Genomic DNA, 56,550 nt, shown 5'->3' with positions numbered 1-56,550 from the left:
CGGCAATAACGCCAGTGGGCCAGTCTCGGTAAATCGTTCATAGGCCCAGTGCTGATGAGGCTTATCGGTTTGTAGATTGGCGATAATCGCGGTTTGTTCAAACGCCACTTGGGTAATGGGCAGATTAAAACTGCTGCGCACTTTAGACTGCAAGCCATCGGCGGCGACCACCAGCTTGGCGCAAATCCGCTCGCCGGAATCCAGCACCAGCGTGTTGCTGTCGATATCGGGAATTAACACTGACAGTTTGGCAGGACAATAGCGCTTAACCTGAGTTTTGTTAAGCTCGCTAAACAGCACTTGGCCGACCCTTTCAAGCTCGACGACTTGCCCAAGCGCATCTAAATGGAACTGACTAGCGTTGAGTTCCGTCATGCCAAAATGGCCGCGATCGGACACGTGGATATCTTTAATTGCCGTGCCTAAATGCGCCAATTTTGGCCATAAACCTAAACGGGATAACTCGAAGATGGAACCATGGGCAATGGCGATAGAACGGGCGTCAAAACCGGGGTGATTGTTATCGGGAAGATGCGCCTCGATTAAGGCAATTGACAACGGTTTTTCAGTACCAGACAAACGCGCCAAAGCTAACGCTAGGGTCGCACCCGCCATGGCGCCACCGACAATGGCAATATCGACGTTTTGAACTGAATTATCCATGTGCTCTGCTACCGTCATGGGGTTCTCATTCAAGCTATGGCATGGCTAAAAGCGTTTCGCCATCAGGATGTTAGATTTGAAAAACACTAAAAGGCGGAGTCGCTCCGCCTTTCTCTTTTAGGAATTAATGGATCACCGCAGGATCGTCACTCTCTTCATCGCTCGGCTCAGGGCCAAACTCGGAGTAACACAAAATCGCAGCGATACGCACAAATTCCAACAATTCAATATAGGCGGTTTCCGACTCTTCATCGTCGGTCACATCGAATTCCACTTGAGCGATATCGGCCAGATCTTTAATCACTTCACGCACTTCAGCGGAGGCTTTATTGAGCTTAGGCTGGATAATCGCAATGCCTGTTAAAAAGCTTTGCGTCCAAAGCGATAGCGCCTCAACTCGGTGACTGAGGGATTCTTCCTCTTCGGGAAGCAATGGCATAAAACCAAAATCAAAGTCACTCAAACGAGCAACCGAGTCTTGGAACAACTCACACACCAATTGATGTAAAGGTGCGGGCAAAGGCTGACCATCGTTCATCAGGTCAAATAACGGTTTAATCCACAAATCACCGGTTTGATCTACACCACCGCAGATTAAACCCACAAGAGCACCGTGAACTTCCACGGGATGCTGACCAATTTCAGCCGCATCGAGGGCTATTTTTAAGCTTTCGATACGTAACGAAGGAGGGGTCGCCATATCAGATTCCAATCAGAATTTTCCAGCAGCAATGCTAGCAGAGTTAAAGACTTGAACCAACTCTGATCCGGCATTCTTAGGGTTGAAGATAAAAATTCCGGCAACTGCTCACACAAGCAGCAAACAAAACGGCGAATGTGCAATCCATCAGCGGCTTACCTTGCACTTTTAATATCAGCCCTATATAGTCCGCCCTATCGATGCCAACGAAAGGATCATCTTCGAATGAGTAACAGTGCAGTTGAAATCACCCTGCTGGGGCGCACCTACTCTATCGCCTGTCCGAAAGGTCAGGAAGATGCCCTACGCATTGTGGCTCAAGGGGTTGAGCAGCAACTCACCACCTTAAAAAATCGCACTAATAGCTTAAGCCGCGAAGAAATTGCCATTATGGCGGCGCTGAATATTGGCCACGAGTTGTACCAAGAAAAGCAAAAGAATAAGCATTATATGAAACAAATGGATGACCGCATCAGCCTGTTGCAGTCAACCTTGGAAAACGCCTTAGTTGAGCGTTCAACCAAATAGTTTTAGACTGTGCACTCGGTGCCAAGCACCATCTATCTGAGAAGAGTTGCACAGTGAATGGCTAACTGGCCTATACTTTTTTAAGCCAAACGATTAGCGATTCAATACCGTTTTTGCTCCCTGGGATGCAGGCTAACTGGTAATGTCCCTGTGCCGATAATTTTGATCTCAGGGTGAATGCTTTACTGACATTGAGCATGCTCGGCTCGTACCGAGAAGCCTTAGGAGGTAATCATTTACCCGCCTTGAACCTACGGTTCAAGGGCTACACCGGTAGCGGCATTCTGGGGAGCATCTTATTTATGTCTATCACTTCACCTGTATCGAACTCTTCGGCCCCAACAGTCAAGGGGCCACACGGCACTCAGCCTGAAATTGACGCCAAGTCGCTAAGTCTAAATCTAAGCCCAACTCTCAGCCGAGCCGAATTACGCAAACAAATCCGTTTAGCCCGCCGCTCGCTTTCGACAGAGGTGCAAACCGAGGCAAGCCTTGCCGCATGTCAGCGAATGCTCGAAAAGCTCAGCGCGCTGAAGGCCCAGCATGTCGCGCTTTACCTCACCCACGATGGCGAACTGGCAACAGCTCCGCTTATCGAAGCGCTTTGGCAACAGCGGATTCAAACCTATCTGCCACGGCTGCACCCCTTTAATGCTGGGCAATTATTGTTTTTGCATTACCACGCCGACTCGGTAATGCTACCGAATCAATTCGGTATTTTAGAGCCACGGCTAGATGTGCGTAACGTTATGCCGATTGAGCGACTCGATGTGGTGATCACCCCGCTCGTTGCCTTTGATATCCAAGGTAATCGTATGGGCATGGGCGGCGGCTATTACGACAGAACGCTAGCTAATTGGCACAGCAAAGGCAAACCACTGCCCATGGGGTATGCCCATGATTGCCAACAAGTACCGAGCCTGCCATGCGAACATTGGGATGTGCCCTTGCCCGCTATCATCACCCCAAGTCGAGTATGGGAGTTTTGAATAAAGAAGGTGCTAGGTGCTAGATAACTAGATTCTAGGACCTAGGACCTAGGACCTAGAACCTAAAATCTAGATTCTTTTTTACCTTAAATGCCGCCCACCATCGACATTGTGGCTACGCCCAGTGACATAGCGGCTCGCCAATAGATAATCCACCAAGGCGATAATCTCTTGATTTCCAGCTTCTTTGGGCAAAATGGCCTTGGCTAAGGTCTTTTGCCGATAGGCTTCATCATCACTTGGATTAAAAAGGATCATCGCCGGAGCAATCGCATTCACTTTGACCTCGGGCGCTAATTTAGCCGCAAAAGATAAGGTTAAATTATCTAGCGCTGCTTTACTGGCCGCATAAGCCATGTGCTTGGCACTGCCCTTTTCGGCCACATAGTCAGTGAAATGGATAATATCGCTGGCGCCAATCTCGCCCTCGGCTCCCGCTTGTAGCTGCGGGGCTAACGCCAAGTTCATTTGATAGGGTACGCTCACATGCACCTGCATCATGCGCTGCATCACCTCATGGGGGGCAAGGCTTGGGCTGTTGTCTGGCAGCCAGTCAGAGGCATTATGGATAATGGCGCGGATTTTGGGGTATTGGCTCAATTGCTCAATCAGGGTTTGGAGCTGCGCATTATCGTAAAAGTCGCATTGGATTAAGGTCGCGCCCAAAGACTGCAACTCATCGATGCTGGGATAATGGCTGCGATAGGTGCCAATCACCTTGTGCCCTTGGGCGAGCAAGTGTTTCGCGAGGGCGTAACCAATACGTTTACCCACGCCAGTGATAATAATGGGAGCTGTCATATCCATCCTGTTATTTGCCAAGCACTGATTAAAAGCAAACGCATTTGGCAGATTGTTAATCGCACAATCACGTAATCACACAATCACGTCACTCATCGCAATAGCTTAATGCCTCTAGCCAAGAGTGTATAACAATTAAAACCGAAAACATGTCGATCTAAATGCCTGACAACTGCGTATACTCAGGGACACACAGTAAGAGGTAGACCTAATGGAACTGCGGATTTTTTTCGATGGCAATTGCCCATTATGTAGCGCCGAAATGCGTCAACTCAAAGCGCGCGATCCCGATGACAGAATTGAACTGGTGGATCTTAATGCTGACAATTTCAGCTCAAGATTCAGCTATATCGATAAAGACTACGCCAATACCATTCTCCATGGCGAAACCGCCTCCGGCCAAGTGCTGCTCGGGCTCGATGTCACTTGCAAAGCATGGGCGCTCACAGGCACTCGCCCTTGGGTACAAGTGCTACGCTTACCGCTTATCAAACCTATTGCGGATTGGTGCTACCTGAGATTCGCCAAGCACAGATACCGTATTTCCTATCTACTGACGGGTAAAGCTCGCTGTGACAGCCAATGCCAACTGCCTAAATAGCGAGACTCAAGATTAAGAACCCCTGTTTAGAGAACAAAGTTTAAAGCATAAAAAAACGGAGCCATTCGGCTCCGTTTTCTCATAATTCAGAAGAATTACTTAACGAAATCAACGCCTAGTTTGATATCGCCTTTCAGCGTATCTAACATAGAATCACGGGCGTTAGCTTCGAATGCGCTCACTTCACCGTAAGGCAGTACTTTTTCGATACCGTTTTTGCCTAACAATACTGGTTGAGCGAAGAATTCAGCGTGCTCGCTGCCGCCGTCAACGTAAGCACATTCAACGATGTTAGCTTCGCCTTGCAGACCACGAACCAGAGACATACCGAAACGGCATGCCGCTTGACCCATAGACAGCGTCGCGCTGCCGCCACCGGCTTTAGCTTCAACCACTTCAGTACCCGCGTTTTGGATACGTTTAGTTAAAGAAGCGACTTCTTCATCAGAGAAAGTCACGCCTTCAACTTGAGACAGTAATGGCAGAATAGTCACGCCACTGTGGCCGCCGATCACGTTGATTTTAACGTCAGCAACGTTTAAGCCTTTTAATTCAGCGATGAAAGTCTCAGAACGGATAACGTCCAGAGTGGTCACGCCGAATAAACGGTTCTTATCGTAAACACCTGCTTTTTTCAGCACTTCAGCAGCAATAGCAACTGTAGTGTTTACTGGGTTAGTGATAATACCCACGAGCGCTTTAGGGCAAGTAACAGCCACTTTCTCGATCAGGTTGCGAACGATACCTGCGTTGATATTGAACAGATCTGAACGATCCATACCAGGCTTACGTGCAACACCAGCAGAGATAAGCACAACGTCAGCACCCACGAGGGCAGGCGTTGGATCTTCACCAGCAAAACCTTTGATTTCAACCGCAGTTGGGATATGGCTCAAGTCAACCGCAACACCCGGAGTTACCGGTGCGATATCGTATAGAGACAGTTGAGAACCCGCAGGTAATTGAGTTTTTAACAGTAGGGCAAGAGCCTGGCCGATACCACCAGCAGCACCAAGTACAGCAACTTTCATAGTTATCTCCGTTATTTCTCGGATATTGTGACATGGATCTATTTTGCGTTGGCGTCACATTACTGGAATGTCACGCTAATTTCAATTATCCCTTAGTCGTTGATTCAAAGATTTACTAAAACAGCGCGTTGCAATGTTGAATATTTACTCTAGTTCAACAAATACATTTATAAATGAATTAGCACGAAGTGAGTTAATTGCATTTTTATTCAGTCATTGTGGTTATTTGTTGACAGTTTAACCAAAACTATTCAGAATAAGCCTGTTTTTTTGAATAAAGAATAAGACTATGCAAACGACCAAGAATCAGGATGACCTTGTTAGAATTTTTAAGGCGATTTTAAAAGAGGAGCGCTTTGGCTCCCAGAGTGAAATCGTCACCGCCTTGCAAGCAGAAGGCTTTACTAATATAAACCAATCTAAAGTGTCTCGTATGCTCAGCAAGTTCGGTGCCGTGCGCACTCGCAACGCTAAGCAGGAGATGGTTTATTGCTTACCTGCCGAATTAGGCGTGCCCACTGCGGGCAGCCCGTTAAAGAATTTAGTACTCGATGTTGACCATAACCAAGCGATGATTGTTGTCCGCACTAGCCCAGGCGCCGCACAATTAATTGCTCGTTTGTTAGACTCCATCGGTAAACCTGAAGGGATTTTGGGAACCATTGCGGGTGACGATACGATCTTTATTTGTCCATCTAGCATTCAAGATATCGCCGATACCTTGGAAACCATCAAATCTTTATTCAATTACGCAGAATAAAAAAACAGGTCAGCTTGCTGACCTGTTCTATTTCCACTGTACGCTTTTCAGTCCAGCATTAGCCTAATTTCAGGGCTTGTGTCCCACTTACGTTACAGTATTTAGCCGAAACTCCTCAGCCTTAGTAAGCCACACTGATCCTTTGATTGGGATGCGCCGCTTTTTCTGCTTCATCGAGCATGGCTTTGGCGTAATCACTCACCGAAATCCGGCTGCGGCCATTTGCATCGGTAAAGAAGCTATCGCCACCTAAACGGTAAGAGCCTTCACTTGCACCAGGGTAGATCTCTGCCGCTGGGCTGACAAAAGTCCAGTTAACAGTGGTGTTGGCGGCGCGAAATGCCTTCAATGCCTCACCTTGAGCCAGAGCTTCATCCTTATAGGCAGACGGGAAATCTGGGCTTGAAACCAAAGTTACTCCCGGTGCCACTTCTAGACTACCTGCCCCACCGACCCACAATAAACGTGGCACTTTAGCCTGTGGCAATACGGCTAATAGATTATTAACTGTTTTCGCCACTAAGCCGTGATTCTGCTCAGCGCGGCCGCCCACTGAAGCAATTAACACATCCACGCCTGCAAAGGTTTCAGCGGTTAATGGCTGAGTCAGGTCAACACTACGCACTTCTGCCGCCGTTTCACCAAGCTTGCTTGGGTCACGCACTAAGGCAACGACGTCATGACCACGGCTTAAGGCTTCATTTAAAATGGTTCCGCCAATCCAACCTGATGCACCTAATACTGCAATTTTCATTTGATAAGTCTCACTGCTGATTTAAATTGAGACCAGTTTACTTGCGATACTTAGCGTGATAAATATCGATAAATGAGCAGGATTGTTTCAGATTGAGATACTAATGGGTGTAATTATATATGGATAAAATCGCCGCCATGCGTAGCTTTATCGAAGTGGCTAACTGTGGCAGCTTTACTAAGGCCGCAGAACACCTCGATCTCAGTCGTTTACAGGTTTCTCGCCATATTCAAGAAATTGAGCAGTGGCTCAGTTTACGCCTGCTACACCGCACCACCCGCAGCGTTAGCCTGACCTTACAGGGTGAAGAAGCCCTGCAATATTGTCAGCGGGTGCTGAGTGAAGTCGCCGCAATGGAAAGCCGCGCCCATAGTCATAACACTGAATTAGTCGGCAGTATTCGTATTGCCACACCCGTCGGACTTGGGCAGCACAGTCTGTTTGATGTGGTCGATCGCTTTATAAAATTGCACTCTAAGGTCAATATTCAGCTGTTAATGTCGGACAGTTTTGCTCAATTAGTGGATGAGCGGGTGGACGTGGCACTGCGCTATACCGAGCAGCCCGATGAGAATTTGATTGCCCGTAAATTGATGAGCATAGATGCTGTGCTGTGCGCCGCGCCCAGTTACTTGGCTCAAGCCGAGCCGTTAACCGTCCCTAACGATCTGCTCAACCATAATTGCCTTATCCATAGCTCGCAGCAACATTGGCAGCTACTCAAGGAGCAACAGAGTGAGCGGATAAAACCTATGGGGAATCTGATGGCCAATGAAATGGGAGTGCTGGTCAGCGCCGCGTTGCGCGGGCATGGCATTGCCTACTTGCCCTGTGACTTAGCTAATCAATATCTGGCCAGCGGTCAACTGCAAGAAGTGCTCCCCGAATACACGGCACCAGGCCAAACCCTCTGGGCCGTGTACTTATCTCGCAGCTACCAACAAGCGCTAGTGCGCGCCTTTATCGATTTTACCGCTCAGCAATGGCGGCTCGATATCAATAAGTGGACAGCGGCGAGTTAAGCCCACAAACAAAAACGCACTGAGGCTTAAGGCTCAGTGCGTTTAGTCGCGATTTGCTAAGGGTTAATTATCGAATTGCATCAAAAAATCTAAGCTTGGGGCGAAAAACGACGAGCCAGTTAACGCACTGGTAAAGTGCATCAAGTGATCGTGATTACCCGCACCATCACCAAACACCATGCTATGGAGCATCTTCTCGAAGTGATCCGGTGTGCGGCAGGTTGAAATAAACATCAAACCTTGTTCTTTGAGCGAGCCGTAAGGCATGCTCTGGCGCAAAATCTCGATGGACTTGCCGTTTTCATCCTTGAGGTTTACCCGCTTGATATGGCTGGTTAATGGCTTATCTTCCGACTCGTATTCGATGTTGTCTTGCTTGGTACGACCGATAATATCTTCTTGCTTTTTAAGCGGTAATCTATGCCACTTACTCAAGTTGTGGGCGTACTTTTGTACGTGAATATAGCTGCCGCCCTTAAATTCAGGGTCTTCATCCCCAACCAAGGCGACCTCTTGGCGATGACGCCCTTTCGGGTTTTCGGTGCCATCGACAAAGCCCGTTAAGTCGCGACTATCCATAAATCTAAAGCCGCGCTCTTCTTCCACTAACTCGACTAAGTCTTCAAACATTTGGCTGATTTCGTTGGCGACTAAATGCAAAATGTCGTAACGATCGCAACGAAGATGCACAAACAGATCGTATTCGATCGCAGGCGCCTCGCGGTTACCCGCCTGCATCGCTGGGAAAGGCTTAAGCATTTCGGGGCGAGCATCGGGATAGAGACTGTCCCAATAGTTGGCGCCTATGGCCACAAAACCATTAAATGCACTATCGGAATACTGATCCGTCAACTCATAAATATACTGCGCAACGTTGGCAATACAGGGACGCAATTGCGATTCAACGTTATCGTTGTCGCTCGCATTAAACATCAAATAGACGCTATGTAAGTTTCCCTCTGCACACACACCTAACTGTTCACGCGGCATATTTTGAATATCCATCTGGTTATCACCCTGTTGTCGATTCATTTTCGGCAATATTATCCGCAACTTTACCTGAAAATGACATTAAGTAACGCACAGTTTGTCCGTCTTTGTGATGTAAAGGCCTTTTGAGGCTGAAATATAAAAATTGACGAGGCCATTACGCCTCGTCAATTTTGTCTATTCTGCATTCGCTTCAGTAGAGCAAAACGAGTGATGCGTTAATATCCTGCGGCATAACCATCCTTTCGGCTTTCTGATGCACCGCGGTAAACGCCCGTTTCAGCATTAAAGCCAATGGCTTGATAGCCACCGAAATCACCGAGAACATCGCGAAGCACATGGCCTTTCTTCATCAGCTCACGTCGAGTTTCAACGGGGAAGCCTGATTCAAGGCTCACATAGCCACCGTCATTCATTATCTCCCCCGTAGGCTCAGTCGAACCTGAGTGTAAAATTCTGGGGGCATCACCCGCTTCTTGCAAGTTCATTTTAAAATCAATCAGATTGATAATAATCTGCGCATGCATTTGCGGCTGTGTTGCGCCGCCCATCACCCCAAAACTGAGCCAAGGTTTACCGTCTTTGGTCACAAAGGCGGGAATAATGGTATGGAAGGGCCGCTTACCCGGCGCATAGGTGTTAAATCGACCTTCGGTGAGATCGAACATCTGCCCGCGATCTTGCAGCACAAAGCCGAGATCCGGCGGCGTCATACCTGAGCCCATGCCGCGGTAGTTACTCTGGATCAGCGACACCATGTTGCCGTCTTTATCCGCGGTAGTGAGATACACAGTATCCCCATGTTGCAGCGCAGGATTGCCGGCATCGACACTCTTAGCCGCCTTGTTTAAATCAATTAACTTGGCGCGATCGTAATTATACTGCTGCGAGATTAACTCTTTTACTGGCACTTTGTTAAAGGCCATATCGGCATAGAATTTCGCGCGATCGGCAAAGGCGAGTTTTTTCGCCTCTACAAATAAGTGCACATATTCGGGACTATTAAAGCCCATGGCGGCGACATCGAAGGGTTCCATGGTTTTTAAGATCTGTAGCGCAGCAATCCCCTGCCCGTTGGGCGGCAATTCCCACACATCGTAACCACGGTAGTTGACCGATACGGGTTCAATCCAGTCACTGGTATGGCTGGCTAAGTCTTCATAACTTAAATAGCCACCTTGAGCCTTGATGTATTTATCAATACTTTTGGCAATGTCACCCCTGTAGAAGGCATCGCGGCCGCCTTTAGCAATTTTCTCATAGGTGTTTGCCAGCGCAGGATTTTTGAAGATTTCGCCCACCGCAGGCATTTTGCCATTGGGCATATAGGTTTCTTTAAAACCGGGGAATTGAGCGAGCTTTTTACCGCTGCTCTCAAGGTAATAGGCAATCAACTCGGAGACAGGGAAACCTTCGCGGGCATAACGAATCGCTGGCGCTAAGTTATCGGCCATTGGTAACTTGCCGAACTTGTTGTGCAGTTCGAACCATCCATCCACCGCACCAGGAACGGATACGGGTAGCGGCCCCAAAGGAGGCAAGTAATCTAATCCGAGGGATTTTAGCTTCTCTAGCGTTAAGGATTTGGGGCTGCGACCGGAGGCATTAAGGCCATACAGTTTTTTATCTTTCGCGCTCCAAACAATGGCAAATAAATCACCACCGATACCTGAACCAGTCGGCTCGACTAAGCCCAGCATGGCATTCGCTGCAATGGCCGCATCGACGGCGCTACCGCCCTGCTTTAATACATCAATCGCGACCTGTGTCGCCAGCGGTTGACTGGTGGCCGCCATTCCGTGGGTAGCATACACTTCTGAGCGCGTCGCAAAGGCTTTACCCGTGATCCTATCCATGGCTAACACTCCCGATGACGACATGGCTGTCGCCACTGTGACTAAGGTACAAATTGATTTTATTGTTTTTATCATAATTCCTCCCACTCTGGAGGAATTAAGGTAACAAGGAAGGCTGAAAATATCAGCAAACGAGACATTTTTTGCTCAAGTTAAACGTAAGCAAAAATGTCATGCTTTCTGCTGATACACTGACATCTCGAGAGTGGCCTAGGCATTAAGACTCAAATAGCACTAGGGAATGTGGCTCAGTATTTAAGCCCACTCGCTGACCAACATTGAACTGCATAATTTGGCTACGTACTTCGACATAATGGGCGTGGGATGCCGCCTCGACTTTTACCCAATAATGACAAAATGCGCCGAGGAAGCGCCGCTCGGTAATTGTCCCTACGCCCGCATCATCGGCACTGAGCGCCAATTGCTGTGGCCGCAAAAACACTTGGCCATTAAATGCATTAGACTTTGACAAGGGCGTGAGGCTGCGCAGCTCACCAATGGGAGTGACAACACGGTGGCCATCAACGACCTCGGCGGGTAAATAGTTGCCACTTCCCAGAAAATCAGCCACATAGCGGCTATTTGGTGCGGCATATAAGTCTTCCGCTCGGCCATGTTGTACTATCACACCTTGGTTAAAAATGGCCAAGGTATCGGCAAACACAAAGGCCTCATCTTTGCTATGGGTAACAAAAACCGCACTAACATTACGCTGCTTTAGAATGCTACGGATCTCCGCCATCATGCTGTGGCGCACCTGTGCATCGATATTCGAAAAAGGCTCGTCGAGTAACAGTAATTGCGGCTCATAGGCTAATGCGCGGGCAATCGACACCCGCTGCTGCTGACCACCCGACAACTCATGGGGATAACGCTTGGCTAAGCCTTCAAGTTTTACTAGGGCGAGCATGTCATCTAACCGCGCCTTGCGCTGCGCTGGCGTTAATTTTGCCACACCAAAGAGAATATTCTCGGCGACGGTCAAATGGGGGAACAAAGCATAGTCTTGGAAAATCATCCCTATGCCCCGTTGCTCACTCGGCACAAATTGCCCTGCGCCGCTGACCGTCTTGCCATTGATTTGGATCTCACCTTGGCTAATCGCCTGCAATCCTGCCACCGCCCTGAGCAAAGTCGTTTTGCCGCAGCCACTTGGGCCGAGCAGCGCAAGGATTTCCCCTTGTGCCAGGGTTAAATCTAAGCCTTTGAGTACCTGTTGGCCCTGATAATCGCTATGAACTTGATGAAGATTGAGCGTACTGGTCATCGACTATCTTGCTCCAAGGAACGGTTTAAATAAATCAGTGGGACTAAACCCACGAGCACAATCACAATGGCGGGCAAGGCGCCATGTTCAAGCTTTTCGTCAGAGACAAACTGGAAGACATAGGTGGCGAGATTCTCAAACCCTATGGGACGCAGCAACAATGCCGCCGGTAATTCTTTCATGCTTTCGATAAACACCAGCAGCGCCCCGGCAAATAAGCCCTTGGTGAGTAGCGGTAAATGTACTCTTTGGAGTAAACGTCGAGGGCTTTGCCCAAGTGTTAGACTCACCATGTCTAATGAGGGCGGGATGCGTTTATAGCTAGTCTCAACACTGCCAATCGCAATGGCCACAAAGCGCACACAAAAAGCAAAAACCAGCGCAACCGTACTGCCAGTGAGCAAGAGCCCAGGGCCTGCCATCCCCAACCAATCGGCGACGTCGTTAATCGCAAAGTCGAGCAGGGTTAATGGCACCAATACACCAATGGCAAGTACCGTACCGGGTAAAGCATAGCCAGTTGAAGCCAAGCGCGATGGCAATGCATCACTCGTCCTTGGGCTAACGCGGCGGATAAACATCAATATCAATGCAATCGCGCAGCACACTAAGCTAGTAATGAGCGCGAGGCTCAAACTATTCACGCTCAATTGCCAGAAAATCGGATCCCAGCTCTGCTCAAAATAACCGATAGCGTAGGAGAGTAAAATTCCGCTTGGCAGCACAAAGGCCAGCAGTAACAAGGTGATGCAATAACCGAGGGCAAACAGGGTTTGCATCGGTGAGAGCCGATATAAATCGCTCGCTTGAATGCGGGACTGTTTTTGGAATAACTGCTGCTTACGGCGGGCAAAACGCTCAACGCCAATCAAGCTAAACACCACCAGCAGGATAATGGCCGAGAGCTTTGCCGCGGCGGTTAAATTGCCATAGCCCAACCAAGTGTCATATACGGCTGTCGTTAAGGTTGGCACGGCAAAATAGTTAACCGTTGCAAAATCCGCTGCGGTTTCCATCGCCACTAATGCCACACCCACGGCCAAGGCGGGCCTTGCCATTGGCAAAGATAAACGCCAAAAACTCTGCCACGGCGAGCAGCCCATGATCCTTGATGCATGCGCCAAATTTAAGGATTGCTCCATAAACGCGGTACGCGCTAACAGATAAATATAGGGAAATAACACCAGCGATAACACACACGCTGCACCACCTAAGGTGCGAATATCAGGGAAAAAGTAATCCTGCGGTGAGCTCCAACCAAAGAGCGCGCGCAAACTCCTTTGTACTGGGCCGGTGTAATCAAATAAATCCGTATACACGTAGGCAACAATGTAGGCTGGCATGGCTAAGGGCAATAACAAAGCCCATTGCAAATACCGTCTACCGACAAATTCACAGCGCGCCATTAACCAAGCGCAGGGCAACGCCAGCAACAGTGAGCCAATACTCACCCACAGGATCAACCATAAGCTATTAGTGATGTATGTCGGTAATACAGTAGAAAGTAGATGACCAAAAACGGCCTCATCGGGCTGAGCCGCTTGAAGAAGTAACGCAACGAGGGGTAACACCAGTAGCACAGCTATGGCATAACCAGTAAGCGACCAGCTTCTGGCTAATCCTAAAATCATGTGGCTCCTTTAAAGCAAGTGCGCCAATCAAGGCGCACTTATCGATTTAACTGCGTAACTAGAGGTCAAACTGAACTTCATCTAACAATTTCACCGCCGCTTGGTGGTATTCCGCCAGCTTGAAAATCGGCAACTTATCAGATTTAAACTCGCCCCAAGAGGCCACTAAGGTTGAAGGTGCAACATCGGCTTTTACTGGATATTCCATATTCACTTCGGCATAGGCTTTTTGCGCCACATCGCCAGAGAGGAATTCCATCAACTTGATAGCATTGTCTTTATTCGGCGCGTGGCGAGTAAGCACCATACCTGAAACGTTGACATGGGCACCGCGGTCAGCCTGATTAGGGAAATTAATCACCACGGCTTCAGCCCAGCTCTTTTGCTCCGGATCTTGCAGCATATTGCCATAGTAGTAGCTGTTACCAATCGCGATATCACATAAGCCTTCTTTTACCGCTTGAACCTGTCCGCGATCGTTACCTTGAGGCTTGCGGGCTAAGTTAGTTTTCACGCCCTGTAGCCACGTTTTCGTGTCCGCCTCACCGTGATGAGCAATCATCGAAGCCACCAAGGCGATGTTGTAAGGATGCTTACCGCTGCGAGTACAAATCTTACCTTTGTATTTAGGATCGGCGAGATCCTCATAGCGAATCGCTTGTGGGCCTAAGCGATCTTTTGCCGTATAGAGGTTTCGAACACGCATCGTCAAGGCATACCATTGCCCATCCGGATCGCGGTATTGCGCAGGAATATTGCTATTGAGCTGCTCACTTTTCACGGGAGAAGTCAGATCTTTTTCGACTAATTCGACCAAACGAGAAAAATCTGAAGTTAACACTAGATCGGCGGGCGATAAGCGACCTTCACGGGCGATACGTTCGGCAATCCCGTCTTTGGCAAACACCACATTCACGCCAATGCCTGTTTCTTCAGTAAAGCGCTTCAAGATGGGCTCAACCAAAAATGCTTGACGATAGGAATAAACCGTTAATTTTTCATCCGCATGTGCAGACTGTGCAACCGATATTAACCCAATTAAAGCGGCACAAGTTACCCATTTCATTCGCGATTTCTCCTCAAAATGATGACGTCAAACGTGAGTCGTTCTTAGACTAAAAATGATAATAGTTATCAGTTTCGCAAGAGTAATTGATCGACTTGAGGAGAGCAATAGTTAGTATAACTTTTTGTTTTTAATGAAATTAAGATGTAAAGAGGCGAATTATCTCAAACCAAACTAAACTGAATCTTAATTTTTAAAAATAGTTGGGAGGTATTATGTTTAGCATGCTACTACTCTTCATTACCATTCTTGGACTAGCGATATTTATGACCTACCAAAATAGTCAAAAGCAGCACAAGTCGTTTGCCAAAACCACGAGTTCGGCAAAACGAGCAAAGCACGGAACGACGATATTGAATGCCTTCCACTGCGTGAGTATTGAAAATGAAGCAAATTGCTGCAAACAGGTCGATGCAATTAAAGGAAAACGCTTCCTGTCAAAAGAAGCACCTGAAATTCCAGTGAAAGGCTGCACCCAAAGCCAATGTCAGTGCCACTATAAACACTATGACGATAGGCGCCAAGCTGGTAACGATCGCCGAGTTGACTACGGCATGACTAAAGAGCTCTTCGGCGCATTTGGTGAACATAATCGCCGAGATAAGCCTAAAGGCCGGCGCTTAACCGACCATTGACAATATTTATTGTGGGCGAGTATCTACAAACGCAGGTAAATCACGCATTTCGCTAAACCAGATCGCAGTCGCTGGAGCAACTTTACGCCAATCGAGTTCAGGGTGTCTGAAATCCATATAATCCAACAAACAGATTAACGCTAACTGTGGCGCTTGTATGGTTGCTTGAGTAATCACGCTCTGATGTTCCATCTGCATCAACCCACGCAGCAGAGCCTGCTCAAAACGTGATGTCCAAAAAGCTGATCTCACCCCCTCATCTTCACGCATTTGCTCTTGGCGCAACTTCACCGCGCTATCAATTAATCCCTTGATCATCGAGTACTGGCACTGCAATACCCAGTTATAAGGTTGACCGCCAAACATTTCCTGTGAACCTAATTCTGCGTCCAGATAACGCATAATCACTTCGCTATCGAAAATAGGCACGCCATCATTCGTGATCAGACAGGGAATTTGACCTAACGGATTAACATCAAGCAACTGTGCCGTATTTTCCATTGGATTAACGAGGACTTCTTCAATATCTTTAATCCCTAAATAACTGATTAAGCTACGAACACAGCGAGCATAGGGTGACGCAAGGGAGCAGAGCAACTTCATCAAAAAATCCTTCTAAACGACAACTATAAAGCAACGAATACGTTGGTAACGGATACTAAACACTCGCATTATTACCAATATTTTTCTACGGTAATTTGCCCAGGAGCACGGCGTAAATTTTTCGAGAGCCCCTTATCAAGCAATGCCGCTTGGGCGCCGCTAATCATCCCAGGATTACCGCAAATCATCACCTGGGAATCCGCCGCACTTAAGGTTAATCCGACTTTTCGCTCGATTTCACCCGAGACTAAGCCATCGGGGATACGGCATTGCAATGCGTCATCAAGCTTTTCACGGGTCACAGTTAAACACAGGATAAACTGATCTGGATATTGCATCGAATAAGCCTTTAGTTTATCGAGGTAGGCTAAATCTTTAGCTTCGCGCACACCATAGACAAGTACGATCTTCTCAAAACGCTGCCAAGGTTCGGCGGTATCCAGCATGGATAAGAATGGCCCGATGGCCGTACCTGTGGCTAAAAACCATAAATGCCGACCTTGTAATTCTCCCTTTGGGATCTCATCTAAGGTCATAAAACCCGTTGCCGTTGGAGTGATTTCTATTTCATCACCGATGGTAAGATTCTGTAATTGTGGGGATAACTGGCCATCCTCTACAGCAACAGCCAAAATTTCGGCATAGGGTTTATCGGGAGAATTAACAAGGGAATAAGCTCTAGCGATACGCTTATCATCTTGCAGTTGACTGAGTTTAATAAATTGACCGGGAATAAAGGGAGCTAACTCGGCCGCTATCCGCAGTGAAAATAACTTGTCGTTCCAATCAATACGTTCAATAACGCGTCCCCTAGTCCACATAACTCGCCCTCAAGCAAAACGTTAAATAGGCTCCTAGCATAGACGGTTATTCACACAACAAAAACCCCTTATTGTAAGGGGCTTAAGAGTTAAGATATGCAAGATTAAATTAAGTGTTAGTCGCTTGAGTCTCATTTGATTTTTTATTAAAACTGTCCCTAAAGGCCTGTAATCCTTCTTGAACGAGCCCATAGGTTTTATCCACACCATCGGCAATATCGCCCTGCAGCACTTTAAGACCAGATAAAATATCCCTCGCCTCTTTAAAGCCATTATCGATAGCGCCACCAATGATGGTCATAAAGCTGTCGAGCTGTTCGTCAAAACTCATATTCGAATTTTGCTGCTGATGAACACTAAAAAATTGCGTCGCGAAACTCACAATACGATCGGCAGTGGCCTCGGGGGACGTATCGACACCGTTATCATAGGCGGTTTGAATCGCGTTCTCGCCCATAGAAGGAGCTAACTCTTTGTTTATCGCTTCGATTGCTGCGCGATAAAGCAAGGTCATAGATTGATCACCCGACTTTAGGCTTACATCTTCCTGCGCCGATAGAATTGCTTGATTCATTAACTGCTTACTAGTTTGCTGCGCCGTCTGTTTAGAGGTGGCATCCACATTTTTCGTCTTATCACTATTTGCCGCGTTTTCAGCATATTTACTGTGGGTCGAAGAAGTGCTCTGTACCTGTGCAGGGTTATTGATTTCCATGATGCTAGTCCACTCAACTTGGGGAGACTTAATTATCGACCAAAATTTGAGCAACTTTAGCAATTTTATAAATTGCAGTACCATTCATACTTAATGCAATGATACAAATAGAGAATAGGTTTGTTTGTTCAATACCATCCTAACCCCCTCTTAATACTCGCCCATAAAATAAGGATATAAGGCATGGCAATCGCCCAATATTTACATGGTTTTTTGCGGCATAATCGAAGAATCGGTTTCAATTCAGGAACGCTAATACAATCATTACTGATAAGTCTGCTATTCTTCGCCAGCATTGGACTTAGTCCGATCAATCAAGCTATTGCCGATAATCGATTAATCATTCTCGTAAGACATGCAGAAAAAGCTGATGAGCCCGCAGGCGATCCTCCCCTTTCAGCCAGTGGCAATATACGTGCTCAGGCGCTTATCAGCGCCTTAAAACGTACCCCCATTTCGCAGCTGATTGCGACTCAATATCAAAGGACTCAGCAAACCTTATTACCGATTTCAACGGAGCGGCATTTACCGATTACTGTGCTCGAGGCAAAAAAACCTCTCGAACCCCATATCCAACATATTGTTGAACAAGTACATGCGGTTAAAGGTAACAGCTTAATTGCAGGGCACTCCAACACCGTGCCACTTATCATCAAGGCTCTCGGTGGCCCTGAAATTACCAACATCAGTGAAGATGATTACAGCCAGTTGTTTTTACTTTCCATTAATGATGGACAACCTGCCAGCTTGATCTCCACCCGCTACGGCAATGAATAGAGGATAACAAGATGCACGAATTGAATTGGTTTATGTGGGGACTAGATCTCTTATCTGGGCTGTTTTTAATCATTATCGGTTTTGGCGCTCTAGCCATTGTCTACATGTACTTTGCTGACAAATTGCAAACCAAACAGGCAGTACGCCATAACTATCCTGTGATTGGTCGTTTTAGATATTTATTTGAGAAACAAGGTGAATTTTTCAGACAATACTTTTTTGCCCAGGACAGGGAAGAACTCCCCTTTAACCGCGCAGAACGAAGCTGGGTATATAGAGCGGCTAAAAATGTCGATAGAACGATAGCATTTGGCTCGACCCGGCCCTTGGACACGACAGGTACGATTATGTTTATGAATACCGCCTTTCCGACCCAAGATGAGGACATTACACCCATTCATCCGCTGACTATTGGCGCCGATTGCCGCGAACCTTACACCACAAATACCATTTGCCACATCTCTGCCATGAGCTTTGGCGCTCTGTCCCGCCCCGCTATCACCGCCTTATCCCATGGTGCGGCGCAGGCAGGTTGTTGGTTAAATACCGGTGAAGGCGGTTTAAGCCCTTATCATTTAAAGGGCGGCTGTGATTTAGTCTTTCAAATCGGCACCGCCAAATATGGCGTTCGTAACGAGCACGGCCATTTAGACGATAACAAACTCAAAACAATTGCGGCGCACCCTCAAGTCAAAATGTTTGAAATCAAAATGAGTCAAGGCGCAAAACCCGGTAAAGGTGGCATCCTACCTGGCGTAAAAGTGACAGAGGAAATCGCCCATATTCGCGGTATTCCACAGGGACAAGATTCCATCAGTCCCAACGGTCATATCGAGTTTAAAAATGTTGGCGATATTCTGGATATGATTGCCAGAGTGCGCGAAGTCACGGGTAAACCCACAGGAATAAAAGCCGTACTCGGCGACGTAACATGGCTTGAGGATTTTTGCGATGAAATTGAACGTCGTGGAGAAGCATCTGCTCCAGACTTTTTTACCTTAGATAGCGCCGATGGTGGAACAGGTGCCGCGCCGCAACCTTTAATGGATTGTGTTGGCCTACCGCTAAAAGAAAGTCTACCTATTTTGGTTAATGTATTGATTCAACGTGGATTGCGTAAACGTATCAAAGTGATCGCCTCTGGTAAACTCATCGTCCCTTCACGGGTCGCTTGGGCGCTCGCCTTAGGCGCTGACTTTATCGCCTCAGCCCGTGGGAATATGTTCGCCTTAGGCTGTATTCAAGCATTGCAATGCAACAAGGATACTTGTCCCACTGGAATTACCACACACAATAAAAAACTTCAGCAAGGACTTGATCCAAAAGATAAATCTAACCGAGTTGCCAATTATAACCATAATCTACACCACGACTTGGCGCTAATAGCCCATGCATGTGGGGTAACAGAACCAAGGCAGCTCAAACCTTCCCATGTGCGGATTGTACTTGAAAGTGGCTTGTCGGTTTCACTGGATAAATATTATTCCCATATCAATCAATAATTATAAATTTCCAGTGCATAACATACGACTTTCATCTAAAGTTAATTCAGCAATAACTAATTTGAATGTGTATCACAAAAGGAGTAAAATCCGTGATACACGCATTGAATTAAATCATTTCATATTTATTGTTAAGGAAACACTGTGAAATCTAGCTTTGTAAGCCAAATGTCTGACAGCAAAACTGCCAGCACAAGCTGTAAGAGCTGTAATCGCTTAACAGAGATCGAAGGCGAGCTGTTGTGTTTTCGTGAAGGTCAAGTCATTCGTCTGAAACGAATTGACGACTCGACCAATAAATTCAATCTGCTGTGTGAAGGTTGGAAGGCTGGAAAACCCAAGGGGATATAATTTTATATATCCTATTATTCTGCTTAACAAACACCATGAATATCAGCGTTATATTCATTCGTTCCACGAATAATCCCAGCCAGTCCCATATCTAGATTCAGTTTGGCCAGCGTTAACCGTCTTGTTGTCACTTTCAGACCTGCATTGAGCTCAGCATGAATTCGTTGTAGCGAATCATAATCTACACCGCGCTTTTGAAGCGTTGCCATAATGGCAAACCAGTCTGTGCTGACTTTCTCTTCTCTGCCTTCAATATTGACTCTTAATGCCATATTTTCCATGCCAAGCACCTCTTATGATTATTTGCTTGGATTCGAGTATAGAGAGCCTTAGCTGAATAAAAACTGAATTGTCCCAACGCTATTAGACTTACAGCAAACGCTTTTGATAATTACACCAAGAGCTGTTGTTGTTCATTTTGTATCCGCCACAACTTAGCGTAAAGGCCGTCCTGGGCTAATAATGCTGTATGATGTCCCTGCTCAACAATTTCGCCTTTGCTTAAAACAACAATCTGATCAGCATCAACAATAGTCGATAATCGATGTGCAACCACTAAGCTGGTGTGTCCTTTGGCCACCTCGCGAAGGGCCGTTAAAATAGCCTGTTCGGAGCGACTATCGAGGGATGAAGTCGCCTCATCAAATACTAACACTGGCGATCCTTTTAAGATCGCGCGAGCAATCGCAACTCGTTGTTTCTCGCCACCTGAAAGTTTTAATCCCCGCTCACCCACTTTGGTATCCCAACCCTGTGAAAGTGAAGCAATAAAATCTTCTAAATGAGCGAGTTTAATAGCATCGCGCACTTCGTCATCACTCGCATCAGGGCGACCATAACGAATGTTCTCAACTAAAGAATCATTAAATAACACTGTATCTTGTGGCACTATCGCAATCGCTCTGCGAAGCGCATCTTGTGTTAACTGGCGAATGTCGTGTCCATCAATCAAAATACGTCCTTGCTCTACATCGTAAAAGCGGAACAATAGTTTGATTAATGTGGATTTTCCCGCACCGCTATCCCCAACCACAGCGACCTTTTTACCCGCTGCAACCTTAAAACTAACATTACGCAGTATGGGTCTGTCATCATAGTTAAAACTGACCTGCTCAAAACTGAGCTCGCCACGGGAAGGGTGAAAATCTAATGCATCGGGTTTATCTATAATACTAGGGTGTTTATCCAGCAAACTGAACATCCGCTCGATATTGGCTAAAGCGCCACGGATTTCACGGTAGACAAATCCCAAGAAGTTTAGCGGCATAAAGAGCTGCATCATAAAAGCATTGATCAACACAAAGTCACCTATGGTCATTTCATTGTTGGTCACTTTATAAGCCGCTAACACCATCATCGCCGTCATCGCTAAGGCAATAATCAGCGCCTGCCCGCCGTTGAGGGCAAAAAGCGATAAACGATTCTTACGCTTAGCGACTTCCCATTGTTCTAGGGCCTGATCGTATCTATCCGATTCATATTTCTCGTTATTAAAATACTTCACGGTTTCATAATTCAGCAGGCTGTCGATAGCGCGGGTATTCGAGAGGGAGTCGGCCTTGGCGGCATCGCGCACATATTCGGTACGCCACTCGGTAGCAATGACCGAAAACCAAATGTAGGCCATCACGGAGGTAAAAGTGATCGCAGCAAAGGCAAGTCCATAATTAAAAAAGAAAATGCCAATGACCATGGCAATTTCTAACAGCGTCGGCACTATGTTAAACACCATAAAACGCATCAAAAAGCTCACGCCACTGGTGCCACGTTCAATGTCTCGCGATAAACCGCCCGTGCGTCGCTCTAAGTGAAAATCCAAATCGAGGCGATGTAGGTGATCAAACACCGCAAGGCCTAAACGCCGAATAGCCCGCTCTGTTACTCGACCAAATAAGGTATCGCGAATTTCCCCCGTAATGGCAGTTAACAGTCGTACTGCGCCATAGGCCAATACTAAGCCGATAGGCACACTCAAGGCCTGCGCTGTTTTATTAACATCTAAAGTATCGACTATATCTTTGAGAATAAACGGCAAACCGACACTAGCAAGCTTAGCAACAATAAGGCAAGACATAGCCAATGCCACCCGCCCCTTATATTCAAGCAAATAGGGCCAGAGCAATTTAATCACATGCCAATTGAGCTTATCGATGGGACCTTCAAAGTACAGTGTTGGACGCATATATCTAAACCTTTGCCTAAGTCGGTCAATTGTAACAGCATGGCGAATAATAAAGTGAATCAAAGGATAAAGTTTTAATAAAATCAATCAGATTTTTCTGACAGACAAACCACTTATCACTTGGCACAATTACCACTTATACCAGCTGCCGGTACTGAAGTAATGAGACGTCTTTAATTAGATATCCGCATAGAAGTGCCTCGATATAAAAATGTCACACTAACGACTTACCCTAGGAGAAATCACTAAGGGCTTATTAACGATAAGAAATGCCATAGTTGCAAGGTTTTATCCGAATAATGAACGCTAAAATAGGCTGCGATAACATGGATTGGAGTGTTGATTATTTTGTCGGTTTTACCCAAAATGCCCCATGGACTTAAGTTCACTAGCAGCAGGATTTGCAAACCTCTGGCCGCAGCAGCGAGCGAAGCAATATGCTCTGTACTCGTTTTGCGATAACACTAAGATAACTCAAATAAATCAAGATCGAAGGATGCTTTATGTTGGATTCAGCCAAAGTTCAATACCCGCCGTTACCACTGATCCAAACTTGGGTGTGGATGATGATCGAGTCAGGGAATCCAGAAATTCAGGACAAAGGCCGAAATAACCTGATTGCCGCTTTTGGTAGCTTAGCCAAAGCGAACGAATATTTAGCCGAAATGAGCAAAAAATAATAAAAATAAAGGCGCTGGGATAGCGCCTTTGTTTTTGATCTTTAAGCGTATTAATCGCGCTGACGACGCTCAATTACACTCTGATTTAACACCGCTAACAAACGTTCCGTATCTTCCCAGCCAATACAAGCATCGGTGACACTCTGACCATAACATAAGGCTTGACCTTCGATCAGATCTTGGCGTCCCTCGACTAAGTGACTTTCAACCATCACACCGAAAATTGCCTTATTACCCGCCGCTATTTGCTCAGCAACCTCGTTCGCAACCTGCATTTGACGTTGATATTGTTTACTGCTGTTGGCGTGGCTAAAGTCGATCATGATATTGTCGACTAGCTTAGCCTTTTTCAACTGCTCGCTGATTTGCGCCACATGGCCTGCGCTATAATTTGGCTCACGGCCGCCACGCAAAATGATATGACAATCAGGATTACCTTTGGTCGACACAATCGCCGAATGGCCAAATTTAGTGACCGATAAAAAGTGGTGCGGCGCATTCGCGGCGCCAATGGCATCAATCGCCACCTTAATCGTGCCGTCGGTACCATTTTTAAAGCCTACTGGACAAGATAACCCCGAGGCCAACTCGCGATGTACTTGTGATTCCGTAGTGCGAGCACCAATAGCGCCCCAACACATCATATCCGCCACATACTGCGGGGTAATCATATCGAGAAACTCACCCGCGGTCGGCATGCCAGAGTCATTCAAATCGACTAAAAGTTTACGCGCAGTACGCAAACCATCGTTCAGTTTGAAGCTGTTATCCATATAAGGATCGTTGATGAGCCCCTTCCAACCCACTGTGGTACGCGGTTTTTCAAAATACACACGCATCACCACTTCGAGCTGATCTTGATAACGTTCTCTTAGCGCAACCAGTCGCTGGCCATATTCCAATGCGGCTTTAGGATCATGAATAGAGCAAGGGCCAATAACGACTAACAAACGATCATCTCGGCGGGCAAGAATGTTATGGATGCTTTGGCGGGCGTTAAACACAGTTGCAGCAGCGTTTTCGGAAGCAGGAAATCGTTCAAGAATCGCAATCGGTGGAAGTAACTCTTTGACTTCATTAATGCGAACGTCATCATTTTGGTAATACATAATTTACTGCTCCAACTCTCGTGTTTAGGCTATTTTTATCGCTGCAATAGGGATCTCGACTGCAATACTGAATTCAATTTATCCAGTATGCGCCGCTAATGCAACCAAGTTGTCTCCATTTCAACAAATCAGCTATAAGGTCTTGTTTTAACATATTTTTAAAAAATACAAATTCAAATATTTCAATGTGATATGCAAACTAAAGCCAAGCAAGTGTTGGGGTTGGAAGCAAGCGGTGATGAAAGCGGAAAATTAAAAACCTCCTTTATCAGGTATTAAGCACAAACAAAGGAGGTCGAGTTAAGAATTTAGTGTTGCTGCATGGCCTGTAACTTGGCCTGATAACGATGCTTATCTGTGGCTTCGCGGCTAAGTGCCACCGCCTTTTCCATATTCTGTTTAGCGCGTTTTTCATCACCCAGCGCCCAATAGGTGCGTGACAGACCAAAGAAAAACTCATGGCGATAATCGGCCTTATCGACCGCCCTTTGATACCAAGCGAGCGCCTCACGGTATTGATGCTCATCGTAGGCCTGCTCGCCCATATCATAGTAGTAATAAGGGTTACGAATGCGCGCTAATTCAAGCACTTTATGGATCTGTGCCCACTCATCTAAACGCCCCTGTTCACCTAAGATCACCGCTAAGTTATAGAGGGTCGTCATATCGCTAGCATCAAACTTAAGGGCGTAGCGATAAACTTGCTCTGCACGTTGCTCATCGCCCTTGTGGCGATAAATCACGGCTAAGGTGTTGAGTGCAGGGATAAAGTGTCCAGATTTTAAACCCGCTTTAACCAAAGCGTAGGCTCGGTCTAAATCGCCTTCGACTAAAGACTCGGCGGCCATATTGTTGTAAAACATAGCAGTTAAGGTCTGGCGATTGATTTGCACTTTGTTGTAGCCTCGCAGGGCTCGCTCGGGCATAAAGTCGACCAAAATGGCATGGGTCGACATATAAACCGCATGCACGCTTGAAGCGGGTAGCAAGCGCAGATTGACATGGCCGTTAATCAGATAAAACTCGCCCTGTTTATCCCAAACGGGTTCAATCGCAATATCCTGAAACTCAGTGCCAATCTTAAAAATATCCGCTAGCACCGATGTCATGACCACCAACGACATACAATTCCCCGCACGCTGGGCGTAGGTTTCGCTGGCGGTTTGAGTCAGATTATCTTGATAGTGAAAGTCGCTGTGGCCACCATCTTGGTTAGCATTGATATAACTGGCTAACCATTCGTGCACCGCAAGGGGATTTTTCGTCGAGAAGCTATAGCGATCGTAGGCACGCCGGACATCGGCTACCACAGAGGGCGGAAGACTAAAAATATCCTCGACGCTAGGAATATTATTAACCGGTGTAAACAACGAATCGGCAAACAGGGCATCTATCTCATTATCACTAGGTTTGGGAGCTGTCGAGCTGCAACCCAATAATAGTAAAAGTAATAATGAGTAGAATATACCGCTAGAGATGGTGCGCAGTTGTATCATGATACGTCCCCCAGACCATAAGGCTCCTATTTGAGCTTATTACACTTGGCCAAAAAGACGTCATTAAATGGTTACAAAAAATAACGACCTGTCGCATAGGATTGCGGCAGTTTGAGAGTTAACGCTGCGCCGGAGGGTCAACCTTGATATACACATCCTGCTGCTGATAACGGTAAGGACGATAGTTATCCTGACCGCAGGTAAAATAGCGGTAAGGCCTTATCTGCGCGATACAGCCCAGGGGCAAGGCTTGCAGAATTTGAATTTGCTCCTGTCTTCTCAAAGACTCCTGCCATTCATAATCTTTCAGCACTTGGTCGCGAACAGCAAAAGCATCGAAAGGCTTATCCGAGCGAGTCACCACAACTTGCCCCGCAAAAGTGGGCAAGGCTAAGAGAGCACTCAGCATACTCCCGAGCAAACAGGTACGTCTAAGTGGTGCGGTGAGATCCGAGATTAAGCGCATCGTTAGCTCCTTGTTGCGGTACAAGTAGAATCGAAGACCCATAAAAAAAGCAGAGCACTTGGCTCTGCTTTACTATCCTCTTATCCCTTAGAGGCATCAAGTGTATCAGCGCGAGTTAGCCCGCACTTTTTACAGTTACAAACTCTGGGTAAGCATCGATACCACAGTCAGATGCATCCATACCGTTATATTCTTCTTCCTCAGAAACACGGATACCCATGGTCATCTTCAGTACAAACCACACCGCAAACGACGCGCTAAATACCCATGCGAAGATAATCGCTGCACCAGTTAATTGCGCCGTGATAGTGGCGTCGGCATTTGATAACGGCACACACATTAAACCGAGGAAACCCGCTACGCCGTGTACAGAGATTGCACCGACTGGGTCATCAATCTTAATTCTGTCCAAACCGACGATAGAGAACACCACTAAGCCACCAGCAACTAGGCCAATCACACCCGCCATCAGCAGTGAAGGCGACAGCGGATCGGCGGTAATTGCCACTAAGCCCGCCAGAATACCGTTGAGGATCATGGTCAAATCTGCTTTACCCCAAATCATTTTGCACACAACGAGGGCAGAAATAGCACCAAAAGCGGCCGCGGTGTTGGTGTTCACAAAGACTTTAGCGACAGAGCTAGCGTTAGCCGCATCTGAAACCATCAACTGTGAGCCACCGTTGAAACCAAACCAGCCCATCCATAGAATAAACATCCCTAAGGTCGCCATTGGCAGGTTAGAGCCTGGGATTGGGTTGACTTGGCCGTTAGGGCCATATTTGCCCTTACGAGCACCGAGCAGTAACACCCCAGCGATAGCCGCCGCAGCACCTGTCATGTGCACAATCCCGCTACCTGCAAAGTCAACAAAGCCCAAGCTAGAGATAAAGCCTTTACCCCAAGTCCAGTAGCCTTCAACGGGGTAGATAATGCCTGTCATCACCACGGAGAAGAACAGGAAAGCCCATAACTTCATCCGTTCAGCGACGGCGCCAGAGACAATCGACATCGCCGTTGCCACAAACACCACTTGGAAGAAGAAGTCAGATTCCAAGGCATGGTTTGCATCGCTAGCTTGTGAGCCAATCAGCGTACCGAGTGAAGGCAACCAGCCACCTTCAGCATTGTCGACATACATAATGTTGTAGCCAACCAATAGATACATCACACAGGCAATCGCATATAACACCACGTTTTTAGTTAAAATTTCGGTGGTATTTTTAGAGCGTACCAAGCCAGCTTCGAGCATGGCAAAACCCGCTGCCATCCACATAACTAAGGCGCCAGAAATCAAAAAATAAAAGGTGTCGAGTGCAAAGCGCAGTTCAGAGACTGTCACGCCTAATTTTGTTAGTTCTTCCATCTTCCGCCCCCTATAGCGCTTCAGTGTCGAGTTCACCCGTACGAATACGGATGGCATGTTCTAAGTCGATAACGAAAATCTTGCCGTCACCAATTTTTCCCGTATGAGCCGCAGTGGTAATCGCCTCAATCAGCATGTCGAGATTTTCTGCTTTAGTGGCAATTTCTAGTTTTACTTTTGGCAAAAAATCCACCTGATACTCAGCGCCACGGTACAACTCTGTGTGCCCCTTTTGACGGCCAAAACCTTTAACCTCGGTCACCGTCATCCCCTCAATACCAATTCCGGCGATAGCTTCACGGACATCATCCAATTTAAATGGCTTGATGATAGCGCTGACTAGTTTCATCCTGACCTCCAAAAAAACGCGATTGTTATTAACTTGTAGCCAAGATAATTCAATCATTAGGCCATAATTTTAATTCATTGATTTAAAAGAAATAATAAAGAATACACTTGAATTAACCGATTAAAAATGCACCAGACTTGTGCAAGCGTCGAGGCAGCGCACTCTTTTAGTGAGCAATTTAAGTGCACGGCATATTCGACTTTTGCCCTATTGGTGAGGCTGCTCAATTAGGTTTTACTAACAGTGTAAAAAACACACAATTCACAAAATAAGCAGAGCAAACGCTAAACGATGCCTTTATTCCACCCGCGCAGAAGGAATACCCGATGTTAAAACCCGAAGAATGTGTACTCGTTATCGTCGATGTGCAGGGAAAGCTCGCTCAGATCATGGATAACTCAGCCAAGCTTCATCAGCAGTTGAGTACACTCATCCAAGGCGCGCAGCTGTTTGAAATTCCTATCCTTTGGCTCGAACAATTACCCGCCAAACTAGGCTCGACCACTGAAGAGTTAAAAACCTTACTCGAAAAAACCGGCTCACCCATTGCCAAGCAACACTTTAGTGGTTGGTATTGTGATGAATTTGCTAATGCGTTAACCCAAACTCGGCGGAAACAGGTGTTGCTCGCAGGGATAGAAACCCATGTTTGCGTATACCAGACTTGCCGTGATCTGCTCGATCAGCACTACTCAGTGCATGTCGTCGCCGATGCCGTTTCTTCCCGCAGCGTTGACAATAAACAACTGGGCATTCAAATGATGACCGCCAAGGGAGCCACGCTGACCAATGTGGAGTCACTATTATTTGAACTGCAACACGAAGCCCAAGGCGATAGATTTAAGGCGCTGATAAAGTTGATTAAATAAGGTTGATTAAATAAGACGAGAAGAGAGCTTGTTCAAGCTCTCTTTAGCGGGTCAAAACGCGGCGACACAAACAGCAAATTTGGCACTATTGGCATAACTGCGAAAACTATAACCGCTGGGGGCGACCGAGATAATGCCGACCTCGAATTCGGTCTCATACACTGTGCGAGACCAAGAAGGGATTGTCGAGCTCCACTGCGCACGTTGATAGGCTGCGCGACTCTCGCCATCCCCATAGAGGGTATTTAACTCCTGCTCCGTTGGCCTGCGCCAATTGTCTTTACCAGCAAACTCGATTGAGGCCAATTTTTGGCACCAGCGGTCAAACTGACCGTTAACACCAACCTTGGCCTCATTGCCCTTGGCCGCTTCGGTGCCGGGTAAGATAACGCCCTTACCGTCCTGACGAAACTGCACATATTCTCCTCGGCTTGGGCCAAACACAAATTCCTCCTGTACATTAAATGTCATCGCATAGGAATCGCCACTGTTGTCGGCATCATCTTGTTTTAAGTAACCCAAGGCGTTCATCACAGCGATAGAAGGCGAACTGCTAAACCATTTAGTTTGGCGATCACTTTAATCGTAAAGTGCTTTGATTTTTAAGCAGTTGGTTGATGCCAGAGTGCGGTCGTTATTGTCTAGGCCGCCATCAAAGCTAGTATCGATTGGCGTACCTTCGACATGGCCGCACAGTGGAATTTGCTCTTTTTGGCGACATTCAGTTAGTAAAAACAACAGCACTATGGCAGTGCCGAAAACGGCGATTTTGGCGGGATTAATCATCACAACAAACCTAAATCCTGTGTTGATAAAAGACAGCTACAGGCAACCTCGATGGCATTCGCATCAGGGAATTGCCTTAAGCGAATGACCAATTAAGCTATAACGCCTTAATCACAGGCTCCTGCACTAGCAATTGATCGTTTTTGTAAACATAAAGTCTACCCACTGGACTCTCTTCGGCGCTGAGCACTATCACATCGCAAACATAGCGATAGGGACCACTTTTAAACTGGAAGGAATGATTACCGCCAGTACCCTCGCGCACCAATTGACCCTTTTTGAGGACTAAATCAGGTTTCTCGCTCAGGGATTTACCCTTTGCCCAAGCGGCATAACGATATTGGTTATTATCGATGGCATCGACACGTATGGTAAATCGCGCGGTTTCCCACGCGAGTACTGGGCTAGCAAATTCGCGCACACTCTCGTGTAGCATCAATTTTTGCTGCGCGATTAGCTCGTCTCTTAATTTGGCTTCCTCTGGGCTTTGATAATTAATGCCCGAGATTTTGCCATCAAAGTCCAACCAGACACTGCCGTGATCGAGCATAATGCCGCGCCAGCCCATAGTCTCCCAGTTGTTCTCTGTGGTCGAATTGGCGATTTGACTCAACAACTTGCTATCAAAGACTTGCTGGAATCTCGTCAGCATTTGCTGTGGATTTTGTATATCGGGGAGCGGATATTCACGCTTGAGAGGATAAGCAATCTGCTTGGCAATCGCCTGACGATCACCCGCCTTGGCCGCATCAATCAAAGCTTGCACCTGCGGCACATATTCCGCTTCTAGTGCGGCCAAAGCCTGTGGCGCAAGGCTTAGACTCCCCAGCAGCAAGCCTGCAAAAAGCCCTAAGCGCGAAAGTCGATGAATAGCTGAATATGTTCGAGAAGACAGAGCATGAGGCATGGCTTATTCCTTTAAAGTCAAAAACATCCAAATTAAGACTTCGCAAGGATAGCATAGCTAAGGTGGGATAAACATAAACAATCCCATCCAAGCCTATGTGTTAAAAGCCGAATCACAGCCTCGCTCGCAGCTCCTTAAGCTAACAGCTCCTTAAGCCAACAGCAAACTAGACGCTATCGCCACCGCGACCGACATAAAGATCACCCCAATCACCCCATCGATGATAGGCGTCAGTCGTTGCAGCTTTTGCTGCACCTTGGCCTTAGAGAGCATCAGCGCCAGAAAGCCAAACCAGAGCAGTGACAAGACAAATAACAACAGCGCTGCGGCGAATTTAGTCACGGACGTCACGCTGGGGGTGATCAGGGCAGAGAATAAGGTTAAGAAAAACACTAAAGCTTTAGGATTCAATAAATTGGTATAAAGCCCTCTCATAAACCCCTGTTTAGCTGACAAAGCGTTGACCGCACCCGCCGTGGGCATATCAAGGCTGTGTTCTGAGGTTGTTGCAAACCCAGAGGGATCTGCGCCCTTGCCGTGTAATACGGTTTTGGGTTTACTGAAAAAAGCCACCGCAGCCTTAAGCGCGCCAAATCCCATCCACGCCAAGTATGAAGCACCCAGCAATTGCACTAACAGATACAAGGTATGGGAGCTTTTAATCACTAAACTAACGCCGGTTAAACTCAAAATGGTATGGGCTAAAATCGCCGCCGATATCCCGGCTGCCGTGGCGATTGCGGTGTTTCGCGGCTGTGAGGTGGCAATCTTCACCATAATGGCAAAATCCGGCCCGGGGCTCACTAAGGCAACACAATGAATAACGGCTAAAGTGACTAACAGGGATACATCCATCAATACGGCTCCGCAAAACAAGAAAAACAGAAAGTCCAGTATGACTAAATCGCCAGAGCTTGCATTGTAATAAATTGCACGCCGCTAATTTACCGAGGCAAATTAAAGCATGCGTCGCTGGAATTGGACGGGAGAGAGTAAAAAAGCCTGCTTAAACGCCTTATTTAGATGACTCTGGTCGAAAAAGCCTAACTGCTGGGCCACATCTGCCACTAAGGTGCCATCGGTTAAGGACTTTTTCGCTAACTCTAATCGCACCCGCTTAACGTAGGCATGGGGCGTCATACCCGTTGCCTGTTTAAACTGCCTTAAAAATTGAAACTTACTCAGGTTGACCTCATTGGCTAGACCTTCAAGCTGAGTGTTTTGCCAAGGTTCATCGTGGATTTTCTGTTTGATTCGATTTAACTGCTGCCATGATAGCCTACTATCCTGCTCAAGTTTAAGCACTCCTGCCGGATGGCGCGTTAATAACAGCTGCATAAAGTTCAGCAGGTGCGACTCGGCCGCAAGCTCAGAGCATTGGCCTTGGATAAGCAAATCATGCAACTGGATAAAGTACTGATATAACGCGGAGTCATCCACCATAGGTGCATTAAAAAAATGGGCCTTCAGCCCTAACTCTAGGCTGATACCATTCATATATTCCACGGGGATCGACATCACCTTAACCCGATAACCTTCGGCGTCACGGCTTTGTCCATCATGGGTTTCATCGGGATTGAGGGTCGATAGCCCATGTTGTCCTAGCTGATAATGACAGCCCTTATTAATAAATTGCTGTGCCCCTTGAGTCACCACACCTAAGTGATAATCCAGATGCACGTGTTTATCAAAACTGAAATGGGTAAATTCCGCCTGACTCAGTTCAATGCCCGAGAGACTGGGATGGCGCCAGTAATTGATATTTTCAACGGGAGTCACACGGCTCATAGGGCAAGCTTAATCTCACAGGGCAAACATAACTTTAGATACTACTCATTCTAGCCGCCGAGCTCTTGGTCGGAATAGTAAATTATTGCAGCGCCCTCCCCAAAAAATGCCAAATGGCGGATGAGTGCGAATGACTGCCGTGGCCGTCTTACGCCTCAATGGCATGGTCTTCGCTATTTATAGAAGCCACTGCGACCGTGTTCGATAACGCTTTAAACCACAAAGCAAAGTAATTGTGTTAGTTCAATAAAGTAGTTGTTTTAGGCCAATGTTAGTTATATCAGCGGGCAATGCCAGTGAGATCACATGGTATAAGGGTTCACGATCGTGCTTGATGTTTAACGCCCGAAAGTCACCCTTGCGCTAAGTGACAGAGCACTTTCAACGGAGAAATAATGCAAATACTCGCCATTGGGAGCCTATTGTTCAAAGGTGGTGTTATCCCTTTAAATAACTCTGAGTCGCGTCATCTGCCAACGTTGCCCCTTATTAGCATTGTTCACTTGGTATTGGGCTGTTAAGTGGCTTGCCTTAAAGGTTGCACATTGGGCATTCACCTCGTTGGTAGAAGAAGCGGTAACGGGAGTGGCTAATGCCATGATTAAACTTCAGGAGATAACGGCAGCGATCCGTTTAATATTCATCACCAATTTTAGTATTGAGTGTTTGAGGGTATTCCCTTAAGAGGCACCGACAGCCTCAATGCCTAACATGACTAAATATCTTGATTTAAAAATATTTTATTTGAGCTAAATATCGAAATGATGATGTTAAACAGAATAGAAACGCTAAGTTTATCCTAGGTGCGGAACAAACTTAGCGTATCGGTTGGCGCTAGCAATGGTCACTCAAGAATGGTCACTCAAGTTAGAAACGATAACTGACACTCACCCGCACCATACGCGGCTCAACGGGATGATAATGCAAGTCTTCCACACCTTCAGCTGGCTCACCCGCTAGACGAGACTCGTAGAAATAATCGATATCGTGGTCTTTGCTATCAAATATATTCAATAGCTCCAGCTTAGTATCGAAGCCCGATAACTGATAACCAAGGGCAAGGTTCACTAAAGTCGTGTCATCGGCTTTATGCTCATCAAAACTATCGAGGATCCGCTCACCTAAATATCTCAGCCTGACACTGGTATACCAACCATCGCCATCGGGACGATAGGTAATGCCCGCACTGCCAACAAAGGGCACGGCACCATCGACATATTTGCCTTCATCGAGTTCATTTTCGGTAAAACGGGCACGGGTCCAGGCCAGTTCCATATCTAAGCTCACATCATCGTTAAGCCAATAATAGGCCGTGATTTCAGCGCCGTAACGCTCAGAGGCGCGGCTTGGTTCGGTATTGCCCGCATCGCCAACGAAGAGTAGTTCAGAGTCGAGTTCCAAATACCAAAGCGCGGCGGAGAAGTTAATAAAGTCGCGATCATAGTATTTGACGCCAAACTCGCCACCATTGGAGCGCACTAACAAATCGACCTTTTCAACCGGATCGCCCGTGACTGGGTCGACCTTAATGGTTGCGCCGCGGGCATCGTTAGAATGCAATCCTTGCCCCGCATTCATATAGAGTTCCAGATTATCGTTCACTAGGTAGGAAGCGCCCGCCTTTAAGCTCAACATACCATCGGAAGCATCACCGCTGTTGAGGGGATTATCACTATCGACCTGCACATCGAAATAGTCGTATCTCAAGCCTAAATTCAAACGCCATTGGTCCGCAGGCAACCACTCCAGCTTGCCAAACAATCCCGTAGAGAGTTCCTGCACTTCATCGAGTCTCACAGTGCTGAGGCGTTCCCGTGCTTTGGTGTTATATAAACCCACGGCACCAATATCGTCGTAACGTACATCGGCACCTAGACTGTAATTGATTTGTGTCCCCGCCAGACTCATTTGCCAGTCGCGTTTAATATCGCCGCCCCAAATGGTGCGCTCATCGACCTGCTCAAATTCATCGCCATTGATGGGATCGTTTAAGAAGTAGGTAAAGTTTGAAAACAGATCCATGGTCGAGCGTATCGCATAGGCATTGGCCTGCCAGTTGCCAGCGTCATAATTCGCCGAAATGCTGTAACGACTGGCCTCACCGCCCACATCGGTGTCGAGTGAACCGTAAAAATCAATCAGCCCAGACTCCACCGCCCGCGCCGGAATTTGATCCGCCGAATTCCAGCTATTGTCGTAGGCCATCATAGTGAGGCTAAAGTCCCCGCCATTAAGCTTGGTAAGATAGCGACCAACCACATTGACCTTGCTGACATCTTCCTTAATATCACTCCAAGGACCATCGTAAGCCTGTAATTCTGTTCCTAAAATAAATCGGCCGGCCTCGGTTTTCATATCCTGAGTCGCCACCAGCCGTTGATAACCGTATTCCCCTAAGGTCACCCCAACTTGGCGATAAGCGAGTTCATCGGCGAGCAGAATTTGCGCAGCACCCGCGCCGGAAAAGTCCGCCACTTCAGGATAATAAGCTCCTTTGGCATAACGTATTTCCCCTAACAGCTCGGGGATTAAAAAGTTAAGATCCGTATACCCTTGCCCATGCCCGTGAGTCCGCATATTGACCGGCATACCTTCGACGCGAGTATTAAAATCTGTGCCATGGTCTAAGTTAAAACCGCGTAGAAAATACTGATTCGCCTTACCCGAACCACTGTGCTGAGTGACGATCATCCCGGGGACAAACTCAAGGACCTCCCCCGTGCGCAGCAGCGGGCGACTCTCGATCTCCGCCGCACCCACTATCCCTTCAGACGCCGAAGTACTATGGCCTAAGGTATTAATTTGCCTGCCACGCACTTCTAAACGCTCGATTTTATCCAGATCATCAGCAAGAGCTGTGGCCGATAAGCCGCTAAGTGGCAATAAACATAGGCCAGTTAAATAGACTTTAGCTGGCCGTGTTTTTAAAACGTGTTGTTTTAGTTTCATTGAGTGTTTCCCGAGTCAACGAGTTGATGACGCGGATTTAACACTGTCTTCACAGCACAAAAGCGGATCTAGCTCAAACTCCAGTGAGAGAAAAATCGCCAACGACATTTATCTGTCAAATTTATGTGCTGAGTCGCACATTTTTATCAACAAAAGGACAATTTGTCCGCCACCAGATCACATTTTGTTGCCGATATTGAGGTTTTTCACCGTTCGAAGAACAAGGGAGAATAAAGCTAAGCCAGTGAATTAGGATGGCTATACTCTATATAACCAGAGCTCACTATGCGTACGACAGAGTGCCTTGATTGCGCAAAACTCTGCGCATCAGTCAGAAAATTTTTTATTTCCAAAAAATTATCTATAGCATTGATTTAGATTGTTAAATTTAGATTTTTCGACACTAGGGCGTGTTATATATTCCATATTAAAGGGAGTGAGTATGCCGTTTAGGAACCTTGCGGGTATATCCAATATATTAATTGGAATCGTCTTTTGCTTAAGCGCCCAAGCGAGTGAAACCACACCTTCGCCAACAGCGGCGACTGTAACGGATAAGCCCATATTTACTATGGCGTTTTATGAGGATCCTGAACATAGCTTTTACTTTAAATGGGCCGAACTCATTTACAGCCATGCCTTAGACCAACTGGGTTATCAATTTAGTTATGAACTCGTACCCGCAATTCGAGCCAGCAAAATGCTGGAGTCAAGTAAAGTCGATGGCGAACCCGGTAGAGTGTTCAACTATGGCGATAAAGTACAACATGTGATTAGGGTTGAAGAACCCATTATCGAAACACATTTAATCGCCTTTAGTAATAATCCGAATATCAAGCTTGCTGATTGGCAATCACTAACCACAGCAGACTATAAGGTTGAATATTATCGAGGCATATTGCGGGTTGAACAAATCCTTACAGCGCTTATACCAGAAGCGCGGCTTAGTGAATCATCTTCACCCATTAACTCATTTCGAAAATTACTTCACGGCCGGATAGATATCTACATCGATTCAGAAATAAGTTCACAACTCCTTCAGCAAACTCCTGAGTTTAAAGACGGCCTAATAAAACCGATAGCGACATTAGAGGCAATCACAAGCTATGGGTATTTAAACGAGCGCCATAGCCAACTGGCTATAAACCTTGCTGCACAACTCAAAAAAATGAAGCAGCAGGGTTTATTTGAACTGTACAAGCAACAAGCGCAAGCAAGTATTAGCAGTAAGCTAAACAAATAATCCCTCACCACGAATCACGCCACGATTTAAGCCTCTAGCTTGCAGTTAACTTTCGCCACCTCAACAGATCACGGATACATTCATAACTGGGGAATAATGCGGTAATCAACAGGACATGACTTAACCATTTATCTAACTGCTCCACTGTAAAAAGACCATTTAAGTCAGATCCTTGAACCTGTAACAATGGCGAGTTAAACGCCAGAAAAACAAGCAATAACGCATAGGCTAGATTCATCCCCATATTCGTTAGCAATAATGTTGCCGTCCACACCTGACGGCGCAGTTGCCAAAGACTATTGAAAATAGACAGCAAGATAATGGGGCTAAACCATTGCAGCAATTGCTGTACATTAACACTGAAGATAACTGAACGTGCCGCTAGTTGCTCGGCACTCATCCAGACACTATTCCAAATTACCAAGAGTAAAAAAAGATAAGTCGCTAGATCGAAAAACACATCACTAAAGCGGATTTGCTGCCAAGAAGGCACCACTTTGGGCAGTTGTTGCGGTTGCCAGTCTTTGCTACAGCCAGCGGAAATTGATTTTCCCTGAATTGAAAAACTCCAAAATGACAACACAATTACGGTAAATGCAAAGCAAGCATCACCGATAAAGCCGTGGACAATATGCAGCAGAAATCCTAATAAACTCCCTTCACTCGCACCAAGCCATTGGGTCGCCCCACCAATCACCTGCAATACAAATAAGACGCCCAGCACCATATACAAGGTGTACTTAAACAAAGAGATATCTTCATTAGCCACTATGGGGCTTGGTGGCACAAATTGCCAGGCGACCTGTGCCGGATGTCCCATTTGCTTTAACACTGCGGCGATTTGTGATTCCGACAGCTCACCTTGTTCAGCAAGGGCATCCAATTGATCACAGATATTGGCTTTGAGTTCACGACTAATTTCCTGACGTTTATCTTCGGGCAATTCCCGTTGCACAGCGGCAATATAACGGTCAACTAATTCCATATCAGTTTTCCTCTGTATTCTCATCGGTAACCTGCCCTAGCAAAAATGCCAAGGCACCATTAAGTTGCTGCCATTCCTCGGTTAGTTGGCTAAGTAGCTCAGCCCCCGATGATGACAATTGATAGTAACGGCGTTCTCGTCCTTCCGCCTGTCGCCACTCACTGTCTAACAATCCCTGCTCGGCTAAACGGCGCACTAAGGGATACAGCGTTCCCTCGTCGATATCGATACCGCCGTCCTGCAACTGTTTGCGAAGCGAATAACCATAATGGGGTTGTTTTAACAATCCCAATACCGCCAACACTAATACGCCACGGCGTAACTCGAGTCGCATTTTGACTAGCTGTGAACTTGTCATACTCAATTCCTATTGATTAACACTGTGCTGTACATACTATGTGGCACACAGCAAATACTATGTGACACACAGTAACATGGCAAGTTTTTAGCACAAAATTTAGTCAAGACGGTTTGGTGACTTGTTTTTCAAATCACATAAACCACAAGGTACTGAGGCCATCGCCGCGCACAAAGCAAAGAGCATCAATCGCGATGCCACCCAGATACAAATTGCCAAAAGGCTGTAACTTGAGTAACTTAGCTGGCAGCCTTTTATGCAAGTAAATCCAATTAGGCGCAGAATCAACTCATAAGGAAACTATCAATGCTCATGGAGAGAGGCGTACTAGTACGCTGGAACGATCAAAAGGGATTTGGTTTTATTCAGCCAGATAAAAGTGGTGATCGCGATGTGTTTATCCATATCTCAGTACTTAAGAAGATGGCGCGAAAACCGAAAGTCGGCGATAGCATTTTATACCAAACAGAAGTCCAGAATGACGGCAAAATTAAAGCTGTAATCGCTTCAATAGAGGGCGTTGCGGTACTGGCAGCAACCCCCACATCAACAGCCGCAAGCCGAACGCCGCAGGTCAATCGAGGCAACAAAAGCGCCAATACCAAGAAAACCCAGTCATCACTCAACCGTTTGATTTCAATATTATTGTTCGTTGCCCTAGCGGGATTTGGCTATAAGGCATTTCAACAAAGGCAAGAGACTATTATTGAGGAAAAACCAGCCGCTTATTCCGAAGTACAATCTCCAAGAACAGTCGAACCTCAATTTCACTGTGAAGCAGGTAAAACGCATTGCAGCCATATGCGCTCCTGTGCTGAAGCGACCTTTTACATTCAAAATTGTCCCAACACGCAAATGGATGGTGATGGCGATGGTATTCCCTGTGAAAGCCAATGGTGCAGCTCATCCATGTTGTAACGAGGTAAAACAAAAATGATAAATAAGCTTTCACATTGGATCGATAAGCTCAGCGGAACACAAATAGCAGGACTAATAGTATTCGGCATTATCATACTGACGGTGGGTCTATTTTTCGTAGGCTCATTTATCAGCAGCAGTGCCGTAAAATGGGGATTAATTCCGTGATACTCTGCCTGTAAAACCCCAAATTCGATAGGATTGTCCATGCCGACTGCCGTTACCCACCCCCTTGAAACACCTGAGCAACTGGATGCCATACTAAAGCAATATCCAGCGGTATTACTGCTATTTGGTGCACCAAGTTGTGGCGTGTGTCAGGTACTAAAACCGCAAATCGCCGCTATGCTAGCCAAGGATTGTCCCCAAATGCAGCTAGTCTATATCGACTGTGAAACTCACCTAGAGCTTGCCGCGAGATACAATGTCTTTAGTCTGCCCGTGGTAGAAACAATATTTTATGGCAAAAGCTTTGCGCGCTTTTCGAAGGTGTTTTCCCTCGGCGATCTCAAAGGAGCGATTGCCCGCCCCTATAAATTACTGAATGCAGAATAACTGTCACCAAATAATAAAGAATCATACTTAAAAGGCAGCTAACACATCGGTGTACAGCCTTTTCTAAAACATTTATGCCCCCAAAACATCAAAACATGGACACCCAACCTTAATAGCGAGGTAGCTAACCTCCGACTATGCTTTGTTTAAGCATTGAACAAGGAGGTTTGTATGCCGCGCCCTCGCCGAACCCAGATAAGCCTTGAAGACACTCCCTATTACCATTGCTGTAGCCGCGTTGTTCGGCGGGCTTTTTTATGTGGCGATGATAGTTACTCGGGTAAAAACTATGACCATCGCCGTGCTTGGGTCGAGTCATTATTATTTGAACTTGAAGCCGTTTTTGCTATTGATGTGGCAGCATTTGCGGTGATGTCGAATCATCTGCATTTGGTGCTGCGGGTGGATATCGAGACAGCCAATCGCTGGACTGACCGCGAAGTGCTTGAGCAGTGGCATAAGTTGTTTAAAGGCGATGAGTTAACGCAAAAGTTCGCCAAAGGTGAGTTAGTTGAAGCGCATGAGGTCAGCAGATTAAAGCATTCAATCGCCCTTTATCGCAGTCGTTTGTGTGATATTTCATGGTTTATGCGCTGTTTGAATGAGCCGATTGCAAGGCAAGCAAATCAAGAAGATCACTGCACAGGCAGGTTCTGGGAAGGTCGGTTCAAATCGCAAGCCCTACTCGATGAAGCCGCAGTATTAGCCTGTATGACTTATGTGGATTTAAATCCCATTAGAGCACAACTGGCTGATACACCAGAACAATCCGACCATACCAGTATTCAACTACGCATTCTGGCGGCGTTAAAAGGTGAGCAGCCGAGCAATCTACTACCTTTTATTGGTAATGAGTGCGACAACCAACCCAATGGCATTGCATTTTCCTTAACGGATTACCTTCAATTGGTGGATGATACCGGCCGAATCATTCGCAATGATAAACGTGGATGCATCAGCGAAAGTAGCGCCAAGATACTGAACAGATTAAATATTCCCCATGACAATTGGCTCAAATTGACTACCGAGTTTGGTAAGCTATTTCATGGTCCAGTAGGCACATTACAAGAACTGACTCATTACTGCGAACACTTAGAAAAGCGACGACGGCACTTTGTCGCAAGCTGCCAGCACTTTTACAGTGACTGACAACTGCTTATATCCCTTCGACAACAATCATTGCCTAAAACTTCCTAAGCACTATGGGATGACTTACCTCGTCTGAAATACACTATTTTTGAAGGAATTAGCTCAATTTATTACCTCAGATGCTATCCCTGTGACTTTTGATGGTTCTTTTTTGAACAATATTAACTTTTACAAGTTGTAGGTAAACGGAAAGTGCATTATGTTGTTGATTTAAAATGGGTGGCTCGATTTACTACGGGCGGCATTAAAAGGTGAGCAGCCTAGTAATCTATTACCGTTTATTGGTAACGAGTGTGACAACCAACCCAATGGCATTGCGTTTTCCTTAACCGATTACCTTCAATTGGTGGAAGATACAGGCCGAATCATTCGCAATGATAAACGTGGAAGCATCAGTGAAAATAGTGGTAAGTTACTGACCAGATTAAATATCCCCCATGACAATTGGCTCAAATTGACTACCGAGTTTGGTAAGCTATTTCATGGTCCAGTAGGCACATTACAAGAACTGACTCATTACTGCGAACACTTAGAAAAGCGACGACGGCACTTTGTCGCAAGCTGCCAGCACTTTTACAGTGACTGACAACTGCTTATATCCCTTCGACAACAATCATTGCCTAAAACTTCCTAAGCACTATGGGATGACTTACCTCGTCTGAAATACACTATTTTTGAAGGAATTAGCTCAATTTATTACCTCAGATGCTATCCCTGTGACTTTTGATGGTTCTTTTTTGAACAACATTAACTTTTACAAGTTGTAGGTAAACGGAAAGTACATTATGTTGTTGATTTAAAATGGGTGGCTCGATTTATTGCTTACATCAAAAAAATTAACCTAATTTTAGTAATGCTAAAGAGTTCTGCCCTTATCAGTTATCAACTTCATCAATGAGAAAATGTGGCGCGAGTATCAGCCTGAGTTCGAGGCCGAAATAGTATCAAGCAAGGTCAACAATCTGTCTGACGTGAGAATTTAATAATGAGAAAGCTAACACAATATCAAGTGATTACCCATAAAACTGTATAAAGTTCGCTACCACAAAAAAGCAAATTCCTATAGCATCATTTATACCAATTCACATGGATATGGCAGCGGCCAAGTCCAACAAGCGATTTATGCCCCGCAAACAGCGCAGCGCATAAATACTAAGACGTTATATTCAATTATGAGTAACCCCAAGAATCATCATTATGTCCCTCAGTCTTATCAGCTTTTGTTCTCGCTAGATGGAAAGAATCTATTTTACCTCGATAAAAAGAAATCCAAAATTCTTGGACCCGCTGGGCCCAGGAACTTCTGCTCTGAAAACTTTCTTTATTCTCTTACTGGAGAAACGGCAAAAGCGTCTAACTCGCCCACCTTCATCGAAAATCCAATGCTTTCGACCATTGATGGAGCATTCGCAAGCGAAGTGGAGAAGTTAATGTCAGAAAACCCCGACAAAACTGACGTCAGTTTATATAATCTATCAATGTTTTTCGGATTTTTATCCGCAAGAAATCCGCGTCTTATCAATAAATTTCAAAGTGATTTTGATCGCGCTCTTATCGGAGAAATTTTAAAGCATGCAAGAGTTGATGAAGCAGCTAAGAAAAAAGCAGAAAATATGGGGTTAGATCTGAATGACGACAGCCTTTTTGAAGGGCTGTCATTTTCAGAATCACGAAATATGACGCTTATTAAGATGGTTGAGAACGCGCAAAAGAATGCAGTTTGCATTCATGATTGCATGGGCTGGCTATTTCTCTATTCTTTCGAGGCCGATATTCTTCTTTGTGATGATCCGTTTATTGTAAAAGACGACGCAATTGAAATAGAACAATTGTTGAGTAGTAGAGATGACTATTTTATTCTGGTTCCATTATCTCGGCAGCTTTGTCTATGCCTATCGTCGCATAAATCGGAGATTAAACATACATACATTAATTCGACTCAGGCCAGGGTAATAAATAACTTAATAATAAACAATGCTGAAAGGTGGGTGATCGGCCCCTCTAAAAAGTCAATCCAAGGCCAATGAATATAACAAACGCAGGCACAGCGCAGCTTTACCGTTGCTGCTTCGCCTTCACTACAAAGCCGCGCCTGCTACAGGCTTTAATCCATAGAAATTTTAATCCGAAACTGACAAGTTAGAACAAAGGAGCTATCACGCTTTTGTCCCGAAGTGAGCTACAACGGGTATGATACTTTAAAACTTGGTTGTAGCTCGATTCGGACTGAGTAGTAGCAATTAGTATGAATCTTTATTTTGGGTCATGTTTAATCTAAACGGTTCTCGCAGGGGTAATTAATTGTTTAGTATCAAAACTTTATTCCTCTCCTACAATAACGCCATGACTATTTTGATAATCTAAAACCACTGTATGCGATGGGTTTAGCTAAGGTTAAGCTTGGCTGCGCTTGAGTCAGGCTCAACAAGGTTTGAGTTGTCTTTGCCTTACCGCCGCAGCCACAACTTCTTTTAGCACCACAGCATCCGCCCTTGGCTAAATGTTTTAGGGATGCACGCCCCTGTGATGCTTGGGTTAAACGCAAATTCACCTCTTTACTCTGGGCGAGCAGCGTGGCAATCGATAATTGATTATCCCCTCGGCTCACACTGATCCCTGCATCGAGCAGCTTACCAAGCATACGCTCACCAATATGTTGCACCACCACAATGCTGGTGTGCTGGGCACGAATGACATCTAACAAGGCTTTTTTATCTTGGCAATTGCCGCCAAGGGCGGGGTTCGGGATAGAAAGTAAAAGTTGATGATTTTCATCATAAAAATGGACTTGCTGCGCCTTAGTAAAATGGCTCGCAAGCCGTCCACGGCTAATAGGCAGGGCGATAATCATATTGGGTCCTTATCGTTTCGAGTCGGTAATTTCAGCACTAACCCTTGAGTAATAGTGGTCGCCACTTTTTGGCGAGCACTGGCGAGGAGATAACCAAAGGTTTGCCGCGAGATCCCCATTTGCGCTGCGGCCTCAAGCTGGCTTAAGCGCTGCACATCACCAAGCTCTAAGGCTTCAAACTCGTCGGCAGCTAAAAGGATCTGGGATAAGTTGGCCGCTGGTATGCCATTAGGTTTAAACAGGCTACAGGGCACACAACTCGATAATTGACGGCATTTTTTGGGTCTTGGCATCTATGATGGTACCTCAAGGGCAAATGTTAGAAAGCAATCGAGCATTGACGCTCCCTTTGAATAGTTTTTGGCGTACGCCAAAAACTATTATGGTCATTTACCACTTTTAAACCGAGGCTGTTATCACAATTTACTCACCATGATGATAAGGTTCGGCTCGATAGCTGATTCGAGTTACACATCGGCACCCTCACTAATCTCGACCGAATACCCTTCTTCCTGTTTGATAAAATCGACAAAGTTTTTAATGGCTGGCAAGGCATCTTCTCTATGGTGGGAGACATAAAGCAATTGGCTAAGATGGTGCTCGGCAATCATATTCAGCGCCCGCATCACCAAAGTGCGATTGATAAAGTCGAGCCCTTGGTAGGGTTCATCCAAAATCAACAATAACGGCTGTTTAATCAATGCCCTGCCTATAAGCAATAGCCGCTGCTGGCCGTAATCCAGTTGTTTAAAGCCCGTGCTGGCAAACTCACTCATATGCAGTATCGCTAGCCATTCCTTCGCCAAATCGACCTGAGGTTTAGTGGGTTTATGGTACAGACCGATAGAATCATAAAAACCCGATAACAAGACATCGAGCGCCGAACAACTCACTCGGTATTGCAAATGCAAGGCCGATGAAACTATGCCAATCCGTTGTTTTATTTGCCAAATACTCTCACCGCTGCCACGGGGCCGGCCAAAGAGAGTGATATCGTTGCTGTAGCATTGGGGATGATCGCCCAAAATTAACCCAAGCAAGGTACTCTTACCGCAACCATTTGGCCCACGCACTTGCCAGTGTTGGCCCGCACTAATCCGCCAATTCACATCTTTAAAAATCAAGCCGCTAACATATTCCACCTTGCCATTTTTAATCTCAACTAAGGGATCAAAGGCTTCGGCATTGTGACGTTGACGCTCCATCAGTGCTAAAAGCTCGGCACTGCGGCTAGCCGAAAGCGCATTTAAGTGTGCCATCACAGGGTGACTATGCCATTGCTCAATCGACATAGGTGCACTGAGTTGATGCACATGCTGACCCGATTTGAGCATATCGCTATTAAACAGTGCCACATGGCTAATACAGGGTGGTAACTCTTCTTGGCGGGAGGTGATGATAAGCAACTGAGTATATTCGGCAATTTCAACTAACAGCCGTGATAGACTGAGTTGATGCTCGCTATCCAACCCAGCGTAGGGGTCATCTAAAATCAATAATTCAGGTTCAGTTGCCAGTGCCCTCGCTAACATCACCCGCCGGGTTTCACCAGTCGATAACTGTCTAAATCCTCTTTGCGCTAAGTGTTCGAGTTCCACTTTTTGTAAAAAGGCGCTCAAACGTTCAGTATGCAGACAAGATTCCAGCACTAAGGATTCAACCGTTGAACCATAGTCGAGTTCATCCTTTGCTAGCTCACGTTCAAGTAATGCCTGTTGTAAACCGAGTGACACCCAACCAATTCGCGACGGTAATCCAGATATCTCGCCTTCATCAGGCTGTATATCACCCGCTAATATTCGCCCAAGGAGTGAACCGCTATAACTGTCGGTCGCAAAAATAGCCCAATGTTGCATCGGCATTAACTGCCAATCTTCAACGACTAGCAGCTCATTGCCACGACCGTAGCGCAACCCTTTTACAACAAGCGTTTTATCCCAGTACGTAGCACTATTCCCCATCCCACTTCCTTAGGTATTCAACCCGATTAACATTGACTCGACTGAATATGCGTAAAATCTATCATGGCATTGATACTACTGAGTAAATAAGCAGAATGGAATGCCAGTCAGCAATCGCTCAAACACTGATTACCCACAAAAATAAAAAGCCCACCCGACAAAAACGCACGGATGGGCTTGAGGTTAACCGCTCACTTTAGATATCGAAGCGATCGGCGTTCATGACTTTATTCCACGCTTTCACAAAGTCTTGTACGAATCTATCTTGGCCATCTTGTGCACCATACACTTCAGCCACGGCGCGCAGTTCAGAGTGAGAGCCGAAGATGAGATCGACTGGGGTTGCTGTCCACTTAAGCTTACCGCTCTTACGGTCTTGTCCCTCGTAAATGCCCTCTTGCTTGGCTGACTTGCTCCACTTAGTCGACATATCGAGTAAGTTAACGAAGAAGTCATTGCTCAGCACACCTGGCTTATCGGTAAATACACCGTGCTTAACGCCAGCACTATTTGTATCCAACGCACGCAAACCACCCACCAGCACCGTCATTTCGGGCACGGTCAGGTTAAGCATATTGGCGCGCTCAATCAGCATCTCAGCGGGAGAAAGACTGCTGTCTTTTGAGTAATAGTTACGGAAACCATCGGCCGCAGGTTCAAGCACCGCAAATGAGTTCACATCGGTTTGTGCTTGTGTCGCGTCCATTCGCCCTGGGGTAAATGGCACCGAAACCGTCACTCCCGCCTCTTTCGCGGCTTTCTCAACCGCGACGCTACCACCCAGCACAATCACATCCGCTAAGGAGACTTTTTTGCCGTCCTTGAGCGAACCATTAAAGTCTTTTTGGACTTTCTCAAGCTTAGCCAATACTTTAGCTAACTCTTTTGGATTGTTCGCCTGCCAGTTCATCATAGGCTCTAAACGAATGCGCGCACCATTTGCCCCGCCACGCATATCGGTATCACGGAAGCTACTGGCCGACGCCCATGCGGTTCTCACCAACTCAGGCACTGTTAACCCAGATGCTAAGATCTTATTGCCTAAGGCTTTAATATCGGCGTTATCGATAAGCGGATGGTCAAGGGCAGGAATAGGATCTTGCCAAATCAGCGTTTCTGCTGGCACATCGGCACCTAAATATCTCGCTTTTGGCCCCATATCGCGGTGAGTTAACTTAAACCACGCCTTAGCGAAGGCTAGCTCAAACTCCTTAGGATTTTTCAGGAAACGCGTGGTGATTTCGCGATAAATAGGATCTTCCTTCAACGCGATATCGCTGGTGAACATAATCGGCGCATGGCGCTTATCCGGTAAGTGAGCATCGGGTACCAGATTTGCCGCCTTATCATCGGCTGGCGTCCATTGGATATGGCCCGCTGGACTCTTGGTTTGTACCCAGTCAAAGGTATACAACCAAGTTAAATATTCCATGGTCCATTTGGTTGGATTGGATGACCAAGCCCCTTCCAGACCACTGGTAACAGTGTCTTCAGAGTGGCCTTTACCACATTTGTTTTTCCAACCGAGACCTTGCTCTTCAATGCCTGCTGCTGCCGGATCGGCCCCCACGCATTTTGCGGGATCGTGTGCCCCGTGCGCCTTACCAAAGGTGTGACCACCAGCGATTAAGGCAACGGTTTCTTCGTCATTCATCGCCATACGGCCAAAGGTATCGCGGATTTCTTTTGCCGAAGCTAAGGGATCGGGCACCCCGTTCGGGCCTTCTGGGTTAACGTAAATTAAGCCCATTTGGGTCGCGCCCATAGGTTTAGCCAATTCGCCCTTTTCGTTGCGTCTTTTACTATCGAGCCACGCTTTTTCTGAGCCCCAATTGACCATTTCGGCTTCCCAGTCGTCTTCACGACCACCCGCAAAACCAAAGGTTTTAAAGCCCATCGACTCTAATGCCACGTTACCGGTTAGCACCATCAAGTCGCCCCAAGAAAGCTTGCTGCCGTATTTTTGCTTGATAGGCCATAACAGGCGGCGCGCCTTATCTAAGCTCACGTTATCCGGCCAGCTATTTAAGGGTTCAAAGCGTTGTTGGCCACCCGCAGCACCACCGCGACCATCAAAAATCCGGTATACGCCCGCGCTATGCCACGCCATACGAATAAAGAAAGGCCCATAGTGACCATAATCGGCGGGCCACCAGTCCTGAGACTCTGTCATCAAGGCTTTGATATCTTTTTTTACCGCATCGAGATCTAAGGTTTTAAAGGCTTCGGCATAGTGATAATCACTGCCATAGGGATTGGATTCAATCGCATTTTGACGTAATGGACTGAGATTTAATTTTTCAGGCCACCAAAATTGATTACCTGTGACTTGCTCTTGCGCTGTGGCCGTTCCCGCCCCCAATGCGAGAGACATAGCCAAAGTTAACGCCGATAGCGTAGGAAGGGTGTTTATTTTCATGATAGTTACCTAGTTTCGTCCTGTTCGGCCCATTGATTTGTATTAACAATGAGCCATCCGCTTGCTGCTTGACGGCATACAGCAATCCTTATCGTTGTGTTACTCCAAGGCAAAATTGTCATATGCCGTTAACACAACCGAGATTGCAGTCTAATGACAGGCTTCTAAGTAATTGAAACGATTAATACCGATGAATGGAATCGCGAAAATAGATTAACAATGGTTAATTTATGAAAGCATTAAGAAAGTTGCCGCTTACCGAAATCCATACTGTATTAGTAGTCAACTTATAGGGAATGACTATGGTATAAAATTGTTCATCCAAAAGGTTTAGCTATCTGTGATAGCATAGCGGCCGTTTTCCGTTAACGTTGATAAGGTATTGCAATGAATCCGATTATTGCCATCTTAAAAGAACACAATGTCACTGATGCAAAAATTAACGAGCTTTTTCAAGCATTAACTGATAATCCCCTGATGGCGATGGGCATTATTGGCCAGCTCGGTATTCCACCTGAAAAACTGCAACAACTGATGGCTCTGGTAATGCAAAATCCTGCCGTGATTAAAGAAGCGGTACTCGAATTGGGCTTAGATTTTGCTAAGGTTGAAGCCGCTAAAGCGCAACTACAAAAGTAATTTATCCCAGCCAATCGGCTTATAAAGGCAAAGCATCATTGGCTTTGCCTTTTTATTCAAATTGTTATCTCTACCCTTTCACACTGCTACATAAAGATATAAAAACCTTATCGCCCCTCGCGGACAATATTTGCTAGAGTGTTGCAAAACGCCATCATAACCAAAAGTGATTGAAAGGAATCAAGATGCGCCCACCTATTCGTCTATTTGCACTATTGTTGCCCGCACTGTTGTTGGGTTGTCAAAAGCAAACTCAAGCGCAACATGCGCAGGGCATGGACAAACCCGCCGAGCAAACGAGTTCACAAACAAGCACGCCTCAAGCAAGTACAGCAGAGATTAATCCGCTCAATATGGATAAGCGCGAAAGTCAGCGACAGCAAGCGGCTAAACAAGGTGTTAACAAGCCAAGTATTTCACCTAAAGGAGAAGGTATGATGCTGCAAGGCACTGTAAGATATCTCAATTTAGAAGGGGGTTTTTGGGGAATTATCGCCGACAACGGCCAAAAAATATTGCCTAAAAATCTGCCGCAGGAATACCGCAAAGACGGCATACGCTTAAGTTTCACCGCCCAGGAAATCACCGGCATGATGACGATTCAGCAGTGGGGCAAACTATCAAACTTGAGTGATATCACTGTCATCGGCCAAGTCGAGAGCCAATCGGCCGATCCACGACTCTAACAAGCCTTGGCCTGAGTGTGAGCCGCAAGCTACAGGCAAAAACTCAGGCCACACTTATTGAACATCGAACATCGAACATTGAACATCGAGCAAATAGCATCCCCTCGTTCAGGCAAGGTATCCTAAGTACGCACACATCAGGTGATGGTGCCACATCCGATGGCTCAAAGGATACATGCCACACGGGTCTAACATTAAGACTACTCCGACACCTTGCCCAGCTCAGCTTGCCACTCTTCAATTACTTCCTTTGCCGCTCTAAAGGCTTCAATGCCCGACGGCATACCGCAATAAACGGTTGAATGTAAGAGTACTTCTTGTATTTCTGCAACTGTGCAGCCATTGCGCAAGGCACCGCGAACATGACCTTTTAACTCAGCTGGCGCTTTTAGTGCCGCTAAGGTTGCGATGGTGATTAAACTGCGCGTTTGCAGCGGTAATCCCTCGCGAGACCACACTTCACCCCAACAATTGGCAGTCACTAACGCCTGTAATGGCTGGGTAAAATCCGTTGCGCTGCTAAGGGCCTTATCAACAAAACTGTCACCCATCACAGCGCGGCGCACCTTAAGCCCTTTTTCATATTGCTCTTCGTTCATCTGACAATCCTTTTACTCTACACTCTGACAAGGTTAACTGGCTCAATAGATAATTCCCTTTAAAAACATCATTCACAGGCTTTGCATCGATCACATTATGGCAATTAAAACCTGACCTCAAGGTAAATTCCATATAAGCTATCGCGCATATTCAAGGTAAGAACAATTCTCATTTATAAAAAGGTGATTGATGAAACCATTGCCGCTCAGTCTATGTGCCCTTGCCGTCGCAAGTGCATTGCCCGCTTGGGCAGACGAACAATCTAAACCACTTATTCAAGAAGTAATTGTGGTCTCAGGTTCCCGTATGGAACAAAACATTGAACAGGTGGCAGGCTCTATTTTGGTCATAGATGAACAAGCCATCGAACGTAATATGAGCAATGACTTTGGTAGCCTGTTCCGTAACGAATCGGCTGTCGATATCAAGGGCGGTGCAGGTAAACCGACCTCAGTAACCATTCGCGGTATCGGCGGCAACCGAGTCATGATGGTAAAAGATGGCGTACGGGTAAATAACCAGTATGCTTCGCCGTTAGGCCCTGGTGCTGAAGGCACAGGCCGTGGTTTAACCGAAGTACAAAGTCTTAAGCAAATTGAAGTAGTTAAAGCCGCAGCATCAACGATGTACGGCTCCGATGCCCTCGGTGGCGTAGTCGTGATGCGCACCAAAGATGCCAGCGACTACCTGCGGGGCGAAGATTATTATGTGTCACTCAATGCGGGTTACACAGGCATCAATAACGAATACTCCGGCGGTTTTACCAGCGCAGCGGCCTATAGCGATTTTGAGAATTTGCTCACCTATCAGCATCGCAAAGGCGAAGAGTTACCTAACTACTTTGATACTCAGCCTGAAAGCGATCTGGTGCAGGACAGCCTGCTATTCAAGAGCAAATACCACTTTAATGAGCACACCACAGTGCAGCTCACCCTCGACTATCTAGAGCAAACGCTAGAACGCTGGGAAGATAAACTCAATCGTGCCCAAGTGCCGCAGCAACGGATTGATACCGATCGCGATACCCAAGTGATCAACGGCGCCCTACAACTGCGCTCCGATAAAGCCACTTATTTACACGATGATTTGACCGTTACCGCCTATTTTGGCCAAACGGAGCAACTCGAACACCGTGATTATTTTGATTTGCGTACCGCAGCGCGCCCACTTACCGAATATCGCGACTATAAATTTAAAGATCAGCGACTGGGCATAACCAGCACCTTCAGCAAATACATAGGCGCAGAGGGATACGGCCATCAGCTCACCTACGGTATGGACTATGAATGGTCCAAAATGATGCGCCATCGCAACAACAATATCGCTAGCAGCGGCGGTGATTGGCAAACCGAAACCCCCTTTACCTTTGCCGATACCGATAGCAACCGTTTAGGGCTATTTTTGCAGGACGATATTACCCTGTTAAATGGTGATTTAAACCTGATTGGCGGCCTACGTTATGACTATTTCCGTAACAGCCCCGACCAACAACAAGCGATGGAAGCAGGTAAAGATCCCGCCGACTTTGCGGTAATGAGCGACACCTTTTGGTCACCCAAAGTGGGGCTCGTTTATAAACTTACCGACACAGTGAGTGCCTACGCTCAATATGCCTATGGCTATAAAATGCCTACGCCCGATCAAAAATGGGGTGAGTTAGAGGTCGATGGCGGCTCGATGACCGATGTGATCATTCAAGCCAACTATGACTTAAAGTCTGAGCAATCCCACACCTGGGAACTGGGTATCCGCGGCAATCATGCAGATACTCAATATGAACTCACCACCTTCTACACCCACGCGGTCGACTTTATTGACTGGCAATATGTCAGCTTTAAACCGCCAGTGTTTGGTCCGGTGATGCAGCCCATGGAGTTCAAATACCAGTACTTCAACCGCGATCAAGTGACCCTCTACGGCGCTGAAGCCCAAGCCAACCATTGGCTGACAGATACCATAGAGCTATGGGGCAATATCGCTTATACCCATGGAACCGATGAAAACGGTCAATACCTTAACAGCGTTAGCCCGCTAAAAGGTAACCTAGGGGTGAATTGGTATAGCAATATTGGTGGGATGGAAACCGATATTGGCGCAGTGGTACGCTGGGCCGATAAGATGGACCGCACCCACGATATCAACCTGACCATCGATGATATTTGCGTAATGGGCCAATGTATTCCTAAAGAAAGCTTTAACGAAGTCTACAACACCGCCGGTTACGCCGTGTTTGACTTAACCATGGGCCTGCACGTTACCGACAATCTGCATCTGCGTGCTGGGGTGTATAACCTGTTTGATAAGGAATATGTTGACTACGCCGATGTGGCTGGCCAATCCGTGTTCTTACTCAATAGCACCATGAACTTGCAAAAGGATGATTTCACCCAACCAGGGCGTTATTTCAACCTAAGTGTGAATTATCAGTTTTAATTCAATCGGTTGTACTTGCTAAACATTCCCCGGTGTTTACCGGGGAATGTTTAGCAATCTCTCTGAGCCATACACTCAATCAAAATCGCGGCTTCATCCCCTGATGTGTAATCAAGCGCTCGCAACAACAATGACTCATTTTATCGCGTATGCAGGGTTGCGGTGTTATCGAGCTGGCCATTGGCATCAACCCGCACCAGTACTGAATGGTCTTTGGATAATTTAACAAACTTTATCTGTTCTGCTTCAGGCTGTTGCCAGTTAAGGATAAAGAGCGAAGCGTTTTCATCCTGCTCAAAGCCGCGCTCGGTATTCAACTCCCCAAATGTTGCCAAGCCATCGACAGTCATTCGATAGCGGTTGCCTTGACCAATAATTTCCAGCGTGACGGGCTTAGTATCGATGACGCCATGGTATACCACGCCATCAAATTTATCGTAGGCGGTATTATCCGCGCTGTGCTCACACTGATCTGAGTGTTGTTCAGAGCCGCTGACAGGCTGACAGTGATTAGCTTCGCTCACCTGCGCTGGCAGGGCATATCCCCATGCTGGCAATAACACCAGCACGCCAATAAGAGATGCTAATTTTCTGCGATTTATCAATGCCATTCCTATCAACGCCATTTCCAGCCGTGTCGTCGCCATAAGCCGATGGCAATGATGCTAACCGCTTAACTTACTCTTGTCAGCAAGCAAACGGCTAGCCGCACTAATTTGCACTGAGATTGGGGATGTCTTGCTGACTATAAAACAGCGCAACATCCTGTAATTGCTCGGCAGTCAACGCACTGACCTGTGATTGCATTAACGGATCGAGGCGTAAGCCCGCTTTGAAATCGACTAACTGCTTATTAAGGTAAGCCGGTTTTTGCCCCCTTAAATTGGGGAATTGCTTGGCCATGGCGATCATCGCCAGCCCATGGCATGACTCACATTGAGCCGTGGCAAGCGCTTTACCCCGCTCGATATCGGCTTGATAACCTTCGGCATAAACCGCTGTGGATAAGCCGCACAGGACAAGCAAACTGACGATAAACGTTTTCATTGAGATCCCTTAGCGGCAGGTTTAGCTGGCGGTGGTAACTGGCTTGCGTCAAGGGGCAAACGCCTAAAGAGGGTCATATCCATTTCAGCTTGACCATAATAGCTACTGAGGTAGCTCAACGTCGGCTCCCACGTATCCGACAAATCCCATAAGCCTTGGGTATCCACCATCCACTGCAAGGTTTCTTTCCAAAAGGCTTTATCACCGCGATTTTGGGTAACAATCATACTGGTGTGACAGGCATTGCATTGATAATTCACCAACTCCCAACCGGGCGCCATAATAAGGCCCGATTGAGGGTCCACGGGGTACTCGGCGGCGAACGACGCCCCAGTGAAAAGCAGCCCACACATGATCAGCTTATTGACATGCGCTCTCATCACACCACCCTAACGGCAATACGGTGGCAACCATTAAACATATATCCCTTAGGGTTCCATTGTGGCTGTACAACCGGTTGGCTATCACCTTCGCTATCGGTTGCTTTGGCCCAGATTTCGTAATAGCCCTGTGTTGGCAACTGCAACTCAATGCTCCATTGCTGCCATGCGGTGGCGTTTTTCGGTTTTTGTAGCTCCGCGACAAACCAACGGGTGCCATAATCGTAACTCACTTCCACCTTCACCACTTCGCGCACGCCCGCCCACGCATGGCCCGCAACCGTCAGTTTTTGCCCTTGAGCCAGTTCAGTGCCAGATTGTGGTTGAGTGATCAAAGACTTCACGATCATTTCTTCAATAATTCGATAGTCTTTTTCAGCAACCGTCTCGCCGGGTGCAATCGGATATTTAGGCACTTGATACGCTGGCGCTGCCATTTTATGCCCGTCGTGGACTTTATTACGCACACTGATCCCCGTTGCCGCTTTTTGCGAAACCGATCCCGGCCGGCCACCAAATACGATACGTAGGGGATAACCATGCAGGTAAGGAATATCCTCACCATTCATCGACCATGCGATTAGCCCAAGCTCTTCGAGCGCCGCCTTGATAGGAACACCGCGGGAAATGGCCTCACCTTTTCCGCTCAAATGTACATCAGCCCCGTGGTGGCCGGTGTAAACCGCATCGGCTTTAACACCACAATCCTTAAGCACATCGCTCACCAACACACCTGTCCACTCGGAACAAAATACTGCTGAGTTATTCCACTGATTGCCCTTAGTACTCGGGAAAAAGCCCGCGCGACTATTGCCGCCACATTCAATCAATAACTGTAAGGTGTAATGTTTAAAGCGGCGCTTTAACTCATCAATGGTGTAGGTTTTAGGGGTGATAACCGACTCGCCATCCACTTTAAAAGTCCAGGTTTTAGCATCCAGCGTCTTAAAATCAGGCACTATGCCATTCCAGCGGATAAACGAAACATCGGCAGGCGTCACCGAAGGCGCGAGCATATGCTCTGGCGGATAGGCATTCAGCGGGTTAGTGTTTAATACTTTGAAATAGCTCGGTAAGTCCTCAGCCTTAGTCCAGGTTAATGCCGAAATATCCAAAGCACTCACCCCAGCAGGAAGCTTATCGGCAAATACCCACTTAACCGGCAGCGCGGATAACACCGACGTCGCTACCGCACCTTTTATAAAAACTCGACGATTAAGATCCATGTTATTTATCCTTTCCGAGGTAAAAGTATTCCGCCATCTGCTGCATATCCGCCTCACTCAACAACTGAGCGACTTTAGTCATAGTGGGGTCTTGGCGCGTGCCAGCCTTAAAGGCTCGAAGCTGCTTCAACAGATAATCCGAGTTTTGCCATCCAATATTCGGAATATGTTCAAAACGACTCATGCCAGACTTGCCATGGCAGGCCTTGCACATATTCAATAATTTATTGCTCTCATCGGCGTGGGTGACCACCGGCAACAAAAGCATCAGCACACCCGCCGAATAAATCACTCGCAGCAACATCCATTATTCTCTTCAGTTAGTGTTCATCACGACGACTGTCATTGAACGTAGCCATTCAGATAACATTAAGTTACATCAATGCTTATCGAGGTTCACATTCAATACAATTGAGTCAAAAGCTCAAGAGAAGTGACTTGTATTAGTAAGTAGTAAAATTTCAAGCCATTGATTAGATAAAGAAGATAGTTTATGGCCTTATGGCCAAGGGGAGTTAAAGTCGTGGGGCTTCACCCCCTGATTTTTTAATCAAGAGTCGACCAAGGAGGACTGCTCGTCCTATCAAAAACGTCCATGTTAAACTACCAGCTCGATATCCCTATCTCGCGCTCAAAACGGCCGTTGGCCTTCGCCCTTGGATGCTCCAAGACGCCCCTAACGGAGTAAGCGTTCTTATGCTATCGCGTCAGACACTCGTGAACTTCTGTCACTTTGGTGTTGTCTGCGATTTACTGAAAAACAAATGAATGTTCCATTTTGGGCTAATGCAAAACTAGCAGAGTGATTCCTTCTATATCTTTAGAAAATTAACAATCGGGGCTCGTTTAAAATCCAAGAGATAACTTTTCCTTGGCAACAGGTCACTATTGCCGCTGTTCATAATATGCTGTACGCTAAGTTAAATTTTGATTAATAAACAATGCTTAAGCTGTTACTTAATCAATGCCTATTTAGTGTTAACGATAAATTCGTTGATTAAAATGGCGATAAAATGAGTCAGGGAAGATCCGCTCGACAAAGCGAACAAGGCAAGGACAAGCACTCTACACCTCTCCTTAAAGATGCTCCCCCTCAGTACCAATTGTGATTCAGTTTAAGGTTTCACCAACCACAAGCTGATAGCTTTATTATTGTTTTTATTAAAATTTATCATCTATGTGCTTTCTGGTAGCAAGTGCCATGGGCGGTAGCGTGCTTATGAATGAGTAAAACAACCACATTCGTTGGAACCCACATGCAGAATAAAGAAAAAATTGCGGTGTTTATTGATGCCGATAATGCGCCAGCCAGAAAGTTTGATGTGGTACTCGCTGAGCTTGCAAAACACGGTCTCATCAGTATTCGAAAGGCCTATGGGAATTGGAAAAGCCCGAACCTAAAGCCATGGGAAGATATCCTGCATGAATATGCCATTCAGCCTATTCAACAATTCGATTTAACTAAGGGTAAAAATGCCAGCGATATCGCTTTAGTGATTGATGCTATGGACATTCTTTACACAAAGGATATAGACATCATTTGCTTAATCTCTTCGGATTGCGACTTTACTCCCCTTGTGACCAGAGCCTTAGCCGATGGTAAAACCGTTTTTGGTTTCGGTGAACGTAAAGCACCAGCCGCTTTCGTAAATAGCTGCTCTCGCTTCCTCTACCTCGACGCAGAACCTGTAGTTGTCGCAGAAGAAATTGAAGTGATATCAGAAGTCACTCAGCCGCCACCAACTACACCAGACTCAGTTAGTAAAACCGAGCAAGCTCAGCCCAAAACCGCGACACCACAAAAATGCAATTTAAAAAGTGACACCAAACTGATCAACCTTTTGCGCCAAGCCATAGAAGCAACCGAAGAGGAAGATGGCTGGGCACAACTCGGCCCAATAGGCTCACATATCTCAAATCACAGCTCGTTCGATCAGCGAAACTACGGATTTAAAAAACTCAGCGACCTCTTTGCCGCAATCGATCTCTTCGAAATGCGTAAAACCCACGGCTCAGTGCTATGGGTAAGAGATATCAAACGCGCAAAGAAGAATGGGAAATAAATTCACCTAATTAATTTAAAATTAATT

General features: G+C 46.4%; 59 protein-coding genes, 1 other RNA gene and 1 pseudogene (1 of these 61 only partly in view). 22 read left to right on the top strand and 39 right to left on the bottom strand.

Features of this window, described 5'->3' with window-relative positions:
* Together ubiH and MMG82_RS12475 are read right to left on the bottom strand one after the other, a co-directional pair.
* Positions 1-681: the 5' portion of a 2-octaprenyl-6-methoxyphenyl hydroxylase gene (gene ubiH, locus MMG82_RS12480; protein WP_241406913.1), read on the bottom strand. It extends 543 nt beyond the left edge of the window; 681 of the gene's 1,224 nt are visible here — the first part of the coding sequence; it begins with the start codon at positions 679-681; its stop codon lies beyond the left edge, outside the window.
* Between the two features lie 106 nt (positions 682-787).
* Positions 788-1,363 (bottom strand): UPF0149 family protein, encoded by a 576-nt coding sequence (locus tag MMG82_RS12475; RefSeq protein ID WP_047538794.1) that lies wholly within the window; start codon positions 1,361-1,363, stop codon positions 788-790.
* A 225-nt stretch (positions 1,364-1,588) separates the two neighbouring features.
* Here MMG82_RS12475 and zapA point away from each other — a divergent pair, with 225 nt between their 5' ends.
* The 3 genes from zapA (at position 1,589) to MMG82_RS12460 (ending at position 2,880) form a co-directional block, all read left to right on the top strand.
* Entirely contained in the window at positions 1,589-1,891 is a 303-nt protein-coding gene (gene zapA / locus MMG82_RS12470; protein ID WP_037414335.1) for a cell division protein ZapA, read from the top strand.
* Between the two features lie 114 nt (positions 1,892-2,005).
* Positions 2,006-2,186: non-coding RNA, 6S RNA (ssrS, locus tag MMG82_RS12465), on the top strand.
* Positions 2,187-2,193: 7 nt separating this feature from the next.
* The gene (locus tag MMG82_RS12460) at positions 2,194-2,880 is read left to right on the top strand and encodes a 5-formyltetrahydrofolate cyclo-ligase (RefSeq protein ID WP_047540667.1); all 687 of its coding nucleotides are present in this window, start codon (positions 2,194-2,196) and stop codon (positions 2,878-2,880) included.
* A gap of 81 nt (positions 2,881-2,961) precedes the next feature.
* Here the strand turns inward: MMG82_RS12460 and folM are convergent, their stop codons facing one another.
* Positions 2,962-3,681: a dihydromonapterin reductase gene (gene folM, locus MMG82_RS12455; RefSeq protein ID WP_047540670.1), complete on the bottom strand. Its 720-nt coding sequence runs from the start codon at positions 3,679-3,681 to the stop codon at positions 2,962-2,964.
* 211 nt (positions 3,682-3,892) lie between these two features.
* Here folM and MMG82_RS12450 point away from each other — a divergent pair, with 211 nt between their 5' ends.
* A complete protein-coding gene (locus MMG82_RS12450) occupies positions 3,893-4,282 on the top strand; it encodes a DUF393 domain-containing protein (RefSeq protein ID WP_047538797.1) in 390 nt (129 codons plus the stop codon).
* A gap of 95 nt (positions 4,283-4,377) precedes the next feature.
* Here the strand turns inward: MMG82_RS12450 and mdh are convergent, their stop codons facing one another.
* Entirely contained in the window at positions 4,378-5,313 is a 936-nt protein-coding gene (gene mdh, locus MMG82_RS12445) for a malate dehydrogenase (protein WP_037414331.1), read from the bottom strand.
* 289 nt (positions 5,314-5,602) lie between these two features.
* On the opposite strand from mdh, the gene argR reads away from it, so the two are divergent.
* Positions 5,603-6,073 carry a transcriptional regulator ArgR gene (gene argR / locus MMG82_RS12440; protein WP_011071072.1) on the top strand — a complete coding sequence of 157 codons (471 nt, stop codon included), beginning with the start codon at positions 5,603-5,605 and terminating at the stop codon, positions 6,071-6,073.
* Positions 6,074-6,194: 121 nt separating this feature from the next.
* Here argR and MMG82_RS12435 read toward each other — a convergent pair whose 3' ends face one another.
* Positions 6,195-6,827, bottom strand: a complete 633-nt coding sequence (locus MMG82_RS12435) for an NAD(P)-dependent oxidoreductase (protein WP_099457006.1) — start codon at positions 6,825-6,827, stop codon at positions 6,195-6,197.
* Between the two features lie 119 nt (positions 6,828-6,946).
* Between MMG82_RS12435 and MMG82_RS12430 the strand changes: the two genes are divergently transcribed.
* On the top strand, positions 6,947-7,849 hold the full coding sequence (locus tag MMG82_RS12430) for a LysR family transcriptional regulator (protein ID WP_241406912.1): 903 nt from the start codon (positions 6,947-6,949) through the stop codon (positions 7,847-7,849).
* A gap of 63 nt (positions 7,850-7,912) precedes the next feature.
* On the opposite strand, the gene MMG82_RS12425 is transcribed toward MMG82_RS12430, so the two are convergent.
* From MMG82_RS12425 to MMG82_RS12405, 5 genes are all read right to left on the bottom strand, one after another.
* Positions 7,913-8,854 carry a Dyp-type peroxidase gene (locus MMG82_RS12425; protein ID WP_037414323.1) on the bottom strand — a complete coding sequence of 314 codons (942 nt, stop codon included), beginning with the start codon at positions 8,852-8,854 and terminating at the stop codon, positions 7,913-7,915.
* 203 nt (positions 8,855-9,057) lie between these two features.
* Entirely contained in the window at positions 9,058-10,770 is a 1,713-nt protein-coding gene (gene ggt, locus MMG82_RS12420) for a gamma-glutamyltransferase (protein ID WP_241406911.1), read from the bottom strand.
* A 142-nt stretch (positions 10,771-10,912) separates the two neighbouring features.
* Positions 10,913-11,962 carry an ABC transporter ATP-binding protein gene (locus MMG82_RS12415; RefSeq protein WP_037428482.1) on the bottom strand — a complete coding sequence of 350 codons (1,050 nt, stop codon included), beginning with the start codon at positions 11,960-11,962 and terminating at the stop codon, positions 10,913-10,915.
* Positions 11,959-13,593: an iron ABC transporter permease gene (locus MMG82_RS12410; RefSeq protein WP_241406910.1), complete on the bottom strand. Its 1,635-nt coding sequence runs from the start codon at positions 13,591-13,593 to the stop codon at positions 11,959-11,961. Before MMG82_RS12410 ends, MMG82_RS12415 begins: the two co-directional genes overlap by 4 nt.
* 58 nt (positions 13,594-13,651) lie before the next feature.
* Positions 13,652-14,659: a Fe(3+) ABC transporter substrate-binding protein gene (locus MMG82_RS12405; RefSeq protein ID WP_241406909.1), complete on the bottom strand. Its 1,008-nt coding sequence runs from the start codon at positions 14,657-14,659 to the stop codon at positions 13,652-13,654.
* Between the two features lie 215 nt (positions 14,660-14,874).
* On the opposite strand from MMG82_RS12405, the gene MMG82_RS12400 reads away from it, so the two are divergent.
* Complete coding sequence (locus MMG82_RS12400; protein ID WP_241406908.1) at positions 14,875-15,294, top strand: hypothetical protein; 420 nt, start codon at positions 14,875-14,877, stop codon at positions 15,292-15,294.
* Between the two features lie 6 nt (positions 15,295-15,300).
* Here the strand turns inward: MMG82_RS12400 and MMG82_RS12395 are convergent, their stop codons facing one another.
* The 3 genes from MMG82_RS12395 to MMG82_RS12385 form a co-directional block, all read right to left on the bottom strand.
* Positions 15,301-15,897, bottom strand: coding sequence for a glutathione S-transferase N-terminal domain-containing protein (locus MMG82_RS12395; RefSeq protein WP_218737443.1), 597 nt, complete (start codon positions 15,895-15,897; stop codon positions 15,301-15,303).
* Positions 15,898-15,968: 71 nt separating this feature from the next.
* Positions 15,969-16,718 (bottom strand): ferredoxin--NADP reductase, encoded by a 750-nt coding sequence (locus tag MMG82_RS12390; protein ID WP_144345375.1) that lies wholly within the window; start codon positions 16,716-16,718, stop codon positions 15,969-15,971.
* 109 nt (positions 16,719-16,827) lie between these two features.
* Positions 16,828-17,433: a DUF5610 domain-containing protein gene (locus MMG82_RS12385; RefSeq protein ID WP_037414307.1), complete on the bottom strand. Its 606-nt coding sequence runs from the start codon at positions 17,431-17,433 to the stop codon at positions 16,828-16,830.
* A 183-nt stretch (positions 17,434-17,616) separates the two neighbouring features.
* On the opposite strand from MMG82_RS12385, the gene MMG82_RS12380 reads away from it, so the two are divergent.
* From MMG82_RS12380 to MMG82_RS12370, 3 genes are all read left to right on the top strand, one after another.
* On the top strand, positions 17,617-18,210 hold the full coding sequence (locus MMG82_RS12380; RefSeq protein ID WP_241406907.1) for a histidine phosphatase family protein: 594 nt from the start codon (positions 17,617-17,619) through the stop codon (positions 18,208-18,210).
* 11 nt (positions 18,211-18,221) lie between these two features.
* Positions 18,222-19,712 carry an FMN-binding glutamate synthase family protein gene (locus MMG82_RS12375; RefSeq protein WP_047538818.1) on the top strand — a complete coding sequence of 497 codons (1,491 nt, stop codon included), beginning with the start codon at positions 18,222-18,224 and terminating at the stop codon, positions 19,710-19,712.
* A 144-nt stretch (positions 19,713-19,856) separates the two neighbouring features.
* Positions 19,857-20,063 (top strand): hypothetical protein, encoded by a 207-nt coding sequence (locus tag MMG82_RS12370; RefSeq protein ID WP_037414301.1) that lies wholly within the window; start codon positions 19,857-19,859, stop codon positions 20,061-20,063.
* 23 nt (positions 20,064-20,086) lie between these two features.
* Here MMG82_RS12370 and MMG82_RS12365 read toward each other — a convergent pair whose 3' ends face one another.
* Both MMG82_RS12365 and MMG82_RS12360 read right to left on the bottom strand, forming a co-directional pair.
* The gene (locus MMG82_RS12365; RefSeq protein WP_037414299.1) at positions 20,087-20,344 is read right to left on the bottom strand and encodes a hypothetical protein; all 258 of its coding nucleotides are present in this window, start codon (positions 20,342-20,344) and stop codon (positions 20,087-20,089) included.
* 110 nt (positions 20,345-20,454) lie between these two features.
* Positions 20,455-22,245 (bottom strand): ABC transporter ATP-binding protein/permease, encoded by a 1,791-nt coding sequence (locus tag MMG82_RS12360; RefSeq protein ID WP_047538821.1) that lies wholly within the window; start codon positions 22,243-22,245, stop codon positions 20,455-20,457.
* Between the two features lie 503 nt (positions 22,246-22,748).
* Here MMG82_RS12360 and MMG82_RS12355 point away from each other — a divergent pair.
* Positions 22,749-22,925, top strand: a complete 177-nt coding sequence (locus MMG82_RS12355; protein WP_011624090.1) for a hypothetical protein — start codon at positions 22,749-22,751, stop codon at positions 22,923-22,925.
* Positions 22,926-22,975: 50 nt separating this feature from the next.
* Here the strand turns inward: MMG82_RS12355 and aroG are convergent, their stop codons facing one another.
* The 5 genes from aroG to MMG82_RS12330 form a co-directional block, all read right to left on the bottom strand.
* Positions 22,976-24,034 (bottom strand): 3-deoxy-7-phosphoheptulonate synthase AroG, encoded by a 1,059-nt coding sequence (gene aroG / locus MMG82_RS12350; RefSeq protein WP_047538823.1) that lies wholly within the window; start codon positions 24,032-24,034, stop codon positions 22,976-22,978.
* A 308-nt stretch (positions 24,035-24,342) separates the two neighbouring features.
* Positions 24,343-25,530 carry a hypothetical protein gene (locus MMG82_RS12345; protein WP_241406906.1) on the bottom strand — a complete coding sequence of 396 codons (1,188 nt, stop codon included), beginning with the start codon at positions 25,528-25,530 and terminating at the stop codon, positions 24,343-24,345.
* Positions 25,531-25,648: 118 nt separating this feature from the next.
* On the bottom strand, positions 25,649-25,996 hold the full coding sequence (locus tag MMG82_RS12340) for a hypothetical protein (protein WP_241406905.1): 348 nt from the start codon (positions 25,994-25,996) through the stop codon (positions 25,649-25,651).
* Between the two features lie 115 nt (positions 25,997-26,111).
* The gene (locus MMG82_RS12335; protein WP_037414289.1) at positions 26,112-27,362 is read right to left on the bottom strand and encodes an ammonium transporter; all 1,251 of its coding nucleotides are present in this window, start codon (positions 27,360-27,362) and stop codon (positions 26,112-26,114) included.
* A gap of 10 nt (positions 27,363-27,372) precedes the next feature.
* The gene (locus MMG82_RS12330) at positions 27,373-27,711 is read right to left on the bottom strand and encodes a P-II family nitrogen regulator (RefSeq protein ID WP_011071066.1); all 339 of its coding nucleotides are present in this window, start codon (positions 27,709-27,711) and stop codon (positions 27,373-27,375) included.
* Positions 27,712-28,037: 326 nt separating this feature from the next.
* Here MMG82_RS12330 and MMG82_RS12325 point away from each other — a divergent pair, with 326 nt between their 5' ends.
* A complete protein-coding gene (locus MMG82_RS12325; protein WP_037414286.1) occupies positions 28,038-28,580 on the top strand; it encodes a hydrolase in 543 nt (180 codons plus the stop codon).
* Between the two features lie 51 nt (positions 28,581-28,631).
* Here MMG82_RS12325 and MMG82_RS12320 read toward each other — a convergent pair whose 3' ends face one another.
* From MMG82_RS12320 to MMG82_RS12290, 7 genes are all read right to left on the bottom strand, one after another.
* Positions 28,632-29,102, bottom strand: a complete 471-nt coding sequence (locus MMG82_RS12320) for a DUF1566 domain-containing protein (RefSeq protein ID WP_241406904.1) — start codon at positions 29,100-29,102, stop codon at positions 28,632-28,634.
* A 57-nt stretch (positions 29,103-29,159) separates the two neighbouring features.
* Positions 29,160-29,369 carry a hypothetical protein gene (locus tag MMG82_RS12315; protein ID WP_241406903.1) on the bottom strand — a complete coding sequence of 70 codons (210 nt, stop codon included), beginning with the start codon at positions 29,367-29,369 and terminating at the stop codon, positions 29,160-29,162.
* A 94-nt stretch (positions 29,370-29,463) separates the two neighbouring features.
* The gene (locus tag MMG82_RS12310; RefSeq protein ID WP_047538840.1) at positions 29,464-30,273 is read right to left on the bottom strand and encodes a hypothetical protein; all 810 of its coding nucleotides are present in this window, start codon (positions 30,271-30,273) and stop codon (positions 29,464-29,466) included.
* A gap of 150 nt (positions 30,274-30,423) precedes the next feature.
* Positions 30,424-31,128 carry a LysE family transporter gene (locus MMG82_RS12305; RefSeq protein ID WP_047538843.1) on the bottom strand — a complete coding sequence of 235 codons (705 nt, stop codon included), beginning with the start codon at positions 31,126-31,128 and terminating at the stop codon, positions 30,424-30,426.
* 102 nt (positions 31,129-31,230) lie between these two features.
* Positions 31,231-32,061, bottom strand: a complete 831-nt coding sequence (locus MMG82_RS12300) for an AraC family transcriptional regulator (protein WP_047538846.1) — start codon at positions 32,059-32,061, stop codon at positions 31,231-31,233.
* A 446-nt stretch (positions 32,062-32,507) separates the two neighbouring features.
* A complete protein-coding gene (locus tag MMG82_RS12295; RefSeq protein ID WP_156143201.1) occupies positions 32,508-32,660 on the bottom strand; it encodes a hypothetical protein in 153 nt (50 codons plus the stop codon).
* A gap of 268 nt (positions 32,661-32,928) precedes the next feature.
* Positions 32,929-35,010: a TonB-dependent receptor gene (locus tag MMG82_RS12290; protein ID WP_052184019.1), complete on the bottom strand. Its 2,082-nt coding sequence runs from the start codon at positions 35,008-35,010 to the stop codon at positions 32,929-32,931.
* A gap of 442 nt (positions 35,011-35,452) precedes the next feature.
* Between MMG82_RS12290 and MMG82_RS12285 the strand changes: the two genes are divergently transcribed.
* Positions 35,453-36,253, top strand: coding sequence for a hypothetical protein (locus MMG82_RS12285; protein WP_047538853.1), 801 nt, complete (start codon positions 35,453-35,455; stop codon positions 36,251-36,253).
* Between the two features lie 34 nt (positions 36,254-36,287).
* Here the strand turns inward: MMG82_RS12285 and MMG82_RS12280 are convergent, their stop codons facing one another.
* The gene (locus MMG82_RS12280) at positions 36,288-37,238 is read right to left on the bottom strand and encodes a hypothetical protein (protein ID WP_047538856.1); all 951 of its coding nucleotides are present in this window, start codon (positions 37,236-37,238) and stop codon (positions 36,288-36,290) included.
* A 1-nt stretch (position 37,239) separates the two neighbouring features.
* Positions 37,240-37,596, bottom strand: coding sequence for a helix-turn-helix transcriptional regulator (locus MMG82_RS12275; protein ID WP_039978743.1), 357 nt, complete (start codon positions 37,594-37,596; stop codon positions 37,240-37,242).
* Positions 37,597-37,902: 306 nt separating this feature from the next.
* On the opposite strand from MMG82_RS12275, the gene MMG82_RS12270 reads away from it, so the two are divergent.
* The 5 genes and pseudogenes from MMG82_RS12270 to MMG82_RS12250 all read left to right on the top strand — a co-directional run bounded on the left by MMG82_RS12270 (position 37,903) and on the right by MMG82_RS12250 (position 42,245).
* The gene (locus tag MMG82_RS12270) at positions 37,903-38,514 is read left to right on the top strand and encodes an excalibur calcium-binding domain-containing protein (protein WP_047538865.1); all 612 of its coding nucleotides are present in this window, start codon (positions 37,903-37,905) and stop codon (positions 38,512-38,514) included.
* A 207-nt stretch (positions 38,515-38,721) separates the two neighbouring features.
* Complete coding sequence (locus tag MMG82_RS12265; protein WP_047538868.1) at positions 38,722-39,069, top strand: thioredoxin family protein; 348 nt, start codon at positions 38,722-38,724, stop codon at positions 39,067-39,069.
* A 171-nt stretch (positions 39,070-39,240) separates the two neighbouring features.
* Complete coding sequence (locus MMG82_RS12260; protein WP_241406902.1) at positions 39,241-40,218, top strand: transposase; 978 nt, start codon at positions 39,241-39,243, stop codon at positions 40,216-40,218.
* A gap of 232 nt (positions 40,219-40,450) precedes the next feature.
* A pseudogene (locus tag MMG82_RS12255) lies at positions 40,451-40,804 on the top strand (transposase); the annotation flags it as partial.
* Positions 40,805-41,390: 586 nt separating this feature from the next.
* Positions 41,391-42,245 carry a DUF4238 domain-containing protein gene (locus MMG82_RS12250; RefSeq protein ID WP_241406901.1) on the top strand — a complete coding sequence of 285 codons (855 nt, stop codon included), beginning with the start codon at positions 41,391-41,393 and terminating at the stop codon, positions 42,243-42,245.
* A gap of 320 nt (positions 42,246-42,565) precedes the next feature.
* Here MMG82_RS12250 and MMG82_RS12245 read toward each other — a convergent pair whose 3' ends face one another.
* The 4 genes from MMG82_RS12245 to katG form a co-directional block, all read right to left on the bottom strand.
* Positions 42,566-43,069, bottom strand: coding sequence for a NifB/NifX family molybdenum-iron cluster-binding protein (locus tag MMG82_RS12245; protein WP_037414203.1), 504 nt, complete (start codon positions 43,067-43,069; stop codon positions 42,566-42,568).
* On the bottom strand, positions 43,066-43,362 hold the full coding sequence (locus tag MMG82_RS12240) for a DUF134 domain-containing protein (protein WP_241406900.1): 297 nt from the start codon (positions 43,360-43,362) through the stop codon (positions 43,066-43,068). The genes MMG82_RS12245 and MMG82_RS12240 overlap by 4 nt, the downstream gene beginning before the upstream one ends.
* A 174-nt stretch (positions 43,363-43,536) precedes the next feature.
* Positions 43,537-45,030: an ATP-binding cassette domain-containing protein gene (locus MMG82_RS12235; protein WP_099457017.1), complete on the bottom strand. Its 1,494-nt coding sequence runs from the start codon at positions 45,028-45,030 to the stop codon at positions 43,537-43,539.
* A 196-nt stretch (positions 45,031-45,226) separates the two neighbouring features.
* A complete protein-coding gene (gene katG, locus MMG82_RS12230) occupies positions 45,227-47,449 on the bottom strand; it encodes a catalase/peroxidase HPI (RefSeq protein WP_241406899.1) in 2,223 nt (740 codons plus the stop codon).
* A 387-nt stretch (positions 47,450-47,836) separates the two neighbouring features.
* On the opposite strand from katG, the gene MMG82_RS12225 reads away from it, so the two are divergent.
* Both MMG82_RS12225 and MMG82_RS12220 read left to right on the top strand, forming a co-directional pair.
* The gene (locus MMG82_RS12225) at positions 47,837-48,088 is read left to right on the top strand and encodes a DUF2999 family protein (RefSeq protein WP_037414210.1); all 252 of its coding nucleotides are present in this window, start codon (positions 47,837-47,839) and stop codon (positions 48,086-48,088) included.
* 185 nt (positions 48,089-48,273) lie between these two features.
* A complete protein-coding gene (locus MMG82_RS12220; RefSeq protein ID WP_241406898.1) occupies positions 48,274-48,774 on the top strand; it encodes a hypothetical protein in 501 nt (166 codons plus the stop codon).
* A 200-nt stretch (positions 48,775-48,974) separates the two neighbouring features.
* Here the strand turns inward: MMG82_RS12220 and MMG82_RS12215 are convergent, their stop codons facing one another.
* Entirely contained in the window at positions 48,975-49,373 is a 399-nt protein-coding gene (locus tag MMG82_RS12215; protein WP_241406897.1) for a carboxymuconolactone decarboxylase family protein, read from the bottom strand.
* 190 nt (positions 49,374-49,563) lie between these two features.
* Between MMG82_RS12215 and MMG82_RS12210 the strand changes: the two genes are divergently transcribed.
* The gene (locus MMG82_RS12210) at positions 49,564-51,807 is read left to right on the top strand and encodes a TonB-dependent hemoglobin/transferrin/lactoferrin family receptor (RefSeq protein WP_241406896.1); all 2,244 of its coding nucleotides are present in this window, start codon (positions 49,564-49,566) and stop codon (positions 51,805-51,807) included.
* 140 nt (positions 51,808-51,947) lie between these two features.
* Here the strand turns inward: MMG82_RS12210 and MMG82_RS12205 are convergent, their stop codons facing one another.
* The 5 genes from MMG82_RS12205 to MMG82_RS12185 all read right to left on the bottom strand — a co-directional run bounded on the left by MMG82_RS12205 (position 51,948) and on the right by MMG82_RS12185 (position 54,764).
* Positions 51,948-52,418 (bottom strand): hypothetical protein, encoded by a 471-nt coding sequence (locus MMG82_RS12205; RefSeq protein ID WP_241406895.1) that lies wholly within the window; start codon positions 52,416-52,418, stop codon positions 51,948-51,950.
* A gap of 100 nt (positions 52,419-52,518) precedes the next feature.
* Entirely contained in the window at positions 52,519-52,854 is a 336-nt protein-coding gene (locus MMG82_RS12200) for a c-type cytochrome (RefSeq protein ID WP_037429989.1), read from the bottom strand.
* Entirely contained in the window at positions 52,851-53,234 is a 384-nt protein-coding gene (locus MMG82_RS12195; RefSeq protein ID WP_047539094.1) for a cytochrome c, read from the bottom strand. The genes MMG82_RS12200 and MMG82_RS12195 overlap by 4 nt, the downstream gene beginning before the upstream one ends.
* Positions 53,234-54,460, bottom strand: coding sequence for a sulfite oxidase (locus tag MMG82_RS12190; RefSeq protein ID WP_099457019.1), 1,227 nt, complete (start codon positions 54,458-54,460; stop codon positions 53,234-53,236). Before MMG82_RS12190 ends, MMG82_RS12195 begins: the two co-directional genes overlap by 1 nt.
* A 1-nt stretch (position 54,461) precedes the next feature.
* Positions 54,462-54,764: a cytochrome c gene (locus tag MMG82_RS12185; RefSeq protein WP_055646732.1), complete on the bottom strand. Its 303-nt coding sequence runs from the start codon at positions 54,762-54,764 to the stop codon at positions 54,462-54,464.
* Between the two features lie 952 nt (positions 54,765-55,716).
* On the opposite strand from MMG82_RS12185, the gene MMG82_RS12180 reads away from it, so the two are divergent.
* Positions 55,717-56,523: an NYN domain-containing protein gene (locus MMG82_RS12180; protein ID WP_188870023.1), complete on the top strand. Its 807-nt coding sequence runs from the start codon at positions 55,717-55,719 to the stop codon at positions 56,521-56,523.
* The last annotated feature ends 27 nt before the right edge of the window (positions 56,524-56,550 follow it).

Source organism: Shewanella sp. MM_2022_3, assembly GCF_022557375.1.
In the GTDB taxonomy this organism is placed as follows: domain Bacteria; phylum Pseudomonadota; class Gammaproteobacteria; order Enterobacterales; family Shewanellaceae; genus Shewanella; species Shewanella xiamenensis.
Note: the sequence above shows the minus strand (reverse complement) of the source record. Positions and strands in the feature narration are given on the sequence as shown.

Excerpts from the sequence above, each read along its gene's own strand:
- MMG82_RS12475 (WP_047538794.1), bottom strand. The coding sequence starts at position 1,363 with ATGGCGACCCCTCCTTCGTTACGTATCGAAAGCTTAAAAATAGCCCTC.
- zapA (WP_037414335.1), top strand. The coding sequence starts at position 1,589 with ATGAGTAACAGTGCAGTTGAAATCACCCTGCTGGGGCGCACCTACTCT.
- MMG82_RS12460 (WP_047540667.1), top strand. The coding sequence starts at position 2,194 with ATGTCTATCACTTCACCTGTATCGAACTCTTCGGCCCCAACAGTCAAG.
- folM (WP_047540670.1), bottom strand. The coding sequence starts at position 3,681 with ATGACAGCTCCCATTATTATCACTGGCGTGGGTAAACGTATTGGTTAC.
- MMG82_RS12450 (WP_047538797.1), top strand. The coding sequence starts at position 3,893 with ATGGAACTGCGGATTTTTTTCGATGGCAATTGCCCATTATGTAGCGCC.
- mdh (WP_037414331.1), bottom strand. The coding sequence starts at position 5,313 with ATGAAAGTTGCTGTACTTGGTGCTGCTGGTGGTATCGGCCAGGCTCTT.
- argR (WP_011071072.1), top strand. The coding sequence starts at position 5,603 with ATGCAAACGACCAAGAATCAGGATGACCTTGTTAGAATTTTTAAGGCG.
- MMG82_RS12435 (WP_099457006.1), bottom strand. The coding sequence starts at position 6,827 with ATGAAAATTGCAGTATTAGGTGCATCAGGTTGGATTGGCGGAACCATT.
- MMG82_RS12430 (WP_241406912.1), top strand. The coding sequence starts at position 6,947 with ATGGATAAAATCGCCGCCATGCGTAGCTTTATCGAAGTGGCTAACTGT.
- MMG82_RS12425 (WP_037414323.1), bottom strand. The coding sequence starts at position 8,854 with ATGGATATTCAAAATATGCCGCGTGAACAGTTAGGTGTGTGTGCAGAG.
- ggt (WP_241406911.1), bottom strand. The coding sequence starts at position 10,770 with ATGATAAAAACAATAAAATCAATTTGTACCTTAGTCACAGTGGCGACA.
- MMG82_RS12415 (WP_037428482.1), bottom strand. The coding sequence starts at position 11,962 with ATGACCAGTACGCTCAATCTTCATCAAGTTCATAGCGATTATCAGGGC.
- MMG82_RS12410 (WP_241406910.1), bottom strand. The coding sequence starts at position 13,593 with ATGATTTTAGGATTAGCCAGAAGCTGGTCGCTTACTGGTTATGCCATA.
- MMG82_RS12405 (WP_241406909.1), bottom strand. The coding sequence starts at position 14,659 with ATGAAATGGGTAACTTGTGCCGCTTTAATTGGGTTAATATCGGTTGCA.
- MMG82_RS12400 (WP_241406908.1), top strand. The coding sequence starts at position 14,875 with ATGTTTAGCATGCTACTACTCTTCATTACCATTCTTGGACTAGCGATA.
- MMG82_RS12395 (WP_218737443.1), bottom strand. The coding sequence starts at position 15,897 with ATGAAGTTGCTCTGCTCCCTTGCGTCACCCTATGCTCGCTGTGTTCGT.
- MMG82_RS12390 (WP_144345375.1), bottom strand. The coding sequence starts at position 16,718 with ATGTGGACTAGGGGACGCGTTATTGAACGTATTGATTGGAACGACAAG.
- MMG82_RS12385 (WP_037414307.1), bottom strand. The coding sequence starts at position 17,433 with ATGGAAATCAATAACCCTGCACAGGTACAGAGCACTTCTTCGACCCAC.
- MMG82_RS12380 (WP_241406907.1), top strand. The coding sequence starts at position 17,617 with ATGGCAATCGCCCAATATTTACATGGTTTTTTGCGGCATAATCGAAGA.
- MMG82_RS12375 (WP_047538818.1), top strand. The coding sequence starts at position 18,222 with ATGCACGAATTGAATTGGTTTATGTGGGGACTAGATCTCTTATCTGGG.
- MMG82_RS12365 (WP_037414299.1), bottom strand. The coding sequence starts at position 20,344 with ATGGAAAATATGGCATTAAGAGTCAATATTGAAGGCAGAGAAGAGAAA.
- MMG82_RS12360 (WP_047538821.1), bottom strand. The coding sequence starts at position 22,245 with ATGCGTCCAACACTGTACTTTGAAGGTCCCATCGATAAGCTCAATTGG.
- MMG82_RS12355 (WP_011624090.1), top strand. The coding sequence starts at position 22,749 with ATGTTGGATTCAGCCAAAGTTCAATACCCGCCGTTACCACTGATCCAA.
- aroG (WP_047538823.1), bottom strand. The coding sequence starts at position 24,034 with ATGTATTACCAAAATGATGACGTTCGCATTAATGAAGTCAAAGAGTTA.
- MMG82_RS12345 (WP_241406906.1), bottom strand. The coding sequence starts at position 25,530 with ATGATACAACTGCGCACCATCTCTAGCGGTATATTCTACTCATTATTA.
- MMG82_RS12340 (WP_241406905.1), bottom strand. The coding sequence starts at position 25,996 with ATGCGCTTAATCTCGGATCTCACCGCACCACTTAGACGTACCTGTTTG.
- MMG82_RS12335 (WP_037414289.1), bottom strand. The coding sequence starts at position 27,362 with ATGGAAGAACTAACAAAATTAGGCGTGACAGTCTCTGAACTGCGCTTT.
- MMG82_RS12330 (WP_011071066.1), bottom strand. The coding sequence starts at position 27,711 with ATGAAACTAGTCAGCGCTATCATCAAGCCATTTAAATTGGATGATGTC.
- MMG82_RS12325 (WP_037414286.1), top strand. The coding sequence starts at position 28,038 with ATGTTAAAACCCGAAGAATGTGTACTCGTTATCGTCGATGTGCAGGGA.
- MMG82_RS12310 (WP_047538840.1), bottom strand. The coding sequence starts at position 30,273 with ATGCCTCATGCTCTGTCTTCTCGAACATATTCAGCTATTCATCGACTT.
- MMG82_RS12305 (WP_047538843.1), bottom strand. The coding sequence starts at position 31,128 with ATGGATGTATCCCTGTTAGTCACTTTAGCCGTTATTCATTGTGTTGCC.
- MMG82_RS12300 (WP_047538846.1), bottom strand. The coding sequence starts at position 32,061 with ATGAGCCGTGTGACTCCCGTTGAAAATATCAATTACTGGCGCCATCCC.
- MMG82_RS12295 (WP_156143201.1), bottom strand. The coding sequence starts at position 32,660 with ATGGCATTAGCCACTCCCGTTACCGCTTCTTCTACCAACGAGGTGAAT.
- MMG82_RS12290 (WP_052184019.1), bottom strand. The coding sequence starts at position 35,010 with ATGAAACTAAAACAACACGTTTTAAAAACACGGCCAGCTAAAGTCTAT.
- MMG82_RS12285 (WP_047538853.1), top strand. The coding sequence starts at position 35,453 with ATGCCGTTTAGGAACCTTGCGGGTATATCCAATATATTAATTGGAATC.
- MMG82_RS12280 (WP_047538856.1), bottom strand. The coding sequence starts at position 37,238 with ATGGAATTAGTTGACCGTTATATTGCCGCTGTGCAACGGGAATTGCCC.
- MMG82_RS12275 (WP_039978743.1), bottom strand. The coding sequence starts at position 37,596 with ATGACAAGTTCACAGCTAGTCAAAATGCGACTCGAGTTACGCCGTGGC.
- MMG82_RS12270 (WP_047538865.1), top strand. The coding sequence starts at position 37,903 with ATGCTCATGGAGAGAGGCGTACTAGTACGCTGGAACGATCAAAAGGGA.
- MMG82_RS12265 (WP_047538868.1), top strand. The coding sequence starts at position 38,722 with ATGCCGACTGCCGTTACCCACCCCCTTGAAACACCTGAGCAACTGGAT.
- MMG82_RS12260 (WP_241406902.1), top strand. The coding sequence starts at position 39,241 with ATGCCGCGCCCTCGCCGAACCCAGATAAGCCTTGAAGACACTCCCTAT.
- MMG82_RS12250 (WP_241406901.1), top strand. The coding sequence starts at position 41,391 with ATGAGTAACCCCAAGAATCATCATTATGTCCCTCAGTCTTATCAGCTT.
- MMG82_RS12245 (WP_037414203.1), bottom strand. The coding sequence starts at position 43,069 with ATGATTATCGCCCTGCCTATTAGCCGTGGACGGCTTGCGAGCCATTTT.
- MMG82_RS12240 (WP_241406900.1), bottom strand. The coding sequence starts at position 43,362 with ATGCCAAGACCCAAAAAATGCCGTCAATTATCGAGTTGTGTGCCCTGT.
- MMG82_RS12235 (WP_099457017.1), bottom strand. The coding sequence starts at position 45,030 with ATGGGGAATAGTGCTACGTACTGGGATAAAACGCTTGTTGTAAAAGGG.
- katG (WP_241406899.1), bottom strand. The coding sequence starts at position 47,449 with ATGAAAATAAACACCCTTCCTACGCTATCGGCGTTAACTTTGGCTATG.
- MMG82_RS12225 (WP_037414210.1), top strand. The coding sequence starts at position 47,837 with ATGAATCCGATTATTGCCATCTTAAAAGAACACAATGTCACTGATGCA.
- MMG82_RS12220 (WP_241406898.1), top strand. The coding sequence starts at position 48,274 with ATGCGCCCACCTATTCGTCTATTTGCACTATTGTTGCCCGCACTGTTG.
- MMG82_RS12215 (WP_241406897.1), bottom strand. The coding sequence starts at position 49,373 with ATGAACGAAGAGCAATATGAAAAAGGGCTTAAGGTGCGCCGCGCTGTG.
- MMG82_RS12210 (WP_241406896.1), top strand. The coding sequence starts at position 49,564 with ATGAAACCATTGCCGCTCAGTCTATGTGCCCTTGCCGTCGCAAGTGCA.
- MMG82_RS12205 (WP_241406895.1), bottom strand. The coding sequence starts at position 52,418 with ATGGCATTGATAAATCGCAGAAAATTAGCATCTCTTATTGGCGTGCTG.
- MMG82_RS12200 (WP_037429989.1), bottom strand. The coding sequence starts at position 52,854 with ATGAAAACGTTTATCGTCAGTTTGCTTGTCCTGTGCGGCTTATCCACA.
- MMG82_RS12195 (WP_047539094.1), bottom strand. The coding sequence starts at position 53,234 with ATGAGAGCGCATGTCAATAAGCTGATCATGTGTGGGCTGCTTTTCACT.
- MMG82_RS12190 (WP_099457019.1), bottom strand. The coding sequence starts at position 54,460 with ATGGATCTTAATCGTCGAGTTTTTATAAAAGGTGCGGTAGCGACGTCG.
- MMG82_RS12185 (WP_055646732.1), bottom strand. The coding sequence starts at position 54,764 with ATGTTGCTGCGAGTGATTTATTCGGCGGGTGTGCTGATGCTTTTGTTG.
- MMG82_RS12180 (WP_188870023.1), top strand. The coding sequence starts at position 55,717 with ATGCAGAATAAAGAAAAAATTGCGGTGTTTATTGATGCCGATAATGCG.